This is a genomic window from Candidatus Tokpelaia sp., from assembly GCF_008636115.1.
Taxonomy (GTDB): Bacteria; Pseudomonadota; Alphaproteobacteria; order Rhizobiales; family Rhizobiaceae; genus QLZD01.
This window is the reverse complement of sequence record NZ_QLZD01000033.1, coordinates 57,672-115,342: the sequence shown is the minus strand read 5'-3', so window position 1 is coordinate 115,342 and position 57,671 is coordinate 57,672. Positions and strand designations below refer to the sequence as shown.

The window sequence follows — 57,671 nt, the reverse complement described above, 5'->3', positions numbered from 1 at the left end:
TGCCAATGATATTATCCTTGGCGATAAAAATGCTCCCATAGTTTTTCTGGAATTTTTTGACTATAATTGCGGTTATTGCAAGCGCGATTTCCCGGAAGAGAAGAAACTGGTCGCCGCCCATAAAAATGTTAGAATCATTATGAAGGATTATCCTATTTTGAGTGATGATTCGGCGCAGGCGCATTTGGTGGCGCAGGCGGTCAAAAAACTGGCGCCGGAAAAATATCCCGCTTTTCATGAAAAAATGATGAGCTTAAAGGGACGTGCCACCCAAAAAACTGCTTTGGCAACAGCGCGTTCGCTTGGCCTGAACATAGACAGCCTACAGGAGAAAATGCGCGATCCCGACACGCAGCAGGCTATGCTGGCAAGCGCGCAAATTGCTTACAGACTGGGTTTGAATTATGCCCCTGTTTTTATTTTGGGCACAAAAATTCTGGGTGCAGTAAATATGCAGAATCTGCCGCAAATTATCGCTGAAGAAGAGCAACGCCTGGCCGGCAGCAAATGAGAGAGCCGCTGCTGCTATCTCAGCGTTAAACAAGGCAAAACAAAGGGGAGCGGCGCAGGCGCAAAAGACGGCAGAAGCGGGGCTGTGCCTTTGCGACCGCAAAACGGGGTTTATTTTGCTTTTGCAGCAAATATGAGATAAAAGGCTCTAAAGGCAGCACTACAATGTCGTCTATTGAAGGAGTGAAAATAAATGACAACCAGAAATGGGGATAAAGGTGTCGGTATTGATATGGAAATTATCCGCAAAATGGCGGCAATCCTGAATGAAACCCATCTTTCCGATATTGAAGTAGAGCAAGATGGTATGCGTATTCGCGTTTCACGCAATCCTGCCGCGGCTCCTGCCCCGGCGGTTTATACAAATATTCCGGGCAACGCAGCGCCGGCAGCAGCAAAATCCTCTCCCGCCAGACAAGAACCCAATCCTGAAAATACTGTCGCCTCGCCTATGGTTGGCACAGCCTATCTGGCTCCGGCTCCTGGAGCGCGCTCCTTTGTAGAAGTGGGGCAAAATGTCAGCGAAGGGCAGACTTTGCTTATTGTCGAAGCCATGAAGACCATGAATCAAATTCCGTCTCCTCGTTCAGGCACAGTTACGGCTATTCTGGTGGCCAATGAACAGCCGGTAGAATTTGGCGAAGCACTGGTTATTATAGAATAAGCGGCTTTTTCCTGTTTCAGGTAACAGGCTGTTTTGAATTTTGTCTGAAAGAGAATTTACCTTAATGATAAAAAAAGTTCTTATTGCCAATCGTGGTGAAATTGCCTTGCGCGTTTTGCGTGCCTGTAAAGAATTGGGGATAAAGACTGTCGCCGTGCATTCTACTGCTGATGCCGATACCATGCATGTGCGTCTGGCTGATGAGAGTGTGTGCATAGGCCCGCCGCCCTCGCGCGACAGTTACCTCAATATTCAGCAGATTGTTGCCGCGTGTGAGATCTCCGGCGCCGATGCTCTGCACCCGGGCTACGGTTTTCTTGCTGAAAATGCCAAATTTGCCGATATACTGGCGGCGCATAATATCACTTTTATCGGCCCTACTGCTGATCATATCCGTCTTATGGGTGATAAAATCTCTGCCAAAAAAACGGCGCAGGAATTGGGGATTCCCATTGTGCCGGGCTCGGCGGGTGCCGTTAATGATGAAGCGCAGGCATTGAAAATTGCGGCTGAAATCGGTTATCCGGTTCTTATCAAAGCCTCGGCCGGCGGCGGCGGCCGCGGTATGAAAACTGTCCGTCAGGCAGAAGAATTATCTTTGGCGCTCAATGCGGCTCGATCTGAGGCGGCAGCGGCTTTTGGCGATGATTCAGTCTATATTGAAAAATATCTGGAAAGGCCTCGCCATATTGAAGTGCAGATTTTGGCAGACGGCAGAGGCAATGCCATTCATCTGGGTGAGCGCGATTGCTCTTTGCAGCGCCGCCATCAAAAATTATGGGAAGAGGCAGGCTCTCCGGTTATCAACACGGAGCAGCGTGCCAAAATCGGTAAAATTGTTGCTGATGCCTGTGCCAGGCTGCAATATCGCGGCGCCGGGACAATCGAGTTCCTCTATGAAAACGGTGCTTTTTATTTTATTGAAATGAATACGCGCCTACAGGTGGAGCACCCGGTGACCGAAGCCGTTACCGGCATTGATCTGGTGCAAGAGCAAATTCGCATTGCCGCCGGCGAAGATTTGGCCTTGCGGCAGGAAGATGTGCGTTTTACCGGCCATGCGATAGAATGCCGCATCAATGCCGAAGATCCGGTGCATTTTACGCCTTCGCCCGGTTTGATTACCCATTTTCACGCGCCGGGGGGGTTTGGTGTGCGGGTAGATTCCGGCGTTTATTCCGGTTATCGTATTCCGCCTTATTATGACAGCCTTATTGGCAAACTGATTGTCCACGGCAAAGACAGGCAGCAATCTATTATGCGGCTGAAACGCGCTTTAGACGAATTTGTAGTAGACGGTATTCGCACAACTGTGCCGCTCTTCCAGGATCTGGTCAATAATCCCGATATTATCAAAGGTGATTATGATATTCACTGGCTGGAGCGCTATCTGAGCCAAAAAAGCGTCTAAAAAGTCAAGCGGTTCTCGCGGCCGCTTTCTTATCGGCGCGGCTAGAGATCTTGAACATAAGATCATGTCTTAGCCAAGCGCTTTATTACCCCCACCCGTAGATCAATAAGCCCTGAAGTAATATTATCTAAGCCCTTATCATCGTAAAATTTCTCACTGTCGCAACCGTTTTTAAAATCCAGTTTTAGTCTTTTGCGCAGGCCCGAAATATAATCTGGGTCATAAGGCGCAAAACCTTGAATACCTCTCTTGATAATACGCTCAATATGTTTCCCGTCACGGTTATAAATATTAACAAATTCCCCCGAAATTTTTGTGCGATAGTCAAATTTCTTTAAAATTTCTCCCAGAACGCGGAGCGTCAAAGGACAATCACCTTTTGTGGTTTTTCTCGTATTGGCTTCAAGCCATTTAGTAATATCGGCGACTTCATTTTTTTATCTTCCGATATTTTATGCGCCGCAGTTTTTTTGGTAAATTCATATAATTGCTTATCTGTAATATCATGCAACCAGTAATTTTCTCTTGCCAATAAAACCTGAGCAGCGATCAAGGCTGTGCGTTTATTACCATTATAAAAAGGGTGATTATTGATAATAGCATGAAACAAAACAGCCGCTTTCTGATGAATTGTGCCATAAGCAGCTTTTATTCCGGCTGATTGAAAAGCTCTGGCGGCTGAAGATTCAAGCATATTCCGGTCTTTTATTCCGGGCGGAGAAATGGGGTCTTTGGAATTAGAAAATTTTTCTGTTAGAATCGTATGAATTTGAGTAATCTCGCCTGCGCTGATTCTGTCTGCCACAGTCCCGTTCATAATAGCATCTTGGCCCTGCAAAAACATAATTGCCTATTATATAGAATCTAACCTCATTCTTGTAAACCTGGACAGTGTTTTGCAAATTTATCTGCATTCTGCACACAGCAAATAAAAAGACTCCCCGGCGAAACCGAAGAGTCCTTAAAAAAGCTGTAAGCCATGACCGGCTGCGACAAAGATTATTTTGTCGGCTGAATCCGCTCTGACTGAGCCTTGGCGGCTTCCGCATCGGCCTTGGATTTTTCAGCATAAGCGCGCGCTTCTTCGCGGGCGGCTTTCTTCTCATCTTTGAGATATTGATCATAGGCTTCGCGTTTTTGCTTCAGCCATGCCTCCATCTGACGGATTTCTTTTTTCTGCGTGGCGATAATTTCTTTGGCAAGAGCGCGTGTCTGCTCATCTTTGCCATATTTCAACTCTACCTCGGCCATAGCAATGGCGCCTTTATGGTGAGCAATCATCACGCGGGTGAAATCAATATCGGCATTGCCGATATAATCAATCATCATCTCGCGGTGCATTTTTTCAGTGGCTTTAACTAGGCCGCGCGTGGAAGCCGGCAATTTATCAAAAGGAACGGCAGACTGAACAACCGCCCGGCCATGATCCGACACAGCTTTAGGCTGGGCAGCAGCCACAGCAGGAACAGCACTCGAAGCAGCAAAAGCAACGAGAAGCGCAGTAATTGTTTTCTTCATTTTTCTCTCCATACTCTTAATGACGCGGGACAAGCAAAAGAATTCGCTTTGATTGAAGCGTAATCCCCTCTCCTCCGGAGAGTCTATAGAGCGAAATCAAGGCAAAAGCAATCATAGAATATTGCCGATACAAACATATTTCAGCTCAAGAAAATCCTCAATGCCGAAATGCGACCCTTCGCGCCCAAGGCCGGAATATTTTATACCGCCAAAAGGCGCCTCGGCGGTGGAAACAAGCCCGGTATTAACACCGACAATACCATATTCCAACGCCTCTGCCACGCGAAAGACGCGGGCCATATCTTTGGCATAAAAATAGGAAGACAGGCCGAATTCCGTATTATTGGCCTGGGCAATGACATCATCTTCATCATCAAAGCGGAAAAGCGGCGCCACCGGGCCAAAAGTTTCTTCCCGCGCTATCTGCATTTTTGCCGTTATATCGGTCAGAATGGTCGGCTCAAAAAATGTGCCGCCCAAAGCGGAAGACTTGCCGCCAAGGATAATTTTACCGCCTTTCGCCAGTGCATCGGCAATATGTTCTTTCACCTTTTCTACCGCTGCCTTATCAATCAACGGCCCCAATGTCACGCCGCTTTCCAGCCCGTTACCCAGCTTCAGCCGGCCGACAGCCCGTTTCAATTTGGCAGCAAAACGGTCATAGATTTTTGCCTGCACATAGAGACGATTGGCACAAACGCAAGTCTGGCCGTTATTGCGAAATTTGGCGATAAGTGCGCCGGCAACGGCCGCATCAATATCGGCATCGTCAAAAACAATAAAAGGTGCATTACCGCCTAATTCCAGCGATAATTTCTTGATTGTCGTGGCCGATTGCGCATAAAGCCCGGCGCCCACTGCGGTAGAGCCGGTAAAGCTTAATTTACGCACAACCGGGCTTTGGGTCAAAACCGCGCCGATTTCTGCCGATTTGCCGGTGACTATGCTAAACAGCGCCAAAGGCAGCCCCGCTCGCTCGGCCAGCACAGCCAAAGCAATGGCAGAAAACGGTGTCTGACTGGCGGGTTTTAGCACCATAGCACAACCGGCGGCTAGAGCCGGCGCCGCCTTGCGGGTAATCATGGCATTAGGGAAATTCCACGGCGTAATAGCCGCCGCTACCCCAATCGGCTGTTTGAGCACAATCAGACGTCTATCTGCCTGTGGCGCGGGGATTATTTCGCCGTTAATACGGCGCGCCTCTTCGGCAAACCATTCAATAAAGCTGGCGCCATATTCAACTTCACCAATCGCTTCCGCCAGCGGCTTGCCCTGTTCGGCCGTTAAAATCAGCCCTAAATCTTTTTTATGGGCGATAAGCAGATTATACCATGCGCGCAAAATATCAGCGCGTTCTTTAGCCGGCTTTTTTGCCCAGGCTTTCTGCGCGGTTGCAGCGGCGGCAATCGCTTTTTCCACCTGTGCCGCACTGCAAACCGGCACCTGGCCGATTGCTTCTCCTGTGGCGGGGTTATGCACAGCCAGAGACTCGCCCGAACGCGCCGCAACCCAGGCACCGGCAATCGGCACAGCCTCTTTGAACAAAGATTTATCTTGCAAAAGATGACGCATAAAACACCCTTACCTGTCTCGATTTAGCCTCTGCCTGCGACAATCTACCGCAAATAGGGCTTTTTAATGATAGTTTTAGCTGCGCTCAAATCGACAAAGACAGCAAAATGCGAACAGTCCGACAAAATATATAAAGCGAAATATTGATATAGGGTGAAAATATTGCGGCAAAACGCATTTCAGGATTGAAGCCGGCAAAGCAATAGGTTAAAAGCGGGTTGCTGTTTTGTTTTGGCCGCCGGTTTCGGGCTGAAACAGCGTATTTTGTCTGGTTATTGCCGCCTGTCGGCGTTATTACACCGGCCGGGCAAATTTAGGCACCCGTAGCTCAGCTGGATAGAGCGCTGCCCTCCGAAGGCAGAGGTCACAGATTCGAATTCTGTCGGGTGCACCAAATTCTATGGCTTAACAGCTTTTGCCTTCTCTTCCGCAATGAGCAGATCGACCCAAGCCTGATTATACAAATAATCCTTATGGGTTCTACGATAATGACAATATTTGCTCTGAACTTGCCCCTTTTTGGGAACAATTTTCCCCGCCGGCCTAACTTTATGCCTTTTCCATGCTTCTGTATGTTGATTACCAGTATATTTGCGACCAGTAGCTTTTCTGACTGCTTCGCATACAGCCATAGGCCTAAAAGGATAATCTTTATCAGCGTAAGATTTTTTGAGTAAAATATTATGGATTTGTTTTCCCTCTGCGGAATCAGGTGCAACAAATTCAACCGCCATATCAGCGCTGCCTTTGGGAACTGCCTGTTTTACATAGACAAGTTTAAACCGATATTCCAAATCTTTAAGCTGCTCTTCACTCAGATTGCCGTAAACCTGTGCATCAAGAGCCTGCAATTCACGCGGAACACTATGCTTCTGCAATTCGGCAATGCCGTGAATATCATGTTTGGCAAATTGCAGGGCAATAGATAATTCTTTTTGCAGGGAAAGCCGTTCACCAAACCACTCTCTCAGCATTTTATCAAAATTCAGACAGCACGCTTGAAACAGCATATCATAGCGCGTTTCAATACGAATATCAGGCAATTTATGCTCAATAGCATCACGGAATCGTTTTAAAGAAGCCAGATTATCCTTAATACCTTGTGCTAAAGGAAAATCAGGCTGATTTATCAAAAACTCCAGCGTTGACGTCTGCCCATTATCCTGCTGAATACTGATATTTTTCCTGAGACAATATTCATGCACCAGATACGTCCAGGCTATATTGGCCAGAACGCAAAAACCCTCCGCTTTAAAGAGGATAGAGGGATTATTAAAAATACCAACGGCGGCACACATAGCTTCACGCGCATAGATTAAACGCGCATCATCAACAGGGTTTAGCCCGGTTTTATAATCGTAATTGCGTTTCTTGTATAAGAAATTATCCGCTTCTTCTTCAGAAGCTTTCGGAATAATGCCATCGCTCTTTACTGTATCAGACATACGCCCGCCATTTATCGGCAAAGCACGCCCGATATTTATCCAATTTACTATTTCCTGATTAGAAAATCCTCGCTCTAAAAGAGCTTTGGCAATAGCTATTTCTTCGCGAGTGAGAGAGTTCTTAATCCGTTTCGCCATAGCTCACTTTCCCTAAGGGCCAAAAACTATAAGCTTAGAAACAAGAAAAAATGGTGCGGCCGAGAAGACTCGAACTTCCACGGGTTGCCCCACAGCGACCTCAACGCTGCGCGTCTACCAATTCCGCCACGACCGCATAAATATCGCCGATCCGCCTGATACAAATAAGGCACCCCGCTGCAAAAGCGGTAATCCGCGTGTCAAAGCCTGTAGCAAATTGCCGAAAAATTTACAAGCGCTTTTTAGCACAGACAGCCGCTTTTCTGCCCGGGCGGTGGGGTGATACGACACATCTATTCGTCAGAATTTATAGCCGTCACGGCGCGCTGCCTGCCCTTTTGCAAACACGATACTGCGGCACAGGCGCAGCAAGCGCAATAAAATTCCCCTCGCCGCTGCTAATACCGCGCCGGCACCCAAGGCAATGAACCCCCCCTCGCCGGCGCATTCAGCAAACCGCAGGGCACGGTTCCCCGCTATCGGGCGCAAAATTAACCGCGCAGTTCAGGCAGCCGCCCGGCTGACAGCATATTTGTCTGTCACGCTTTATGAGCCACCCGCGGCATTTGCTGCCTTGTTACTCAAACCGGTTTAAGCAGCAGCGGAGCCGTCAGCCCGTCATTTGCCCAGGAGGCGCAGAAATTCTGTTTTCAAAGCCGCGTCTCTGGCATAAATGCCGCGGAAAATAGTGGTAATGGTGCTGGAACCCTGCTTGTGCACACCGCGCATAGCCATACATAAATGCTCAGCCTCCAGCAATATTGCCACACCGCGCGGCTTTAAATTGCGCTCCAGCGCATCGGCAATTTGTGCTGTCATTGTCTCTTGCGTTTGCAGGCGGCGGGCATAAATTTCTATCAGCCGCGCCAGTTTGGAAAGGCCGATAACCGCGCCCGCCGGCATATAAGCAATAGAAGCTTTGCCGATAATCGGCACCATATGGTGCTCGCAATGCGAATAAAAAGGAATATTTTTAATCAGCACCGGCGCATCATAACCGCCCACTTCCTCAAAGGCCGTGCCCAGAACTTCTGCCGGCTCCCTGCCATAGCCGCTAAATAATTCATTATAGGCCTTAACCACGCGCTCAGGCGTCTTTAACAGCCCTTCACGCTCCGGATTTTCCCCTATCCAGAGCAAAAGCGTGCGCACCGCCTGCTCGGCTTCAGCCTGGCTCGGCCGGCGCAAATCTGCCTCATTTGCTGATTTTGCTGTTTTTTTATTTTTCATTGCCATAATTTCGGTCACTATATATTTTACTCGGAGTTTAAGCTATATTAAGCGGGATACGCCTTGCCGCAAGGGCGCTACCATATAATAAGACAGGCGGAATGGGAAGCTGTCAGCGCCAAAACAGGCAGCAAAAATACACAAGACATTCCTTTAAAAATATATGATTCAGCAAAAACTGCAAAAGCAGCCCAAATTTAGAGGCCGGAATTTTGCCGCCCCATGGCCGAAAACGCCGGGGCGCCTTTTCGGCACGGCTCTTATCCGGCTTTATCAGCTCAGCCTTTCCGGCTTTATCGGCGGCCATTGCCGCCATTTGCCCACATGCTCGGAATATGGCTATGAGGCCATAGCCCGTTATGGCCTGTGGGCGGGCAGTTTTATAGCGCTGTTTCGCTTTATCCGCTGCGGCCCCGGCGGCACATATGGCTTTGACCCGGTGCCGGCCGCCCTGCCCGCTTATTATTCCCCTTTCAAGCCGTGGCGCTATTGGCATTTACCGTCCTTATCGGCCGGCGATGATGAACCGGAAAAACGGCCGCCTGAATTATTAAAACAGCAGGATTTTAACAAGAGCAAGCAATGAGACCTTTCCTTTTTCGCTTTTTTTGCTTAAACAAGGGGGTGAGGTTTGCTCCGCCTGCCAAAATCAGTGTTCAGACTCCGGTATTGGCAGTATAAACAGGCAGCAATGCCTGTGCTGATTTGAGGTTTTGCATGTCTGAGAAAATTTTTCTCTCTTTTCCCGATGGCGCGGAACGCAGCTATCCTGCCGGGGTAACAGGGGCGGATATTGCTGCCTCGCTTTCCAAATCGCTGGCCAAAAAAGCCGTGGCTTACAGCCTGGACGGGGTCTTGCAGGATTTGGCCGATAAAGTCACGCCGATTAAGAGCAAAACCGGCAAATTTGAGCTTATTATGCGGGAAGATGCGCGCGCGCTGGAGCTTATCCGCCATGATTGCGCCCATGTGCTGGCCGAAGCGGTGCAGGAGCTGTTTCCCGGCACACAGGTGACTATCGGCCCGGTTATTGAAAACGGCTTTTACTATGATTTTGCCCGCAACAAGCCGTTTACCGCAGAAGAGCTGCCGCTGATTGAAGCAAAAATGCGTGAGATTATTGCCCGTAACCGGGCTTTCCGCAAAGAAATCTGGTCGCGGGAAAAAGCAAAAGAAATTTTTGCTGCCAAAGGTGAGGCCTATAAAGTGGAACTGATCGATGCCATTCCTGCCGGGGAAGATGTGAAAATCTACTTTCAGGGCGACTGGTTTGATTTATGCCGCGGCCCGCATATGGCTTCTACCGGTTTTATCGGCAATGCTTTCAAGCTGATGAAAGTGGCCGGCGCCTATTGGCGCGGTGATTCGCGCAACCCCATGCTCACCCGTATTTACGGCACCGCTTTTGCTCATGAAAAAGAGCTGAAAGCCTATTTAACCCGGCTGGAAGAAGCAGAAAAGCGCGATCACCGCCGGCTGGGGCGTGAAATGGATTTGTTCCATTTTCAGGAAGAAGGCCCGGGCGTTGTCTTCTGGCACGCCAAAGGCTGGAAAATGTTTCAAAATCTGGTTGCCTATATGCGCCGCCGGCTGGACGACCATAATTATGTCGAAGTCAATGCCCCGCAAGTGCTGGATAAATCTTTATGGGAGCTTTCAGGCCATTGGGACTGGTATCGTGAAAATATGTTCAAGGTTACCCCGGCCGGTGATGAGGCTGATGACGACCGCGTTTATGCGCTAAAGCCGATGAATTGCCCCGGCCATGTGCAAATCTTCAAGCATGGGCTGAAATCTTATCGTGATTTGCCGGTAAAAATGGCAGAATTCGGCGCTGTGCATCGTTATGAGCCTTCCGGTGCCCTGCACGGGCTGATGCGGGTGCGCGGCTTCACCCAGGACGATGCCCATATTTTCTGCCTGCCGGAGCAACTGGCAGAAGAATGTTTGCAGATTAACGAATTGATTTTATCCACTTATGCCGATTTCGGCTTTCATGATATTACGGTCAAACTTTCTACCCGGCCGGAAAAACGGGTTGGTTCCGGTGCTTTATGGGATAAAGCCGAAGCTATTATGGCTGATGTGCTGAAAAAAATTGAAGCACAGGCCGGCGGTAAAATCAAAACCGGTATTTTGCCGGGTGAAGGCGCTTTTTACGGGCCGAAATTTGAATATACGCTGAAAGATGCCATTGGCCGGGAATGGCAATGCGGCACGACTCAGGTGGATTTCAACCTGCCTGAGCGTTTTGGCGCTTTTTATATTGACAAAGATTCGGAAAAACAGCGCCCGGTAATGATTCATCGCGCTATTTGCGGCTCTATGGAGCGTTTTCTTGGCATTTTGATTGAAAATTTTGCCGGCCATATGCCGCTATGGTTTGCACCGCAGCAGGTGATTGTTGCCACTATTACGGCAGAGGCCGATGCCTATGCCGGGCAGGTTGCGGCGCAGTTAAAGGCAGCGGGCTTGAGCGCTGCTGCCGATTTGCGCAATGAAAAAATAAATTATAAAATACGCGAGCATTCCTTGCAAAAAGTGCCGGTGATTCTTGTTTGCGGCCAGAGGGAGGCAGAAAAAGGCACAGTTAATATGCGCCGCCTGGGCGCCAAAGACCAAAAGGAATTGCCGTTAACAGAGGCAGTGACTTTATTGGCGGAAGAGGCTATGCCGCCTGATGTCAAACGCAGGCGGCTTTTGTAAATATGATTATGGCGGCTTAAATGGACAGGTTTCAGGTGGCAGAGTGAGAGAGATTTCGTGAAAAAGGCAAATAAAACAGGCTTTATGCCAAGGAAATGCGGCTGTTTTATTATGCCGCTTATTGTGGAAGCAGCGGATAAATTATGAGTCTGATTGAAGCGCGCCAGGCTGATCCCAAACGCCTGATTGCCGGAGCAACGGGTGAGTGGGAAATTATTATCGGCATGGAAGTTCATGCCCAGATAAGCTCCCGGTCAAAATTATTTTCAGGTGCGGCGACAGATTTTGGAGCAGAGCCGAATGATAATGTGTCGCTGATTGACGCCGCTATGCCGGGCATGCTGCCGGCTATCAATGCCGAATGCGTGCGTCAGGCCGTGCGCACGGGGCTGGGGCTGCGCGCTAAAATCAATCTGACCTCAGTATTTGACCGCAAAAATTATTTTTATCCTGATTTGCCGCAAGGCTACCAGATTTCGCAGTTTCGCCAGCCTGTTGTCGGCGAAGGTAAAATTCTTGTCTCGGTCGGGCCGGATAATAAAGGCCGGTTTGAAGAGGTAGAAATCGGCATTGAGCGCCTGCATCTGGAGCAAGATGCCGGCAAATCCCTGCATGATCAGCACCCGACAATGTCTTTTGTTGATTTGAATCGCGCCGGCGTGGCCTTGATGGAAATTGTCTCCCGGCCGGATTTGCGCTCAAGTGAAGAGGCGAAAGCCTATTTGACCAAATTGCGCATGATTGTGCGTTATCTCGGCACTTGTGACGGCAATATGGACGAAGGTTCCATGCGCGCCGATGTCAATGTTTCCGTGCGCCGTGTCGGCGAGCCTTTCGGCACGCGCTGCGAAATTAAAAATGTCAATTCCATTCGTTTTGTCGGTCAGGCGATTGATTATGAAGCGCGCCGTCACATCGCCATTCTGGAAGATGGTGGCACAATCGCGCAGGAGACGCGCCTGTTTGATGCGGCAAAGGGGGAAACGCGCTCCATGCGCTCCAAAGAAGAAGCGCATGATTATCGCTATTTTCCCGATCCGGATTTGTTGCCGCTCAAATTTGATCAGGAATTTGTTGATAAACTGGCCGCTGATTTGCCGGAATTGCCTGATGAAAAGAAAAAACGTTTCATTGAGGCTTTGGGTTTGAGTGCTTATGATGCCTCTATTCTGGTGAGTGAAAAGGCTGTCGCCGATTATTTTGAGGCGCTGGTAGCAGCGCAGCCCGATGTGGAAAAAGACGGCAAAGCCGCGGCGAATTGGGTAATTAATGATTTACTCGGCGCTTTGAATCGGAGCGCTTTGCCGATTGAAAAATCGCCAATAAAGCCGGAGCAGTTAAGCGAAATTATCCGGCTTATCAAAACCGGAGTGATTTCCGGCAAAATTGCCAAAGATGTGTTTGAAATTATCTGGCAGGAAGGCGGCGACCCGCAAAAAATTGTTGCACAACGCGGCCTGGAGCAGGTAACCGACAATGCAGCCATTGAAAAAGCGGTTGAAAATATTATGCGGGCGAACCCGGATAAAGTGGAACAGGCAAAAACAAAGCCAGGCCTTGCCGGCTGGTTTGTCGGCCAGGTGATGAAGGCGACAGGCGACAAAGTAAACCCGCAAACTGTCAATATTGTAATTAAACAAAAACTGAATCTTGAAGATTAAGGCGCAAATTTCTGGTATATAAATTATAATCAGGCCAAAATGGCGGAACTGGTTGGAATTGGCAGGCAGTTCGGTTGGGCCTCAAGCTTCGGGAATAATTTATCTTCGAGTGGGAATATTGGCAATGGCGCGTTTATTCAAGCAGATTTTCACCTGGTGGAACGGCAGCACACTCAGCATGCGCTTTTATACATGGCGCAAAGGCCGATATATCGGTCATGATGAATTTGGCAATATATATTATGAGGGCGGCACAACCAAAGAAGGGAAGCCGCGCCGCTGGGTTATTTATAAAAATTATTCTGATGCCTCTACTATCCCGCCTGGTTGGCATGGCTGGATTCATCATCGTGTAGATATTCCTCCCTCTCAGGAAAATTATCACCCGCATACATGGGAGAAACCGCATCAGCCTAATTTGACCGGCACATTTGCCGCTTACAGGCCGCAAGGCTCAATAGCGCATCACGGCCAAAGGCCGCAAGTCACAGGTGATTATGAAGCCTGGGCACCGGAAAACTGACCGGAGCAGTGGTTTTGCTCATCGAATTTTGGCTTGAAGACGGTTTGCCGGGGCAAGACGTGCCGTGTTATGGCGAGGCGCCGGCCATTTTAGCCGGGATAAAATTTCGCTCTTTCCGGCCGATTATGGTGCCGGCAGCCGCTAATAGCCTTCAAATAAAGCCTTAAGAATTATGATTCCTGCTTATAGTGGCGCGAGTGCCGAGCCTGAAAGTTTAATGGCACCTATGCTTTTGCCGCTATATTCCGGTGCTGCCGCACCTATATTGGCTAATAGACGCGTTAGACCGGCTAATCGCTGCTATGTGCGCTATTCCGGCACCGGCACCTTGCAACAGCTTTCTGTATACGCCATTGTAAAGCAGTTGATTTGGCGGTTTTGCCTGATAATCGCTATTCGGTGCGGTTATGGGCAAACATGGTTTTATCATCGTAATCGGGAAACAGAGTCTTGTTTTAAAAATATCGGCAATTTTCAGAGAGATAATAGTAAAACAGCCTTTTTTATATTATAACCCTGTTATGAGAGTGAAAATGAGTGAGAGTAAACGGCAAAGGCCTGTTATAATATATGTCGACTGAAATGAGAAAATTTACTGCCTTTAATCGTATAAAGCATGTGCTGGCCGTTTTTGCTTTGTCCGGCGCCACGCTTTTTATCTGTAGCCTGTCAGCGCCAGCCGAGCGTATTCGTAATCCGATTGCCGTTTTTTCCGGCCTGGATAAAATAACAGGGCGCACGACAATTTTTAATATTCGTATCAATGAGACATATCAATTCGGCTCTTTGCAAATTACGCCGCGCATTTGTTATACTAATCCGGCAGATGAAGCAGTCAAAACAGATAGTTTTGTTGAAGTGAATGAAATAACGCTGGATCAAAAAATCAAACGTATTTTTACCGGCTGGATGTTTGCCGACAGCCCCGGCCTGAATGCTGTAGATCACCCGATTTATGATGCCTGGCTAATAAATTGCAAGCAGAAATAATAAAGCCTGTTGAAGATTCTTGCCCTTTTGCTCTGTTTTATCTTTCGCTTCCTCTTTTTTGATAAGAAATACGGAGCGTTTGTCAATATGGATTTTTCGTTGCGATCTGAATCAGTGCCTGTTTGGTCTGAAATATTTTATGTTGTATAAAGCAAATATTAGACAGCTAAAACAGGGAATTCCTGTTACCTTACAGCTTCAACCGGTAAAAAATATTTTTCTTTTAAAACGGAAAGTCTCCCAGCCATAATAAACGGCCTTTATAGCCCAAGGCATACAGCAAAAAAGCAAATTTCGGGGAGAGTAAATCATAAACAATAAAGGGAAAAATCAGCAGGAAAAATATTTATATAATAAATTTTCAAAAATTACTGTGCCACAAAGCAAGTACCGCCGGCCTGCTTGTATTCTTCACATAAATGAGCGGCGGCTTCGCGGCTTTCTGCCTGGATACGCACGCGATAATATGTCCCTTTATTCGGAATAAGGGCCGGGACAATGACAATTCGGCGCCCAGTATCTTCACTTAAATATTTCTTCGCCATACGGATAGATTGCTCAGCCGCTTCCTTACTTGGTTGCGAAGATATTTGCATATAAAAATTGCCCCCAACGGCGGCGGCGGCCATTTGGGCAGAATCGGCTTTTGCAGCAGCAGTTTTTTGCACCGGCGAAGCAACGCGCTCTGCCGGTTTCACCGGCGGCGGCGCCGTAGCAGACGAAGCTGCCGCTACAGGCGGCGCCAGCGCATTTTTGTTGTCGACCTGGTTCTGCTTATGCCCCTGTTTCACCGTAAAGCTGCCCTGAGCACCGGGAAGCAGCACCTTTTCCGTATCGCGCCCGGCAGAAGCAATAATTTTCCTGTCAGCGCCGACACGCACACTTGGTATAATGTGAACCGGAGTGGCCCGCGCCACAACAGATTTCACCAGAGAATCAACCGAAGATTGATCAAAACTGCCTTCATCAGAAAAAGGCAATCTTTCTTCCATTTTCTGCATTTCAACCGGAGCTTCCGTCTTGTCAATCAACATTTCCTGTTGATTTTGGGCAGCATTATCGCCGCTTACGCCTTCTGCAACAGATTGCTCCTGATTATTGGCCGCTTTTACCGCAGAATTATCCGGCTTGACCTTATAATCCCCCACAGCCTTGTGAATAATTACGGGCCCGCCGCTATAAGCTGCCTGACGGCCGCTAAACACCCAATAAAGCCCGGCGCCGGCAAGCAGTAAAATAATAAACACCGCCACCAGTAATATTATTTTTTTACCCTTGCCTCCCTGCACCGGCAAGGGCTTGCGTTTATACGGAGCCGGCGGCACAGCAGCAGGGGCTGCCCAGTCATATAGGCCGTCACCATAAGCCGCATCAGCGGCAAAATTCTGCCCGCCGGCATGGGCAGCCGCTTGAATCCCGCCCGGCTGCGCTTTGGGCGCCGGAGCAGCCGAATCGGCCAAACCAGCAGCAATAGCTGCTTTACTGCGCTCTGCCCGGGCCGGCCGGCTTGCAGCTATTTCTTCAAAATCGCCGGCGATACCTCCGCCTGCTGCTTCATTTATTGTGGCAGTATCAGCCTTTAAGCGAGCAAAGTCAGCGGCAAAATTATCCTCTTCTTCGTCTTCAATAAAAGGCAGCGGCGCTTCATCACCCGTATTATAAGGCGGCTCTTCCATAATATCGGTATAAGCAAAACCGGCCGCGGCAAAATCTCCGCCCGCTTTTTCACTTTGCGCCGGTGCCATACCCTGCTCTCTATAAAGCCCCGCAGAAGCAGCAGAAAAAAACTGCCCGCTATTTTGTCGCGCAACCCCGCTATCATAATAGAGCGGTTGCGCCCCGCTATTATATGAAGCAGCCTGCAAATTATAGCCGTGAGAAAAGCTTTGCCCAATAGCAGAAGGCGCCGCAGCGTTTCTTTCTTCATTTCCGGAATCGGAAAAATCATAATCCCGGGGTGAGGCAGCCTGAGCCGGCGACATAAAATCCTGCCGCTCATAAGCATTAACAGCAGGATATTCTCTTTCTTCAGCAGCCAAACCCGGCATAGCCGGCTCTTCCGCCGGCGCATTATAATCATAGTCATAATCATAATCGGACGGCTCAAAACGGGCCGGCTGGAGCAAAGCCCCTTCATTCAGGCCGCTATGAAATGTTTCTTCAGCAAAAAGCCTGTCCTGCAATCCGCTTTCAGCAGAATCATCATCAACCGCCCTGCCGCCCTGAATATTATTATTTTCGACAAAATATCTCTCTGTCATTCCCGGTTCTCCCTGCGCCGGATCAGGCGCATAGGGCGCTTCATCAGAATAGGACTCCGCTACGGCCGCATATTGAGGTCGGCTTTGCCCATAAGCGTCATCATCATGCCGGCTATATATATCCTGCCTCGCCTCCGGTGCAAAAGATTGATGAGCATAACCGTTCCTACCGGCAAAACCCTGCTCACCAGCCTCCATTGCCGGCAAATCACGCCCCCTCGCTTCATTGGCGGGATTATATATTTCCTGCTGCGGCATATAGGTTTCATATTGCTCGTCCGCATAAAAAGCCGAGCCCGGCCGGCCGGCGGCCGAATTATCATATTGATAAGGATTATTCGGCGGCGCAGCATTATAAGGCTCAGCCTGCCCGGCCCCAAATGCTTGTCCACTCATCTCATTACAGGCCTGAAAATCAGCCTCAAACTCTGTCGTATTATTATCAGACACAAAACTGCCGCCTGCATCATGAATAGTCTGATCAGGATAAGCAATATCAAGGGCTGGAAACGCACCCGAAGGATACTCATCACCCGCAAAATTATGCTGATCGGCAGGCAGATTACGGCCGGAAAAGCCGTTTTGTGCCTTGCCGCCAAACATACGGGGGAGCTCCGGAAAGGTATTGGAACCTTCCGCGACTTTACCACTATTATTGCCGGATTTACGATCAAAGTTCATATCTGTGTTCCTATCGGACAAAATCTCCCCTTTGTGCCGAAAACTTTTAATATGCCAGACGATACGATAAGCTTAAAATATGCCAGAGACATATAAAAAAAGATTGCCTTTTTGCCGCCTCAGCCGTTTTTTTAAAGAAAATACACAGAAAAAGCCTGTTTTTTCCAACAAAAAGCAGTTTGCAGCACATAAAAGACAAAAAACAAAATCTATTTTAACGAAAAATACAGAAACCCCCTCTCCCGGCTCGAAGCTCCGCCGCGTCAACTGATTCGCTATGCGGCCCGTTTCTGCCCTGTTTGGGGCAAGAGCACGGCAAAAAGCCGACAAGGCCGCCAACAGAATGCACAAACCGCCTTATTGGCGCACTTGCCTACATTTCCTGCGGGGCTGAAACTCCCATTAGCATCAGGCCGCCGGCCAGAACATCGGCAACAGCCTGCACCAGCGCCAGACGCGCTATTGTCAGCGCCTGATCCTGCGGCTGGATAAAGCGCAGGGATACAGTATCATTGCCCTTATTCCAATGAGCGTGAAAATCGGCAGCCAATTCATAAAGGTAAAAAGCCAGCCTATGCGGCTCACGCGCCAGGGCGGCAGCCTCGATCAGGCGCGGATATGCTGCCATTTTACGAATAAGCGCCAATTCACTCTCATCATTTAGCCGCTCCAGCGCCGCTGCCGGCCAATTTTCACGGGTTAAGCCTGTCACCCCTATTTGCCCGGCGGCCTGCCGCAAAACAGAATAACAGCGCGCATGCGCATATTGCACATAAAAAACCGGATTATCTCTGGATTGTTCGGTCACTTTGGCAAAATCAAAATCCAGCGGCGCATCGGCCTTGCGATATAACATCATAAAACGCACTGCATCGCTGCCGACTTCCTCTACCACATCACGCAAAGTGACAAAATTGCCCGCCCGCTTGCTCATGCGCGCCGGCTCACCATTGCGATACAGCCTGACCAACTGGCACAAAAGCGCATCAAGCCTGGCCTTGCCGCCGGAAACAGCCTTGGCGACAGCTTGCAGCCGTTTGACATAACCGCCGTGATCAGCGCCGAGAATATAAATCATCTCTTTAAAGCCGCGATCATATTTATCCTTGAAATAGGCAATATCGGCGGCAAAATAAGTGTAAGAGCCGTCAGCCTTTATCAGTGCCCTGTCCACATCATCACCCACAGCAGTAGAACGGAATAAAGTCTGTTCGCGATTTTCCCAATCGGCAGTTTTTTTGCCCTTGGGCGGCGGCAAAACACCCTTATAAACATAGCCGCGCACAGTCAAATCATCAATCGCCGCTCTAATGGCCGCGGCGTCATTTTTATGCAAAAACCGCTCCGAAAAAAATTTTTCGTGATGAATATTCAGGCTGCGCAAATCCTCGCGAATCAGAGCCAGCATCGCCTTGACGGCATAATCCTTTACCAGCGCCAGCGCTTCGCCTTTATCGCGGGAGAGCAGGCTGTCGCCATAGATTTCTGCCAGTTCCCGCCCCACCGGCACCAGATAAGCGCCGGGATAAAGCCCCTCAGGAATCGCGCCGATAATTTCACCCAGCGCCTCACGATAACGCAGCAACACGGATTGCGCCAAAACATCAATCTGGCCGCCGGCATCATTGACATAATATTCCTTGACCGTATTAAAACCGGCAAAATGCAATAAATTAGCCAGAACATCGCCGACAACCGCCCCGCGACAATGGCCGACATGCAAAGGCCCGGTCGGATTGGCAGAAACATATTCCACATTGATTTTAGCCTTCTTCCCCCGGTCAGAGCGGCCGTAATTGCGCCCGGCGGCCAGAATATTGCCCAATAAAGCCTGCCAGCAACTCTCTTTCAGCCTGATATTGATAAAGCCCGGCCCGGCCACATTTACAGCGGCAATATCCTTGTCATCTTGCAGTAAAGCAACCAGTCTGCCGGCCAGATTACGCGGATTTTCGCCGTATTGGCCGGCCAGCACCATAGCCGCATTGGTAGCAATATCGCCATGCGAGGCATCACGCGGCGCTTCTATACTGACCAAATCAAGATCAAGCGGCGCGCCGTCTTTTGCCCGCAAGCCGGCTTTTATTATTTTTTCTTTAAGGCGGCTTTCAAAAAGATTAAAAATATTCATAGTCTTCATCGTCATTAGCGCCCAAATTCCGTTTATTGCCCGGCTCCCCTGCCACTCTGTTTAAGCCAGATTTACCTTGCGGTCAAACAGGCTTTCATAAGAATTGAGAGCATAATTATCCGTCATGCCGGCAATAAAATCGGCAATAATGCGCGCCCGGCTGCTGCCCGCATCGTCTTTTTGCTCCGCTATTATTCTGTTTTGCCATTCTTTTGGCAGAGCCTGCAGATTTTCCATATAATAAGCAAATAAATCTTTTAGAATATTTTCTGCCTGAGCACGGCCGGCCAAAAGCCTTTCATTATGGTAAAGATTTTTGTATAAAAAGCTTTTCAGCTCTTTCTCCTGCGCCGCCATTACGGCAGAAAAGACGACAAAAGGCTGAGAGGCTTTGTAAATTGCCTCAATATCAGGCGGCGCCGCCTCTTCCAGCCGGCGGCAGGCTTCTTCTATCACATCTTCCACCATGCCGGTAATCTGGCGGCGCACCAGCTCATAAGAGCGGCGCGGCGCGTCCAGGCCCGGATAAAGCTGCCGCACTTGCCGCCCCAGCCTGCCTGTCAGCTCCAGCCTGTCCAGTTGGGCAAAATTTATCAAGCCGGCACGCAAACCATCGTCAATATCATGCGCATTATAGGCAATATCATCAGCAATAGCGGCGCATTGCGCCTCCAGCCCGGCAAAATCGGCAAGGTGCAAATCCCATTTTGCATTAAAAGCCGCAATATAAGGATTAACTGCGCCGGCTTTACTGTGCCGGCCGGCCAGCGGGCCATTATGCTTGACCAGGCCCTCCAGGCTCTCCCATGTCAGGTTTAACCCGTCAAAAGCGGCATAGCGATGCTCCAGCAAGGTTACAATACGCAAGGTCTGGGCATTATGGTCAAACCCGCCAAACGGCTGCATAACAAGATTCAGCGCATCTTCCCCCGTATGGCCGAAGGGCGTGTGGCCAAAATCATGGGCAAGAGCAATAGCCTCGGCCAGGTCTTCATCAAGCCGCAAACTGCGCGCCAGGGCGCGGGCAATTTGCGACACTTCAATAGTATGGGTCAGCCGCGTGCGATAATGATCCCCCTCTTCAGCAATAAAAACCTGCGTTTTATGTTTTAGCCGGCGAAAAGCATTGGCGTGAATAACCCGATCGCGATCGCGCTGGAAAGCGCTGCGCGTGCGGCTTGCCGGCTCGGCAAAAAGGCGCCCGCGGCTTTTTTCAGGATTAGCGGCAAAAGGCGCCCGCGCCGCATAAGCGCAACCCAATATTATTTTATTTTTCTGCCCCGCTTCTTTCATTGAGCCTTATAGCCTTGCAAATCTGCTTTATCTGTATCGGCAGCCTGTCATTCAAACCGCATTTCAGACCGGCGCCGCACCAGCTTCCCGATTCCGCTGCCGGCAGGACTGTTTTATTTTGCTTTCCGGCTTTGTTGCAAGCTTTTTGTGACACGTGCAAGCTTAAACCGGCAGGTTTAATAAAAACCTTTCCCCATTGTGACAAAATATGCTAGTTTAACCGCTGTAACAGATTATGGCAGCATAATTGCGCACTTTTGCCGGTTCTGTGCCATGTATTTGGCCGGCAGGCAGGCATAAAGGCGGGAAACCCGAATAAAGGCAAAATATATGACAGTTTTTTTGTCAGCAGCGGCGGCAAAACGCATTGCCGCCATTCTGGCAGCCAATCCGGGCAAATCTGCCTTGCGTCTTTCGGTGGAAGGCGGCGGCTGTTCCGGCTTTTCCTATAAATATGAATTGGTAGAACAGGAAAAGCCGCAGAGAGATGATTTTGTTATAGAACAGGACGGGGCGCGGGTTTTTATCGATAATATTTCCTTGCCTTTCCTCGATAAAGCCGAAATTGACTTCATTGATAATTTAATGGGGCAGGCTTTTGCCGTTCATAACCCGAATGCCATTGCCTCTTGCGGCTGCGGCAGCAGTTTTTCCATTGCCTGAAAAGTATTATTTACCCTGCCGGCAATCAAGGCAGATTTATTTATGATGCAGGCGCAGCCTATGCTGAAAGTGAGGGACTTTGCCGGTATTTTGCTCTTTCTCCACACGAAAAAGCCGGAATTTTGCCCGCTGCTTTATTATCCCTTTATATCTGGCCTTTTGGAGTTTTATGCCGCAAGCCGCTTTTTCCCAATCAGCAATGGCAGTAAGACAGGCCGCCGCTGCTCAGGCTCCAGCCATAGCGCAACATAATCAGGGCGAAGCAGCAGCCGATAATAAACGCGGTATAGATGTTACTTCACCGGGGCAGGCGGAACTGACCATGAAAGCACATTTGACCGAAGGCGGCCCGCCTGTTCGCCAGGGACTGCAATGGCGTGTTTACGGCGCGAATCCTGGCTTGGGTAATAAATTGCCGCTTATTGCCCAATCAACCGACAGTTTCGCCAGATTTTCTCTCAAACCGGGGGATTATATTGCTTTTGTTGCCTTTGGCCGCGCCGGCATGAGCAAAGCCGTCACTTTAGCCGGCGGCAAAACCTATATGGAAGATTTTAATTTAAACGCCGGCGGGCTGAAATTAAATGCAATTCTGCCGGACGGCAAAATTAACGAAAAACAGTTGCATTTCACTATTTATAATGAGGGACAGCTTAGCGAGCAAAAGCCGCTGATTGAAGACGCAAAAGCCGGTGACATTATCCGCCTGCCGGCGGGCGCTTATCATATTGTCTGTAATTATGGCCAAGGCAACGCGGTTACCCGTTCCGATATACGCATAGAAGCGGGGAAACTGCTTGAAGCCACCATGCAGCAAAGAGCCGCCCAGATTATTTTAAAGCTGGTGCGGCAAACAGGCGGCGAAGCGCTGGCCGATACAAGCTGGGCGATTATGAATGATTCCGGCGATATTGTCCGTGAAATTGCCAATGCCAATGCCTATATTATTCTGGCTGAAGGCAATTATGTTGCGGTGGCAAAAAATAAAGACAAAATTTATCAAAAAGGCTTCACCGTTTTATCCGGCAAAGATGAAGAAATAGAAGTAGCGGCCACAGCGCAAAACAGTGTTGATGAAGACGGAATGGATTAAAGGATCAGGAATTCCGTTTCAGGCTGAAACGCTGCCTGCCTGTTTCTGCCCGGCAAATATCCGGCTTTTCATCATCTCAGCCCTATTATCCTGGTATCCCGGCGCCGCATAATGCCGGCCTGTTTGGGTTGAAGCCGGCTTCTTATCGCCGCGACTTTATATACTGGAGCAGTGTAAGGGAGTTACTATATCGCTTGTCCGGCTTTTCATCATCGCAACCGTGCCGCATGATTTGCCGCCAATAGTGCCGGCCTTATAATCCGGCTTGAGCGCCGTTTTCTTCCAGCATTGTCTTGACAGTGCCGGCTAATTGCTTGAGAGAAAAAGGCTTTGCCAAAAAGGCAAAATCAGCATTTTCAGGCAGGTTTTTGGCAAAGGCCTCCTGCGCATAGCCTGAGACAAAAATAAATTTTATATTCGGGTAAAATTGCTGCAATTCCTTCAACAAAGTCGGCCCGTCCATTTCCGGCATAACCACATCAGAAACAACAATATCAATAGCGCCCTGCCTCTCCTTGATAATGCGCAAGGCTTCTACGCCGCTTGCCGCTTCAAAAACCGTATAACCGCGCGATTGCAGCGCTTTTACCCCACCCATGCGCACAGCATCTTCATCTTCCACCAGCAGCACATTGGCCGAGCCGGAAAGATCTATCGCCTTTTCTGCTTTTGGCAGTTTTATCCCCGATTGGGTTAACAGGCCATATTGCCCGCCGGCGGCCGTTTGCCCGGGCAAAGGACTGCCCGCCGCGCCACTGGCAGCAGCAAAAACACTATCCGGCATCATATTTTGCCGGGCAATATAGCGCGGCAGATAAATACTGAAAACCGTTCCCTCCCCCACAGCCGAGCGGCAATAAATATAACCGCCTGTCTGGCTGACGATACCGTAAACCATAGAAAGGCCAAGCCCTGTCCCCTTCCCCACTTCTTTGGTGGTAAAAAACGGATCAAAAATTTTTTCCATAATTTCGGGAGCAATACCGCCGCCGCTATCGGCCACTTCTATCAAGACATAATCGCCCGGTTCAAAAGCCTGATAAGGCAGGTTCCGGCTCTCGGCCCTGCTGATATTATCAGTGCGAATGATCAAATCTCCCCCCTGCGGCATAGCATCGCGCGCATTGGCCACCAAATTCATAATCACCCGCTCAAGCTCCGCCTGGTCAGCCTTGACGGCCCATAAAGATTGCCCATGCTCAATTTTCAAACGCACGGAATCTCCGGCCAGGCGCACCACTAACAGGCGCAAATCCGCCAGCATATCGGTTAAATCCAATATTTCAGGGCGCAAAGTCTGCCGGCGTGAAAAAGCCAGTAATTGCCGCACCAGTGAAGCCGCGCGGCCGGCATTGTTTTTGATATTGATAATATCAGGGTGAGAGGGATCAGAGCTGCGATGGCTGCCCAACAGCAAATCGCATGACATAATAATCGCCGTTAAAACATTATTGAAATCATGGGCAATACCGCCTGCCAACTGGCCGACAGCCTGCATTTTCTGGCTGTGTTCCATTTGCTGCTCCAAGGCCCGCTGGCGTGTTATTTCCACGACAGAAACAATCACCGCCTCGTGACCGCGGCTGTCAGCCCGCACCGGCGTTATATAAAGGCGAATATAGCGTGTTTCCTCCCCCGGTAACACTACATCAAGCGGTGCCGCCGGCCCTGCTCCCGTGGTGAAAGCAACATTTACAGCCTGCATAACGCGCTCACGCTCCGGCTCGGCTATTGCGGCAAAAAAACGGATAATCTCTCGTTTGGCCCGGTTTTGCCCCGTCTCCGGCGGGAAAGCAGCCGTATCACTATTATCTACCAAAGCAAACATGGCATTAAAACGGGCATTAACCTGCATATATTGCAAACCGCGTTTTATTACCGCCAAAGCAATCGGACTACGATAAAAATAATCGTTAATGTCAAATTGTTGCGCCTGCTCCTGTTCTGCCGCCGGTTTGTCGGCAACAGCATTATCACCGGTATCCGGCGGTGCGCCGGCGACAAGACGGCCGACATTTTCCGGCAGCAGCAAAGCATGTGACACAGCGCCTTCCGCCTGCTTGCTGTCCATATAAAGATATAATATTTTCTGCTCCCCGCCTGCATCAGCGACATAGAGAGGCAGAGCAGCGGTTATATCAGGATAATCGCCCGCCTTTTCTTTATTACCCTGCTGTACCGCTGCCCGCCGGCGCAGATCCTGCTCCCAGACAGAAATTCTCTGCCCGTTTTCCCGGCCGAATATATTTTCAAGCGATAAAACCTCCGCCGGCTGAGAAAAATCAAATTGCACCAGACGCGCCAAAGCAGCATTAAAAAAGACAAGCCGTCCTGCCGTATCCCACGATAAAAAGCCCGCCGGCGCATTGTCAAAATGCCCCACGGCAGCCTGTAAATGATGAATAAAATCAGGCGGGCTTTCTCTTGCTTCTATTACCGTAATTGTCCATATGGCCAAAGCATAGCCGCCGGAAAAAAACGGGCGCACATCAATACGCCAATCGTGATTGCGCTTGTCGCCGGCTGCTTCACCAGTGGAAAGACCGGGGGGGATTACCGCCTCCGCAGGAATAACCGGCGGCTTAATCGCTTTGCCCTCCATAACAGGCAAAAAGTAGCGGTGCCGCACTATTTCCTGCAAAAACCGCCCTTTTTCGGCCGCCTCGCTCAGGCGACCGGCTGCTTCGGCGGCCTGATTATCGCGCGCCAGCAAAATTTCAGGCGCAACCGGCGCCGCTCCCGCCAGTTGCCGATAGGCTTTATTGCCATAGACAAAACGCCCCTTTTTATCGGTCAAAGCAATAGCAGCGGCAAGATTATCCAGCACATCGGCCGCAGCATTACTATCCGCCTCTTTCAGGCCGAAACGGCATAGACCAAAAGCAGCACAAAGCAGAAAAAATATCCCGACAGCCGCATAAAGGCTGATCAATGATAAAATCGCCTTTTCTGCCGGCTGATATTGAAAAACCAGAACAATGCCGATAAAAGCCGCGCCGATAAGAGCAATATAGAAACAGCGCAGCACAACAGCCCATATGTTTTTTGCCTGTCCGATTGTATCGGGCTGATTTTCTGCCAAAACAGTCTCCCTTTCCCGCAATGCAAGAGGCATATAATCCCCTGATTGTGATAATACCTGCCATTATCCGGCGGATATTTGCCGGAATTGCCGCAATATCTGCCCTGAAAGCCTGTCATTTACCATATTCCGGCTCTTATGCGCGCGGACATCTTGCCCTGCCCGTGCGCCGCATTATATGCTACGAGAAAAGATAATTCTCTGTGGATTGCTATTTTTTCACAGAGATTTTTTACATTGCTGTTTCGTATATTCGCCTAAAATATCCGAGGCTCTTGAAATATGGCAGCAAGGCTTTGGCCTGACTTTCATATCCGGCAACGATAATGGAGATTTCCTATGAATGCTTCTTGGCTAAGCGCAAGTATCGGTGCTGATGCGGCGCGTGTTGTCGGTTATTTGCTTGCCGCTCTTGCAGTCCTGCTCGCTCTCTGGCTTTGCTTTGTTGTTTTTCGCCGCCGGGGCGGCCGCGTTTTTGGCAAATCGAGGCATAAGGATAATCACAGAATTTCCGTGCGCGACAGTGTCGTCCTTGACAATCGCCGGCGCCTTGTCCTGATACGCCGCGACAATATTGAGCATTTATTGCTGACCGGCGGCGATTCTGATCTGGTTGTGGAAACATTTGCCGATTTATCCGGCAGCAGAAAGCATGAGGCTGAAGCGCGCCCGCCTGATGGCCGGCCGGATCATGCGAAATCTGCCAATAATCAGGGGGGAGTCCCGACAGCGACAAGGTCTCAGACGGCAGATAATGCTTATATGGCCAGGCCGCAGCCTGTGCCGGTGACAGATAATAATGAAAGGCAACGCGATTTTGCGGCGGAAAAAGCTCTTGCCCGCAGAGTCCGGCGCGATATGCCGCCAAACCCGAACCGGGACGCACGACCGGATAATAGCCGGCAGGAAGCAGCCATGCGGCCTGATGAAGCAGAGCGTTATGGCAGAGTAATGCGCGATATGCGGGCCGGCCCGGCTTTAACGGCAGAGCAAGCGGCGCGCCATGGCAATATGGCGGCTTTTTCTGCCCCGCGCGCCAATAATATGCCGCCGGTTACGCCGGTAATGCCGCATAACGGGCAAAATGCCGCTTATCCGGCCGGCGGCCGGCCGGCTGCCCCTGTCGATCAGGAAGGCGGCGGGCATAAAGACTTTACCGATATGGCTGAAAATATTCAGGCAAACGGCGCTTTCTCGCCCTACCCGATCCAGGACGACAGACAGGCCGCCTTGCGCGATACAATGCAGCGCAATGGGCAAAGCGCCGCTGCGTCGACAGCAATGCCGCCGCTGCGCGGCAATGAAACGGCCGCTATGGCCAATGGGCAGGGGCAAAATACACTTAACGGTATGCCTGATGCTCCCATTCGCCCAATAATGACCGAATCTTATGCGCCTTATCTCGGCTATATGCCGCGCGCGGCCGCACAGCCGCCTTTATCAGCCGGAAATATGCCTAATCCCGTTCCCCGCCCTGATAGAATGGCGCAGCAAAGTGACAGACAGGATAAAAGCCGCGATAATGTAGCAGCATTTGAAGAAATACAGGGCGCGCGCCCGCACTATAATAGTGCCAATTCCGGCAATACAGCCCGGAATATACATTCTGACAGAGCTAATGCGGATATGCGCCCGCCCGTAATGCAGACACAGCGGCAAAATTTCCAGAATCGGGAAGAAAGGAATATGAGCAAGGATTTTGACCTGGCTCCTCTCGGTTCTGCCAATGGTTTTGCCAAAATAACCCCGCCGGAAGAAAATGATTTTGATAAAATTCTGCAAGATGAATTATTGCGGGCACCTAACGGCATTAAATTCTCTTCTTCGCCAAAAAAATAAAGAGGGAGAAACCGGGCTGGAATTCTGCCTGCGCCTGATGCCGGTTTAAAACCGGCATTATTTTTGGCTGTTGCGCCTTGATTATGCCATAGGCTGCAATCTGAACGCCGGCAGACGCGGTGAAAATTGTCAGCCTTGCTTCAATCTGTATCGCCAGAAACAGTTGCAGAAAAACCTTCTACCCGTGATAAGCCCCAAAATGCCGACCTTGAAGAAAAATATTTTGTGTCATACCCGAATTTATTATAAGCAGAGCAAGCGGCGGCCGAAACATAAGAGCACGCCGGCGCAGTTTCGGGCAAAAATTCAGTTTAAGGTGTTATATGAATAATCTTATCCTTTCTGTCTCCTGCCGCGGACAAAAAGGCATTGTCGCGGCAGTTTCGTCCTGTCTGGCTAAAAATAACTGCAATATTACCGAGTTATCACAATTTGATAATTTAGAGACAGGTCGTTTTTTTATGCGTATCAATTTTATTGATGAGCAAAATAAGGGGCCGCAAAAGCTCAATAGCGATTTCAAAGAAATAAAACAAAATTTTGCCATGAAAGTGGAATTTCACGAAAAAGCGCAAAAAATGAAACTTGTGCTGATGGTTTCCAAATTCAGCCATTGTCTTTATGATTTGCTGTATCGCCGGCAAATCGGCGCCCTGCCGGTTACTATTGCGGCTATTATTTCCAACCATAATGATTATGCTGATTTAGCCGCGCTTCATGCTGTCCCTTTTCATTATATACCGGTTACAGACAATAAAACCGAAGCAGAAAACCGCTTAAAGGCCGTTATTGCCGAGACCGGGGCAGAACTGATTGTTCTGGCGCGTTATATGCAGGTTTTATCGGCTGATTTATGCGCAGCAATGGCCGGCAGAATTATCAATATTCACCATTCTTTTCTGCCGGGTTTCAAAGGCGCCAATCCTTACAGACAGGCCTGGCGGCGCGGGGTAAAACTGATTGGCGCTACGGCGCATTATGTGACGGCGGCGCTTGATGAAGGGCCGATTATCGAGCAAGATGTTATTCGCGTCAGCCATGCGCAAAGTGCCGAGGATTTTGTTGCTATCGGCCGCGATGTTGAAGCACAGGTACTGGCGCGGGCGGTTTTGGCGCATAGCCAGCACCGTATTTTTATTGATGATAACCGGGTTATTGTCTTCCCCGCCGGCCCCGGCGATTTTACTGCCGCCGGATAAGGCCAGTGCGGCCGGCCCTTATATGAGCTGCCGCCTTTATGGAATGAGATTGCCATGCGCTTGCACTTTATTACGGGAAAAACAGCATCAGGCAGAAAAGCCTGGCATAATTTGACCAAAAAATACGGCCAGGTAAAAACTAATCAGGCTGATTGCCTGATTGTGCTGGGCGGTGATGGCACTATGCTACAGGTGTTGCATAAATTCATGCATTATAATATTCCGATTTACGGTATGAATCGCGGCTCAGTCGGATTTTTAATGAATAATTATGAAGAGGATAATCTGCCTGAGCGTATTGCCAAAGCAGACAGAGAGAATATTTGCCCCTTGCATATGCTGGCAGAATCAGGAAAACACGGCCGCACAGAAGCATTGGCTATTAATGAAGTTTGCCTGTTCCGCCAGTCTTATCAGGCGGCCAAAATAAAAATCGCCATTGATGCGAAAACCCGTATGGAAGAGTTAATATGTGACGGGTTAATGGTGGCGACACCTGCCGGTTCTACTGCCTATAATTTATCGGCACAAGGGCCTATTCTGCCGCTAATGGCGCCGCTTCTGGCCTTAACCTCTGTCTCCCCTTTCCGGCCGCGCCGCTGGCACGGCGCCCTGCTCCCCAATAATGTAACAATTCGTTTTGATGTGCTGGATCACAAAAAGCGCCCGGTCAATGCTGCTGCCGATAATCGCGAGGTAAAATCAGTGCAGTCGGTCACTGTGGCTCTGGCCGGAAATGTGAAAATTGCTGTTTTATCTGACCCGCATCGCTCATGGGACGAACGCATTCTGGCGGAGCAATTCCCCGTTTCCTGCCCTGTTTAAAACATGGAAGCCTGGCCCGGTTTTTGTATTTCTTGCCGATTTCCCGCAAAAGGCCGGATTTTCTCGGCATATTGGGCCGTTTTCCAGCCGCAACTGATAAAATTCTCTTGTTTTCAGATAAACGGCTCATTATAATGACCTTGCTTTAGTCAGGCAGTGCAATCCGGTTGCTGGTCAATGCGGTTTTTCTCAGTCTGATTTTCCGTTAGGCACACAGGTCCGGCGGGGGTAGTATTGCCGGCTTTATCGCCCGGCAGAGTGATTAAGCCCGTTGTTCGCGGGCTTTGCGTAATAAAGAGAAAATAGAAAACGCCATTGACTGAACATATTGACAGCGTCTCTGCTCCTGATTTTGCCGATTTAGGCCTTTCCGCCAAAGTTCTTTCTTCCGTTAAGGAAACGGGTTATAACAGCCCCACGCCCATTCAGGCCGGCGCTATTCCCGCTATTTTGCAGCATTGTGATGTGCTGGGTATTGCCCAGACAGGCACAGGCAAAACGGCGTCTTTCGTCTTGCCAATGTTGACTTTGCTGGAAAGCGGGCGGGCGCGTATCCGCATGCCGCGCACGGTTATTATCGCCCCCACGCGCGAGCTGGCGGCGCAAATTGCCGAGAATTTTGAGAAATATGGTAAAAAACACCGGCTTAATATTGCCCTTTTGATTGGCGGCGTTTCTTTTGATGAACAAGAGCGCCGGCTAGAGCGCGGCGCCGATGTTTTGATTGCCACGCCCGGGCGTATGCTTGATCATTATGGCCGCGGCAAGCTGCTGCTGACCGGGGTGGAAATTCTGGTTATTGATGAAGCGGATCGCATGCTGGATATGGGCTTTATCCCCGATATTGAGCGTATTTGCAAACTTATTCCCATGACCCGGCAGACTTTGCTGTTTTCAGCCACTATGCCAGCGGAGCTGGAAGCGCTGGCCGGGCAGTTTCTGCATAATCCGCAGCGGATAGAAGTTGCTGCTGCCTCCAGCGCCGCGCGCACTATCAGCCAATATTTGGTAAAATCAGATAAAAAGCCCTGGGATAAACGCCGTGTTCTGCGCGCCCTTATTAAAGAGCAAGGTGAATATCTGAAAAATGCTATTATTTTTTGCAATCGCAAACGCGATGTCGGTGAATTATTCCGCTCATTGACGCGCCACGGTTTCAATGTCGGCGCTTTGCACGGCGATATGGATCAACATAATCGCATGACTGTGCTGGAAAACTTTCGCCGCGACAAATTGCAGCTGCTGGTTGCTTCCGATGTCGCCGCGCGCGGGCTGGATATTCCCGATGTCAGCCATGTCTTTAATTTTGATGTTCCCATTCATGCCGAAGATTATGTGCATCGTATCGGCCGCACCGGGCGAGCAGGGCGCAGCGGCACGGCTTTTACCATTATAACGCCAAATGATGCTAAAGCCGTTGAAGCTATTGAGAAACTTATCGGAGAGGCTATTCCCCGCTTTCATCAAGCAGAGACAATAGCAGCAAACCAGGCGGAAAGTGATGCTGCTGCCGCGAAAAGCAGCAATAAGCAGAGGAAAGCTGCCGGTGCCGGGCCGGGAGCGCAAGCAGATCCGACAGTAAAAAGTGAAAAAAACCGCAATAGTGGCAAAAACAGGGTCAATAAAGCGCACATAATGGCTAAGGCTGAAAGACCGGAAAGGCAGCAGCCTGTGGCAGAAAAATTATCACCCGCGGCAAAGCGGCAGCCGAAACACAGCAAGGCGGAAAGCAATAAAATCCTTGGTTTTGGCCAGGATATGCCTGCTTTTATGCGGATTCCCACACAATAATTGGCGCTCATTGATAATTGGCTGCAAAGACAGCCTGTGTCAGGTGCAGCTTCTGCCTCTTATTCTGCAATTTCTGTAATATCCACAATAAGAGGCGTATGAATTACTAAAACCTGGACAGGTTTCCGGCTTGCTCCGTTTTTCTGTTAGCTATATTTGCGCCGCCAGTGGCCGCCTCACTGCCTCAGTTGCAGCTTGACCGCATTTTGCACAGCTCATGCGCGCCTGTTCTTTGCTGCGCCCGCCGCCGCAGGGTCGAGCGTCCAACCCGGGCGCTGTTTGCACAGCTCGCGCGCGCCCCTGCGGTTTGCACGCTCCGCGCGCCCCTGCGGTTTGCACGCTCCGCGCGCCCCTGCGGTTTCTGATTAGTTATGCCGGTAGCTGCAATAATCGCGGCGAAGATTGAGCTGCAAGCCTGCCTATGCTTAACCGGCTGCATTTGGCCAGATTATTGGCACAAACAGCATAATCAATATGACAGGCTCTGTCCTGCCGGCGATAGAGATAGAACTGGGGCATATTTCTTCTCCCTGTTTTTCAGCAGCCTGCAAGCGATACAGGCTGATAAAACCCAAAGCCTGCAATTCCTTTGCCACATCAGAATGATTCCACCGGCGGTCAGGTCTGTCCCAAATAATATTTCTGTTAAAATCCCCTATTATCAGGCTGTTATCGCTACGCGGATTTTCTCCATGCAGTTGCAAATATTTCCATAATTGCCCGATATAGGCAAAAGCGCCGTCTTTATGGCTGTCTTTCGTCCACACAGCCAGAATAATATATTCGCCAAACTAAAAAGGGAGAAAAAGTCTTAAGTCCGCTGTCTTCCAGCTAAAAGACGGCGTATTATCGGCCCGGAGGGAAATAGTGAAACTGCTGTTCCATGCCAAAGCTTTAAGCCTGTTGCGGCTTTTGGCAAACATGCCAATGCCTTTATGGTAAAAATCGCCCACCCATAAATAGTCTCCCGCCCATTCTCGATATTCTGCCGTCTAATAGAGCGGATTCTCACATTCCTGCACAATAAAAATATCAGCTTTTAACCTTGTCAGATCTTTCAGCTTTTTTCTTAAAGATCCGTGGCAATTCCCTGATATAATGCGTATAATTCTCTCTGATTGCTGCAAAATATAATGGCGGATTCACCTGTTTCAGCATAGAGCGCGCATAGTGCCTTTATCCCCAAGGGCGCGCCGGCCGCCAAAGCAGAATCAGCCCCGGCACCCGCCGGCCAAACCGCACCCGCCCGCGCTTTGCCCAAAGCAGGCAAAAAGCCAATAGCTAAAAGGATAAATTTATTTCCCCAAATTGCCGCCAGTCAAACGATAAAAAACAAGTTCCCGCCCCATAAGCGGCAATAAATCCGCCAGTTCCGGCCCGCTATCACGCCCGGTCAGCGCATGGCGCAGAGGTTTGAACAATTCTTTACCTTTGCGGCTGCTCGCCTGCTTGATTGCGCCAATCCACTGCCCGCAACTCTCATGATTCCACGGTTCGAGCGGCAATAACTCAGCGGCTTTTTGCAAAAATGTCGCTTCATCATAAGAGGCGGGGATAAATTTAATGGCTTTATCTGTGATAAGCGGCCACCACACAGAAGCATCAGATAATTTATCAATATTATTGCGAATAACGGCCCAAAAGGCTTTGGCTTTATCTCCCTTTATGCCCTGCCCGGCCAGAGCGGCCGCCGCTTGTTCATAAGGCAAATGGCGCATAAGGTGACCATTCAGATTAAGCAAATCAGCCGGGTCAAACCTGGCGGCCGAGCGTGAAACAGCGGCAAGAGAAAAATGCCCGGACAGTTCTGCCAGGCTATTATAGGCGACAAGATTTTCCGATGTGCCGGTCAATACCGCCAGGGACGCGATGGCCATTGGCTCAAACCCTGCTTCACGCAGGCTGCGCACTGATAAATCGCCCTTACGTTTGGAAAGCCCTTCACCCGTAGCGCTTGTCAGCAAATTAACATGCCCGAAAACCGGAAGAGCCGCCCCCAAAGCATTAAACAGCGCAATTTGCACCCCGGTATTGGTAATATGATCATCACCCCGAATAATATGAGAAACGCCCATATCCATATCATCAACAACAGAAGGCAGCGTATAAAGATAAGTGCCGTCAGCGCGCACCAGCACCGGGTCGGAAACAGAGGCCAGATCCACTGTCTGGCGGCCGCGCACACTATCCAGCCAATGCACTTCACTGCGCTGAACAGCAAACGGATCTTTACCATCATAATTTGGCAGCAGAAAACGCCAATGCGGTTTACGCCCCTCTGCCGCATAGGCTTTTTTCTCTGCCTCAGTCAGTTTTAACGCCTCGCGGCCATAAACAGGCGGCAATTTCCGCGACAGGCGGATTTTGCGCCGCCTTTCCAATTCTTCCGCCGTTTCATAACAGGGATAAAGCAGGCCGACCTCACGCAGGGAATCACTCACCAGCCCATAGCGCTCAAACCGGGCAGATTGAAAATAAATTTCATCGGGCTTGATACCCAGCCAGGCTATATCTTCGGCAATAGCGTCAATATATTCCTGTCTGGAGCGGCCGCTATCCGTATCATCATAGCGCAGGATAAATTGTGACTGTTTTTCATGCCCCTTTATTTTGCCGCCTCTATGCTGCAGGGCAAAAAGCCAGTTGAACAGAGCAATACGCGTATTGCCAATATGAATATAGCCGGTGGGGGAAGGAGCAAAACGGACACGAATCATATTTTTACCCAAAAGCCTGCTCAATAAAGCGGCAGAGCTTCATTGACAGCAAAAACCCGGCGCAGTTCTGAAGCCGTTGACTATCGGATAGCGCCGCATTGCGCCAAAAGCCTTCGGGCCAAGTTTCACCCCCGGCGCCGCCTGTCGCCGCTTATATTCGGCAATGTATAGCAAATGCTCTACCCGTTCAACCACATCTTGCGGATATCCTGCGGCAATAATCGCCGGGCAATCCATTTCCTCTTCAATAAAACACTGCAAAACTGCGTCCAGAAGCGGATAAGGCGGCAGGCGATCTTCATCGCGCTGCCCGGCGCTCAGCTCGGCCGAAGGCGCTTTGGCAATAATATTGGGCGGAATGGGCGCCGCGACATTATTTTTGCCGCTTTCAGGCAGGCAGCTATTGCGCCAGCGGCTCAAAGCATAAACCTGCATTTTATAAACATCTTTTATCGGATTAAAGCCGCCATTCATATCGCCATAAAGCGTAGCAAAGCCAACAGCCATTTCCGATTTATTGCCGGTGGTTATCAGCATGGCACCGCTTTTATTGGATAAAGCCATTAAAAACAGGCCGCGCATACGGCTTTGCAGATTTTCTCGCCACACATTATCTTCAGCCGGTTTTGCCGCCAATCGCAATTTTTTTGGCGCAGCCTCTTCCCCAAGCAATGGCGCCAGCGCTGCGCCTGCCGCTTCCACCGCTTTTTCTATCGGCAATATAATATAGTCGCAGCCCAGATTTTTGGCGCAATGCTCGGCATCTTTAAGAGAATCGTCACTCGTATAGCGGTAAGGCAGCATAATGGTCTGCACATTTTCCGCTCCCAAGGCGTCCGCTGCCATAGTCGCACATAAAGCGGAATCAATACCGCCGGAAAGCCCCAATAAAACTTTTTTAAAACCGCTTTTGCCGACATAATCGCGCAAACCCAGCATACAGGCGGTATAATCAGCCTCTTCCCCCTGTAAAACACGCCGCTTTCCGCCTTTCACACAGCGCCAGACCGCACCGCTTTTTTCCCAATCAGCTATCGCCAGATCTTCAGCAAAATGCCTGGCCTGGGCAACATATTTGCCGCTGCCGTCAACGGCAAAAGAACCGCCGTCAAACAGCAGCTCGTCCTGGCCGCCAAATTGATTGGCGTAAATGAGCGGCAAACCGCTTGCCCGCGCCTGCTCTGCCGCCACCTGCAAACGGCGGGCAGGTTTGTCGCGGCTATAAGGCGAAGCATTGGCGACCAAAAGCAGTTCCGCCCCTTTGGCAGCCAGTTTTTGGCCGAATTTTCCGTCATTCCACAAATCTTCGCATATTGGCAGCCCCAACAGGCAGTTACGCCATAGTACCGGCCGGCTTGTGGCAAACCGCCCGCGGCCGGCGGTAAAAACCCGTTTCTCAGTAAATTCATCATAATTGGGTAAATCAGTTTTATGACGCTCGGCAATAATTTCACCGCTGTCCAGCAGCATAACAGCATTATATACCAAACCGCCGCGCGCAACCGGCAGGCCGATAAGAATTGCAGTTTCACCTTTTCGTGTAGCCGCTGCCAGATCCTGCGCTGCCTGCTCACAAGCCTGCACAAAAGCCGGGCGCAATACCAAATCCTCCGGCGTGTAACCGCTTAAGAATAATTCAGGAAACAGCACAATATCCGCTTTTGCCGCTGCGGCCTGAAGCAAGGTCTGTTTTGCCCGCTGTAAATTGCCCGCTATATCTCCCACACAGGGGTTTAGCTGGGCAATAGCAATACGCAGGCGCTGTTTTCTGCTCATCGAATTTCCCTTGAGCCGGCCTGATACAGGCTCTTCACGGCGTGAAGCCTTAAACCTGTTTACGGCCATGGCGATAGCAATAAGACGGCTGATACATGGTCACCAATTCTTCCGCCGCGCTGGGGTGCAGGGCCATAGTTGCATCAAAAATATTTTTTGTCACCCGGCCTTTCACCGCAATAGCCAGCAGTTGCACTGTCTCCCCCGCCTCGCCGCCCAATATATGCGCGCCGACAACAATGCCGCTCTCGCCATCAACCAGCAATTTCATAAAAATTTTGCCCGGCGCGCCGGAAACACTATTGCGCAACGGCCTGAAACGGGTGCGATATACTTTGACAAAAGGCAGTTGCTGCGCCGCCTCTTCTTCTGTCAGGCCGACTGTGCCGATTTCCGGGTCGGCAAAGACGGCAGTCGGAATAAAGTGATAATCCGGCGCGCTCGGCTCTCCTTCAAAGGCAGTTTTAACAAAACACATGGCTTCATGAATAGCCACCGGCGTTAATTCTACCCCGCCGGTTACATCGCCGACAGCATAAATATTATCTATTTGTGTTTGCATAAAGCGGTTTACCGGCACGGCCCCATTGGCAGCCGGTTGAATACCCGCTTTTTCCAGCCTCAGCCCGGCCGTATTTGGCAGGCGCCCCAGTGCCAGCAAAATCTGCCCGGCTTGATAAAGGCTGCCATCTGAAAGCTCGGCCACAAAACCCTCCCCTTTTCCGCCTGCCGGTTTAACATGCGTAATCACCGCCTGGTGAATAATTTTAATCCCCCTGGCCTGTATTTCCTCTTCCAGCAGGTGGCGTAAATCACCGTCAAAGCCGCGCAAAATCTGCCCGCCGCGATAAACCAGCGTCACCTCTACCCCCAAATCATGCAAAATAGAGGCAAATTCCACCGCAATATAGCCGCCGCCGGCAATAAGAACAGATTGCGGCAAAACCTCCAGATTAAATATATCATTGGACGTCAGGCATAAATCGGCACCGGGGAAATCCGGCACAAAGGGCTTTGCTCCGGCAGCAATTAAAATCAATCTGGCGCGCAGCACTTTGCCGCCTGCCATCTGCACCGTATGCCTGTCTAAAAGCTGCGCTTTTTCATGAAAAATTTTGACCCCGCTTGCTTCAACATTATGCCTGTAAAGCTCCTCCAGCCGGGTAATTTCCTTATTTTTTGCCGCCAGCAAGGTCGGCCAGTCAAATTTCACATCGCGGCTCCGCCAGCCAAAAGCTTTTGCATCAACAAAATCCTGAGCATAAGACGCCGCATAAGTGAATAATTTTTTCGGCACGCAACCGCGAATGACACAAGTGCCGCCCAGGCGATATTCTTCCGCCAGCGCCACGCGCAGCCCGCGGGCTCCACTCAGGCGCGCCGCCCGCACCCCGCCGGAGCCGCCGCCTATCACAAATAAATCATAATCATAGCCAGACATTTGCGTTTTCTCTTGTCTTGTTTGCTTTTGGCGGCGTGGCGCAACACAACCTGCCGCAGCAAAATATTACCGGGCCAATAAAGCGCAGAATCCCGGCCGGAATTTCTATTACTGGCCGAATTTAAGCGCCATTGGCTTATCCTTTGTTTGCCCCGGATTCTGCCTTTGCTGTCTGCCGGCAGATTCGGCATTTAATTTGGCGTCCAGCGCCTTGCCGACACCGGCACCCAGATCCTGCGCCACGCCCTGACGCCAAATATCATAAGCGCCCACAGATTCCGCCATGGAAGCCGGCCCTTCTTTCAATAATTTTTTCCCCGTGCTCGAGCCGTAAAATCCGGCAATTTCATTTAATTCCGCTTCAGTAAAATGCCGGGCATAAACACGCGCCACTTCTTTTTCCAAATCAGCGCGGCGCGGCACCAGCAACATGGCCTGTTCGTCTACTGTTTTAGAAATAAGACCAGCCAGATTGGGATCGCGCTGGCTTAATTCATTTTTCAGCTCCAGCGCCGTATCCGGCAAAAATGAGTCAAATTGATCAGTCGCGTGAATAGCGGCGATAGCGCGTTGTGCTGCCTGCAAATGCGAAGGCGTCACAATTTGCGCGGCAGCAGGAGAAAGAGCCGCGCTCCCCCCTGTAATAGTCAATGCTGCCGCGATACACCATGCCCTTTGATGCTGAAAAAAAGATAAGGCCATTCACTCTTCTCCCGATTATAAAATAATTTTTCCGTTTTCTATAAGACAGGCCCCATTATTGGGCATTATCTCCGTCTATTCTTAAATTTGGGGCAGTGTAAAGCAAAAAATTGCGGCGTGTTTATGAATATTTCTCAAGCCGGACTGATTATCTGCCTTTACTTCCCTTCAGCCTCGATAATTTCTACCGCACCGGAATTATGCGCGACAATGGCGCGGCAATTTGGGTGGAAAAACAGGCCGTGTTCTACCACTCCCGCCACTTGACAAAGCGCTGCCGCCAAGGCTGAAGGAGCGGAGATATTATGGAATGAGGCGTCCAATATATAATGCCCGCCATCGGTTATAAAGGGGGGCAAGGGGGCCGTGCCTGTTTTGCCGGGATCGGCGGCAAGGCGCAGGCGAAGAGCGCCGCGCAGACCCAAAGCGGCAGCCTTTGCCGCAATAGCGTCTTTTGTCGCCGCCAGACCAAAAGGGTTTACCTCTACCGGCAGCGGAAAGGCGCCAAGCCGGCTGACCTGCTTGCTTTCATCGGCAATGACAAGCATTTCTCTGGCCGCATAAGCGATAATTTTCTCACGCAACAGAGCGCCGCCGCCGCCTTTTATCAGTGTTAAATATCTATCCAGCTCATCGGCACCGTCTATTGCTATATCCGGCTGCGGCACATTATCCAGATCGGTTAGCGGCACGCCAAGCTCAAGACACAAAGCGCGGCTGCGCTCCGATGTCGGCACGCCGACAATATCCAGCCCCTGTTTTACTTTTTCTGCCAGCAGGCGGATAAATTCTTCCGCTGTCGACCCTGTCCCCAGCCCCAGACACATGCCGGCGCGGACAAATTCCAGCGCTCTGGCCGCCGCCGCCTGTTTTAAATGCCGTTTATCCGCCATTTACTATCACCATTTATATCAAACACCAAGGCCTGAATTTCTCAGCACCATTTTTGTCTCGACAACCCCTTTAAAGGCCTCCACCATAGCGATATTATGCGGTTTTACCGCATATCGACCCAGCGAAAATTCATATTCGCGCACCTGCCCGCCTTCATCTTGTGTCAAAATACACTCAACTTCACACCCTGCCCCTTCAGCGCCCAGACAATCGGCTATTTTTGCCGCTGCCTGCGCTGAGGATAAATAAAGTGTAAGTTTTTTATAGATTTTTTCGGCAGCCTCACTCAGAGATTCCACGCTCTGCACCTGCAGCCTGACATCTTCATCACGCTTTTCTCCCCTGACCTGCAACAGCAAGGCGGCGCCCGGCTCAAAACGGTCTCCCCATCGCTCCAATTCTTCTGAAAACAGCGGTAATTCATAAAAACCGCTATTATCCGATAATTGCACAATGCCCATTTTATTGCCGGTGCGCGTTTTACGAATTTGCTTACCTATGACTGTCCCCGCCAAATAACCTCTCTCTTCAGCGCTCTGATTAAGAAGTTTTTCTGCAAATACGGCATAAGTCTGCACCCGCTTTTTGGCCAGAACCGCCTCATATTCATCAAGCGGGTGGGCAGAAAGATAAAAACCGGCAGTCTGAAATTCGCGGTGCAACCGGTCGGAACTGCTCCAGCGCTCAGTTTCCAGCGGCAAAGTCAGCCTGTCCTTAAACCCGCCGGCAGCCGCAAAAATATCAACCTGGCCATTATTTTTGTCTTCCGCCAGGCGCTGGGCATAGGCCAGAATACTATCCAGCCCCGCCATTAAGACTTCCCGATCGACGCCGAAACTGTCAAAGGCCCCGGCCTGAATCAGACTCTCCCAGACACGGCGGTTAATCAGGCGCGGATCAGTGCGCTCGCAAAAATCTTCCAGCGTTTTAAACGGCACAAGGCCGCGCGCCGCGACAATGTGATCGGCCGCCGCTTCCCCCACGCCTTTTATGGCCGCCAGCGCATAATAAATCGCCCTATCCCCCACGACAAACGGGCGGCCTGAACTCTGCACTGAGGGCAGCACAATTTCAATGCCAAGCCGCTTGGCCTCATGGCGAAAATCATTAAGCCTGTCCGTATTTGACATATCATAAGTCATGGAAGCTGCCAGAAATTCCACCGGATAATGCGCCTTTAACCAGGCAGTCTGATAGGATACCAGCGCATAAGCAGCCGCATGCGATTTATTAAAACCATAATCGGCAAATTTTGCCAGCAGGTCAAAAATAACATTGGCCTGTTCTTCCGATATGGCGTTTCTTACCGCCCCATCGACAAAGCGTGTGCGCTGCTTATCCATCTCCGCGCGGATTTTTTTGCCCATAGCGCGGCGCAGCAAATCTGCTTCTCCCAGCGAATAGCCGGATAAAAGCTGGGCAATCTGCATGACCTGCTCCTGATAGACAATAACGCCCTGCGTCTCCTTTAACAAAGGGTCAATAAGCGGGTGAACAGAGGTAATTTCCTCCTCACCGTTTTTGCGGGCATTATAAGTGGGGATATTTTCCATCGGCCCCGGGCGATACAGCGCCACCAGCGCAATAATATCCTCAATTCTGTCAGGCTTCATACCAATAAGCGCCTTGCGCATACCGGCACTTTCCACCTGAAACACGCCCACCGTCTCGCCGCGCGACAACATGGCATAAGTAGCGGCATCATCAAGGGGAATATGAGATAAATCAATATCAATGCTGCGCTTTTTAAGAAAATCAACTGCCGTCTGCAAAATGGTCAGCGTTTTCAGCCCCAGAAAGTCAAATTTAACCAGGCCAGCCTGTTCCACATATTTCATATTAAACTGGGTAACTGCCATATCCGAGCGCGGATCACGATACATAGGCACTAATTGCGACAAAGGCCGGTCACCAATAACAATACCGGCCGCATGGGTGGAAGCATGGCGGTAAAGCCCTTCCAGTTTCTGCGCAATATCCAGCAATCGGCCGACCAGCGCGTCTTTTTGTTTTTCTTCCGCAAATTTCGGCTCATCGCTCACCGCCCTGGCCAGTGATACCGGATTGGCCGGATTGGAAGGCACTAATTTGCTCAAGCGGTCAACCTGGCCATAAGGCATTTCCAGCACCCGGCCGACATCGCGCAACACAGCACGCGCCTGCAAAGTCCCGAAAGTGATAATTTGCGCCACCTGATCACTGCCATATTTCCTCTGCACATAATGAATGACTTCTTCACGGCGATCCTGACAAAAATCAATATCAAAATCCGGCATGGAAACACGATCCGGGTTTAAAAACCGCTCAAACAGCAGCGAAAAACGCAGAGGATCAATATCGGTAATGGTCAAAGCATAAGCGACCAGCGAACCGGCACCGGAGCCGCGCCCCGGCCCCACCGGAATACCCCGCGCCTTGGCCCATTTGATAAAATCCGCCACAATGAGAAAATAGCCGGGAAAGCGCATGCGGATAATAACAGAAATTTCATAATCCAGCCTTTCCTGATAATCTTTTTCGCTGTAACCCGGCGCCGGCCCGGCCATTTGCAGCCTTGCGGTCAAACCAAGACGCGCCTCATCGGCCAAAGCTTTGGCCTCTGCCTGAAAAACCGCCTCGCTATCGTGCAAATTTCGCCCGGAGTCAACAAAACTCGGCAAAATCGGCCGGCGCGCCGGGGCGCAAACATGGCAGCGCCGGGCAATTTCCACCGTATTGGCCAGCGCTTCAGGAATATCGGCAAAAAGCGCCGTCATTTCCGCCTCGGTCTTGAGATAATGATCCGGCGTTACCCGGTGGCGATCAGGCACTGAAAGCACTTGCCCGGCTGCCACAGCCAATAGCGCATCATGCGCTTCATAGTCTTCACGATTGAGAAAAAAAGCCTCATTAGTGGCGACAAGCGGCAGATTTTTGTCATAAGCCATATCCACCAGCGCTGCCTCAACGGCTTTGTCATAGCGGCCATGGCGCTCCATTTCCACATAAAGCCGATTGCCAAAACAGCGGCTCAACCAATCCAGCCGGCTTGCCGCCAGTTCAGCTTTCCCCTGCTGCAATAAGCGGTTAACAGGCCCGTCAAAACCGCCGGTCAGGATAATCAGGCCGCAGGCCCCCTCACCCTCCAGCCAGGGAGCCTCAATATGCGGGCTTGAGCTTTCATCTTTATCGAGATAGGCACGGCTGACCAGCCGCACCAGATTGGCATAGCCTTCATCACTGGCCGCCAATAAAATAATAGCGGGATAATCCGCAGCAAAGCGCGCCCGGCCGGCGCCTTGTTCTTCCCCTTCATCATTAAAATCAATGCTGAGTTTGCAGCCGATAATCGGCTGAACTCCAGCTTTTACCGCTTTTTGTGAAAATTCCAGCGCGCCGAATAAATTATTGCTGTCCGTCACCGCAATAGCGGGAGCAGAATGCTGCTGTGCATAGGTGATGATTTTATCAATTTTCAGCGCCCCTTCGAGCAGCGAATAGGCCGAATGCACGCGCAAATGAATAAAAGCAGGATTTATCTTTGTTTTTATCACGCCTTCCTTCTGCTGCCGCATTATGCCTCCGGTCATTAAAATACCGCTCCCTGAACGATTCCGCCGCCCCGCCCTGTCCAAGCTTAGCCCAAGGCTGAATGAGAGGCAATAGGCCGACAAGCTTCCCGGCCGGCAAGCACACGAAAAAGAGAAGAGAGCAACGGGCAAGGCAGGGCGGCAGGGCGATATAAGGCAGAGCGACACATAATGCGGCAATGCGGCCCGGATTTCAGGGCAATTCCACCACTTTGCCGTCTTTCAGGGTGATACGCCGGTGCATTTTTTGCGCCAGCTCATGATTATGTGTCGCTATCAGTGCTGCCAGGCCGGATTGCTCAACCAGGGCCGACAAAGCCTCAAACACATATTTTGAAGTGGCAGGGTCAAGATTACCGGTCGGCTCATCAGCCAGCAGCACCAGCGGCACATTGGCCACGGCGCGGGCAATGGCAACGCGCTGCTGCTCACCGCCGGAAAGCTCGGCCGGGCGATGGCCGGCGCGGTGGCCGACCCGTAAATAATCCAGCAATTTTATTGCCCGCTCGCGCGCCAGTTTTTTCGGCAGGCCGGCGATCATTTGCGGAATCATAATATTTTCCAAAGCAGTAAATTCCGGCAGCAAATGATGAAACTGGTAAACAAAGCCGATTTCCGACCGTCTGACAGAGGTGCGCTCATTATCATTCATATTGGAGCAATCTCTGCCGCAAATTTCCACCATGCCGCCTTGCCCGCGTTCCAGCAGCCCGGCAATATGCAACAGGCTGGATTTCCCGGTGCCGGAAGGCGCCACCAAAGCCACAGTCTCGCCGCGATTAAGCGTAAAATCGGCTTTATCCAGAATGACCAGCCGGTCAGGCTCGCTGCCGTAAAACAAATCAATATTCGTCAGCTTTAAAACCACTTTATCCCCGATCATGGCTGCCCTCATTCATAACGCAGCGCCTGCACCGGATCAAGGCGCGAAGCATACCAGGCCGGCGCCAATGTGGCCAGAAAAGACAAAGCCAGCGCCATAAGCACCACCATCAGAGCCTGGCCGCTATCCATTTTTGAAGGCAGGCTGGAGAGGAAATATATTTCTTTATTAAAGACATCAATACCGGAAATCCAAGAGATAAAAGCCTGAATATGGTCAAGATTAAGGCAGGTAATAATGCCCAGCAACAGGCCGAAAAATGTGCCGCCAATACCAATACTTGCCCCGGCTATCATAAAAATCCGCATAACGGCGCTGCGCCTTGCCCCCATTGTGCGCAAAACGGCAATATCATGGCCTTTATCCTTCACCAGCATAACCAGGCCGGAAATAATATTAAGCGCCGCCACCAGCACAATCAGCGATAAAATAATAAACATCACATTGCGTTCCACCTGCAAGGTGGAAAAGAAAGATTGATTACGCTGCCGCCAATCCAGCATATAGGTTTCCCGCCCGGCTGCCGCTTCCAGCCGGTTGAGCATTTTATCAACATTATCGGGGTCTGTTACAAAGACTTCCAGCGATTGCACCCGCCCTTCCTGATTGAAGAAAAGCTGCGCTTCCCGCAGCGGCATAAAGACAATGCCGGCATCATAATCCGACATGCCGACTTCATAAATTGCTCCGATTTTATAGGTTTTCAATCGCGGGCTGATACCGAAGGGCGTGGCATCGCCGTCAGGTGAAACCAGGCTGATGGCGTCCCCCACGCCCAGCGCCAGTTTTTCTGCCAGCCCGGATCCGATAGCAACAGCCTCCCCTTTATCAAAATTTTTCAGGCTGCCCTGCTTGATATTATCGGCAATCATTGTCAGCTTGCGTATATCCTGCTCACGCAGGCCGCGCACATAAGCGCCGGTGCCGCCGCTGCCGCCTTCGGCCTGCGCCAGCACCTGGCCTTCCACCACCGGCAGCACGAATTTCACTCCCTCTACTTTATCCAGCCGCGGGATAAGGGCGGCATAATCGGCAAAATCACCATCTACCGGCTGCATAATAATATGGCCGTTCATGCCCAATATGCGGCTCAATAATTCAGCGCGGAAGCCATTCATCACCGACATAACAACTATCAGCGCCCAAACGCCGATAACAATGCCGATAAAAGAAATAATGGTAATGACAGAAGTAAAAATCTGCTTGCGATTCGGCCACATATAGCGAAAAGCAATCAGCCACTCAAAAACAGCAAAAGGGCGTATAGTCTGCCCATTTGTCTCAGCTATAGTATCCATGCTTTGCCATGCCCCGCAAATTACCCGATTACCGGCCGATTCAACCCTGCCTGCCCGGTTTCACCAATACCGGCAGAGCCGCCTTAACCGGCCACCGCCAGCCCCTATAAATACCGGCCTGGTTCCTTATAATTTTACCCATAATAAATTCTATCAAAGAACAGCCGCATTATAAATTTTCTTCCTGATACCATATTTTAAATATATTTGCAAAGCCTATGATTTTCATAGTATTTTATAGATATAGACCATTTTCAGGCAAAAAAGCTTTTAATAAAATTCACGGCAGCAGCGGCCGATAAAACCTCACGCCTGCCGCTTGCCCGCAATTTTACCTCTACCTCGCCTTGCGCCGCTGCGCGCGGGCCGATAATCAACTGCACCGGCAGGCCAATGAGATCCATAGCGGCAAATTTTGCCCCCGCCCGCTCAGCGCTGTCATCAAAAAGACAATCAAAACCCGCCTGCTGCAATTCGGCATAAAGAGATTCAGCCAGGGCGTCACCGGCTTTATCACCCGTTTTCATAGTGATAAGGCCAACAGAAAAAGGCGCAATAGCGCGCGGCCAGATAATACCCTGCTCATCATGCGAGGCTTCAATAATAGCAGCTACCAGGCGTGAAGGGCCGATACCGTAAGATCCCATTAAAACCGGGGTATTTTTGCCGTCTGCCCCGGTAATAACTGCCCCCATAGGGGCAGAATATTTGGCGCCGAAAGAAAATATATGCCCCACCTCTATACCGCGGGCGGCAAGCCTGTCGCCCGCCGGCAGTGCTGCCCAGGCCCCTGTCTCAAGGTGCATTTCTTCTGTTGCCGCATAAAGTTCAGTCCATTGCCGGACAATATGCCTCAGCTTTTTATCATCGGCAAAATCAATATTGGCCGGCGGCACCGGCAATGACAAATATTTTTTATCACAAAAAACCGCGCTTTCACCCGTCTCGGCTAGAATAATAAATTCATGGCTCAAATCACCGCCGATCGGCCCGGTATCGGCGCGCATGGGGATAGCCGGCACCCCCAGCCGGGCAAATATGCGTAAATAGGACACAAACATGCGATGATAAGAAGCGCGCATGCCTTCTTCATCACTATCAAAGGAATAAGCATCTTTCATTAAAAATTCACGTGAACGCATGACACCGAAACGCGGGCGGATTTCATCGCGAAATTTCCACTGAATTTGGTAAAGATTAAGCGGCAGGCTTTTATAAGAGCGAACAAAACTGCGGAAAATATCGGTAATCATTTCTTCATTGGTCGGGCCATAAAGCATTTCGCGCTTTTGCCTGTCTGCAAGCCGCAGCATCTCCTTGCCATAATCCTCATAACGGCCGCTTTCGCGCCATAAATCAGCCGATTGAATGGTCGGCATTAAAATTTCCTGAGCGCCGGCGCGATCCTGCTCTTCACGAATAATGGTGCAGATTTTATCCAGCACTCTTTTTCCCAAAGGCAGCCAGGCATATATGCCCGCCGCCTGCTGGCGTATTATCGCGGCGCGCAGCATAAGCCGGTGTGAAGCGATTTCCGCTTCTTTCGGATTTTCCTTCAAAAGCGGCAAAAAATATTTGGAAAGACGCATAAAATCCCCATTTTCAACCGTGTTAAACCCCAACCGGTTTTGCCCCCGATTTACCCTTGTTTAAGCCCGATTACGGCAAAAAGCAAAACCGATAACCCGCTTTAAGCCGTAATATGGTTTTTACCGGCAGCATTGGCGCCGCCGCCCTGGCAAAGCTCAGCAGCGATGGATAAAAACATTGGTCAGCGGCTTTTTGCCCCAGATTTCATAAATAGCGGAACGCACAGTTTTATACACAGCTTCACGCACAATTTCAGGGTCGCGCCGCCGGTTGAGCGGCAAATTATCGATCACCGTCTCTATTACTTCCAGCAATCGATCTTCCATTATTGTGCCGTGATTATCTGTTTCCGGCAGGCCCACAGCCGCAATTTCCGGCGTATCGGCCAGGCTGCCGCTTTTGGTCAATAATAGAGAAACACTCAAATAACCGGCATAGGCCAGTTTGCGCCGCACCGATATGCCCAGCTCATTTTCATCACCCAAAAGATTGCCGTCTTTATAAATCCGCCCCGCCGGCACATCGTCAATAATTTCCGGCCGGCCAGGGGCAAGGCGCAGCATATCGCCATTACGGATTTCCATAACATGCTCTATGCCGTTGCGGGCGGCAAACTCCGCCTGAGCAGCAAGATGCACCGCCTCGCCATGCACCGGCACCAGAATTTCCGGCTTGACCCAATCATAGATCTGCCGCAACTGGCTTTGATAAGGGTGGCCGGAAACATGCACCAAAGCATCATGATCGGTAATGATTTTTATACCGCGATCAATCAGCAGATTTTGTGTATCAATAACCGCCCTTTCATTACCGGGAATAGTGCGGGAAGAATAAACCAGAATATCCCCGGCATTGAGGCTAATATCGCGCATTTCGTCACGGGCAATTTTGGCCAGTGCCGCCCGTCTTTCTCCCTGGCTGCCGGTCAGCAGCAAAACCAGCCGGTTGCGCGGCGTGCCGGCATAATCTTCTTCGCTTAAAAACGGCGGAACACCTTCCATATAACCCAGCTCGGCAGCAATATTGAGACAGCGTTTCATCGACCGGCCGACCGGCAAAACATATCGCCCTGCTTTGGCCGCGGCCATTGCCACAGATTTCAGCCGCCCGACATTAGAGGCAAAACTGGTAACCGCCACACAGCCTTTGGCTTCTTCTATGATTTTTCCCAGATTATGGCCGATTTCCGTTTCGCTCGGCGCCTGCATATCCACACCGGCATTGGTGGAATCACATATCAGCGCCAGCACTCCCGCTTTGCCCAAAGCGCGAAAACGTGCTTCATTTGTCTTGCCGCCAAGGCTTGGCTCTTTATCAATTTTCCAGTCACCTGTATGGATAATTGTGCCAGGCGGCGTGCGCAGCGCCAGCGATACGGCATCGGGGATAGAATGGCTTACTTCTATTGCCTCCAGCGCAAAAGAACCCAGCTCAAATTTATCGCCGGCTTTAAACACATGCAGCGGAATTTCATGCGTAGAAAAATCTGTTTCGCGTTTAACTTCCAGCAAACCGGCGGTAAAGGCGGTGCAGTAAACCGGCATGCGCAAACGCGGCCATAAATCCAACACGGCGCCAAAATGATCTTCATGCGCATGAGTGAGCACCAGGCCGCGAATATTATGGCGCTCATTTTCCAAAAAGCGTATATCCGGCAAAATAAGATCTGCTCCCGGTAAATCCGCCCCGGCAAAGCTCACCCCCATATCGACAATCAACCATTCCCGATCTTCTGCCGTGCCATAGCCGTAAACAGCCAGATTCATGCCGATTTCGCCAACACCCCCTAAAGGCAAAAACAATAATTCACCTTCCGCACGCTTGCCCTTATTGCTGTTTTTCATCAAAATCTCCTGAAATCAGGCTTGATATATTACCTGTTTCTTGAAAGCGCATTTCCCGATTTTTAAAATATATATTTTACGGCCGCATTCAACCCGCCGACAGGCCAGGCTGCCGGATCGATACCGACCGGCAAAAGACAGGCCTTAACGCCGAAAAGCCTGTATAAAGCATAAATCCTCTGCTCCCAAGCACAAAATACACAGCTACCCAGGCACAGCCCAATGCCGACTTTATGGCCTATGCGCTATCACCAGCGGTTCGGCACCTCGTTTTGCTGCACCTTTATGCCGGTGCAGAAGCAACAGTGCCAAAATAAACATCACCTGCCGAAATGCGCAATTCCCCGCCATTCTCCCGCTGCAACAGCAAATGCCCGCCTTCATCTATGGTTTTGAACACACCGCTCACCACTTGCCCTTTATAGCGCAAATGGATAATTTCTCCCCTATAAGCGGCGTGGCGCAGCCATTTATCACGCAGAGCCGCCATGCCTTGACCTTTATTCCACAAAGTATAATTCTCTACCCAAAAACGGCTCAGCGCCTGAAACAGATTTTGCGGTGAACATGCCGCCCCTAAAGCCTGCAAGCTTGTTATCGGGTAAAGCGGCATAGTTTCTGCGGCTGCCCCTGTCTTCATCGCTCTGCCGGGAGAAGCTGTTCTCGCTCTTTCCTCCGGCGCAATTTTGCCGGCGGGCGCAGGTGCAATGGCTATATTGACTCCAATGCCGATAATGACTGCATTTTTTGCCCCTTTTTTGTCACCCGCAGGGTCAAGGGCAATAAATTCCGGCAAAATACCCGCCAGTTTCGCCTTAGCCGCCATTATATCATTCGGCCATTTCAGCAACAGTCCATGCTCTTTTTGTAATTTATCCGGCAAAACGGCAGACAGCGCTTCTATCAGTGCCAGGCCGGCAACAAAACCAAGCTGAGCTGCCTGCTCCGGCTCAAAATCATCACATAATAACAGGCTGGCATAAAGATTGCCGCGCGGGCTCTGCCAGACACGGCCGCGGCGGCCGCGGCCGCCTGTTTGTTCTGCCGCCACAATCCATAACCGGCCGCTATCGCCGCTTTTGGCAAATTCTGCTGCCAGATTATTGGTAGAATCAACAATATCATAAGATTCCAGCCGATAAGCCTGTGCCAAAGCCGCCAGTGACAGAGAAAAAATCATAAATTCTCCCGGAGCAGTTTCTCAAAAAAGAGATTTTGCCGCTGTTTCCGCCCAAGGTAAAAACCAAATTCCGGCTAGGAAATAAAACAAGGTGAAAAGCCCTGAGAGCCATAACACCAGTTGCAGCTCTTTCGGCATAGCCAGAAATCTGCCTTTCGGCTCATCAACCCACATGATTTTGACAATACGCAAATAATAAAAAGCAGCAATAACAGCGGCAATCATGCCGGCAACGGCCAGAACCACAAAATGCGCCTGAACAGCGGCCGAAAAAACATACCATTTGCCAAAAAAGCCTGAAAGCGGCGGAATGCCTGCCAGTGAAAACATGAACAAACTCATTGCCCCGGCCATAAAGGGATTAGTGCGGGAAAGCCCGGCTAAATCATCAATTTTTTCAACCGGGCCGCTCTCAGTATTCATTGCCAGAATAAAGGCAAAACAGCCCAGCATTATCACCGCATAAATAAGCAGATAAAGCAGCACGCTCGTCACACCGATAATTGTCCCCGCAGCAAGGCCGACCAGAATATAGCCAATATGGGTAATGGAAGAATACGCCATAAGCCTTTTAATATTGCGTTGGGCAATACCGGCAAAAGCCCCGAGAAACATGGAAGCCAAAGCGATAAAAACAATAATCTGCTGCCAGGCGGGCATTGATCCCGCCACCGGTGCGGCAGCGCCGAAACACATAATGACAAGGCGCACTATGACTGCCACAGCAGCAATTTTGGCCGCTGTCGCAAAAAAAGCGCTTATCGGGGTGGGCGCACCTTCATAGACGTCCGGCGTCCACATATGAAACGGCACGGCAGAAATTTTGAAAGCCAGCCCCGCCAGCACAAAAACCAGGCCGAAAATCAGGCCTAATTGCGGCGGATCTTTCCGCAAGACCTGCGACAGGCCGGTAAAATCAATATGGCCGCCACTATAGCCGTAAAGCAGACTTATACCGTAAAGCAGCAGACCTGAGGCCAAAGAGCCGAGGATAAAATATTTTAGCCCCGCTTCAGCAGAACGCGCATTATCGCGATCAAGCGCCGCCATAACATAAAGAGCGAGGGAATGCAGCTCCAGCCCCAGATAGAGAGACAGCATATTGCCGGCTGAAATCATCAGCAACATACCAAGGCAGGATAAAAGCACCAGCACCGGAAACTCGAATTTGTCAAATTTGCCGGCGCGCGCGGCCCCTACCGACATAATCAGCACAATAAAAGCGGCAGTCAAGGCCATAATTTTCATAAACCGGCCAAAAGCATCGCAAATCAGGGCCGTGCCAAAGGCTGTCCCCTGTAACGGCAAAGTGATAAGCATAATTACCGCGGCAATCATCACCCCTATAGCCAGAACAGTGATCACTGTATAAGAGCGCTCGCCTGAAAAAGCACCAATCAACATCAGGACAACAATCCCGGCCGCCAGCAATAATTCAGGCAAGATCAGCATAAATTGCGCCATTATATCCATATGCATAAAGCCTGCCCCTGTTTATTTTGCAAAAATCGCATTACTGTTCGCCAATGCCTGCTGATAATTATTAACCAGAAGCTCTACCGATCCGTGCAGCATATTTAACAGCGGCGCCGGATAAATACCGAAAAATATGATCAAGCCGGCCAGAGGATAAAGAAGGCATTTTTCACGCGTGGAAAGATCCAGCAGCGATTTCAGGCTTTCCCGGCTGAGAGAGCCGAAAATAATATATCGGTAGAGATAAAGCATATAAGCGGCAGAAAGGATAATACCGGTCGCGGCAAAAAGAGCAATCCAGCTATGCTCCCTGAAAGTGCCGATTAAAGTCAAAAATTCGCCGATAAAGCCGGTCGTGCCGGGCAGGCCGATATTAGCCATGGTGAAGATCATAAAAACGGCGGCAAATTTTGGCATATTATTAACCAGACCGCCATAGGCCGAAATTTCACCGGTGCGCATACGCTCATAAAGCATGCCGACCGACAAAAACAGGGCCGGTGCCACCAGGCCATGCGATAACATTTGGAAAACAGCGCCTTCAACAGCCTCTATATTAGCGGCGAAAATACCCATAGTCACATAGCCGATATGCGCCACGGAAGAATAGGCAATCAGCCTTTTCATATCTTTCTGCACCAGCGCTATGAGCGACATATAGATAACAGCAATAACGGAAAGCACAAAAATCAACGGCGCAAATTTGGCAGAAGCAAGAGGAAACATTGGCAGGGAAAAGCGCAAAAAGCCGTATCCGCCAAATTTCAGCAAAATGCCGGAAAGCATAAGCGTGCCGGCTGTCGGCGCCTGGACATAAGTATCAGGCAGCCATGTATGCACCGGAAACATCGGCAATTTGACCGCAAAAGAGGCAAAAAAGGCCAGCCACAGCCAGATCTGCATAGTAACAGGGAAGTGATAGCTCAGCAAAACCGGAATATCCAGAGTCCCGACCTGCCAATATATGGCCATAAGGCCGACCAGCATTAAAAGTGAGCCAAGCAGGGTATAAAGAAAAAATTTCAGGGCAGCGGCAGCGCGATGCGGCCCGCCCCACACACCAATAATAAGAAATATCGGAATAAGACTGCCTTCAAAGAAAATATAAAACAGTAAAGCATTAAGCGCGCAAAAAGCGCCGATAATGGTCGTTTCCAGAATAAGGAAAGCCACCATATATTCTTTCAGCCTTTCCTTGACACTATAGCGGCTCGCCAAAATGGCAAAAGGCATTAGAAAAGCTGCCAGAACAACAAAAAGAACAGAAAGGCCGTCAACCCCTAAATGGTAACCAAGGCCTTTGCCCAGCCAGTCTATTTGCTCACGCCACTGAAAACCGGGATTATTTTTGTCAAAACCCGCCCACATAATTAAAGTGAGGACAAAAACAAACAGGCTGGTCAGTAAAGCCACATTGCGAATATTGCGCTTTGCCGCCTCTCCCTCATCTTTGATTACCAGAATAAGGAGCGCGCCGAAAAGCGGCAAAAATGTAAGTGTTGAAAGAATGGGCCACTGGTCGGTCATCAATTCAGGCTCCCGAATATTATCCAGGTAATAAAAGCTGTAACGCCGATAAGCATTGCAAAGGCATAATGATAAAGATAGCCCGTTTGCAGGCGTGCAACTCTGTCGGTTACAGCCGCAACCCTGGCAGCAATAGCGCCCGGCCCCAGGCCGTCAATAATTTTAATATCAACAATCTTCCATAAAAAGAGACCGGCAGCAAACGCTGTCCGCACAAACAGAAAATTATAAAGCTCGTCAAAATACCATTTATTGAGCAGGAATTTATATAAAGGCGAAAGCAGCCTTGCAGCCTGTGCCGGCAAAGCCGGAGCAATAATGTAAAACAGCAGGGCTGCGGCAAAACCGGCCGCCATAACGGCGAAACCCGCCCATTGAACCCACAAAGGCACAAAATGCAGCTGCTGCAATATGTTATTATCGGCAGAAACAAACAGCGCGCCGTTCCAGAATAATTGATATTCTGCTCCAAAAAAATAAGGCAGAAAAACCACACCGGCAAACAGCGCCCCAACAGCCAGCAAAACCATAGGAACAAGCATGACAGGCGGCGCCTCATGCACATGGTGCATAATATCAACCGGCGCCCGCGGCTTGCCGTGAAATACCATAAAAATCAAACGCCATGCGTAAAAAGCCGTGAACAGGGCAGCAATCACCAGCAGCCAGAAAGCCGAATGGGCAAGCGCGCCGCCGGCACCATAGCTTGCCTCAATAATAGCATCTTTGGAGAAAAAGCCTGCTGTGCCGAAAAATGTCCCCGGAATACCAAAACCCGTCAGAGACAATGTGCCGATAATCATCAGCCAATAAGTTGCGGGAATATATTTGCGCAAACCGCCCATACGGCGAATATCCTGCTCATCGGAAACAGCGTGAATAATTGAGCCTGCCCCCTGAAACAGCAAAGCTTTGAAAAAAGCATGCGTAAACAGATGAAATATGGCAGCCCCATAAGCGCCGATACCAAGAGCGACAAACATATAACCAAGCTGCGAACAGGTGGAAAAAGCGATAATCCGCTTAATATCATTTTGCACCAAAGCCACGCTGGCGGCAAAAAAGGCCGTTATCGCGCCAATGGCAGTAATAGTCAGCAAAGCGATCGGCGCATGCTCAAATAGCGGCGACAGGCGCGCTACCATAAAAACACCGGCGGTGACCATTGTCGCCGCATGTAACAAAGCAGAGACAGGAGTGGGAGCTTCCATAGCGTCCGGCAGCCATGTATGCAGCAAAAATTGCGCCGATTTGCCCATAGCGCCAATAAACAGCAGGATACAAACCACATCAAGCGCCTTTTGCCCGCTAAATTGCCAATGCAGAAAATAGAATTTGTCGGCATATTGCCCTGTCAGCATTTTGGCAAAAATATCGTCAAAACCGACAGTACCGAAAATGACGAAAATACCGAAAACACCCAGCAAAAAGGCAAAATCACCGACACGATTGACAATGAAAGCCTTGATGGCCGCCGCATTGGCCGCCGGCTTTTGATACCAGAAGCCGATCAGCAGATAAGAAGCAAGCCCCACCCCTTCCCAGCCGAAGAATAGTTGCACCATATTATCTGATGTCACCAGGACAAGCATCATAAAAGTGAAAAACGACAAATAGGCGAAAAAACGCGGGCGCGAAGCATCATGATGCATATAGCCAATGGAATATATATGCACCAGCGCCGAGATTGTCGTGACCACAACCAGCATTACCGCTGTCAAAGTATCAATACGCAAAGACCAGTCACAATGCAGCCTGCCGCTTGCCAGCCAGGGCAGCAGCGAAATGCGCAGGGCATCATTATCACTGAAAGCAACACTGATAAAAGCGCCCCATGACAGCAGCGCAGCAATTACAACCAGCGAGCAGGTGATAAATTCACTGCCGCGCGCACCCAGCCTGCCGCCCCATAAACCGACAATCAGGCAGCCGATAAAGGGGAGAAAAACAATCGCATAATAAAATAAGGACATTCCCCTAGCCTTTCATCACATTGGCATCTTCTGCCGCGACACTGCCCTTATTGCGGAAAAAGAGAACAAGAATAGCAAGGCCGATAGCCGATTCCGCCGCGGCTACGGTCAGCACAAACAGAGCAAATATCTGCCCGACCAGATCATGCAAAGCCGCCGAGAAAGCGACAAAATTCAAATTAACCGCCAGCAGAATCAGCTCAATCGACATTAAAATGGCAATCACATTGCGGCGATTAACAAACACGCCCAAAATGCCTGTTGTCAGTAAAATCGCCGCAATAGTCAGATAATGGGCAATATTGATCTGCATGGCTTTCTCCTGCCTAAATCCCTTTGCCGGATTCTACTTTTTTAACTTCAATCGCTGTTTGCGGATTGCGCTTGACCTGTTCGCCGACAGACTGGCGCTTGACACCGCTGCGATGATGCAAGGCCAGCACAATAGCACCAATCATTGCTGTCAGCAGGATAAAACCGGCCAGCTCAAAATAAAAAACATAATCTGTATAAAGAATATCGCCAAGCGCCTGGGTATTGGAGCGCGGCAAAGCCGCAGGCACAGGCTGTGTTACCGCGGCGTCTGGCCCCGCAGGAGAAAAATGCACCGACATAAAAACAAAAATCAGCTCAGCCAGCACAATCAGGCCGACCAGCCCGCCTATTGGCGCATAGCGCCCCATGCCGCGCTTTAATTCGGCAAAATCGACATCAAGCATCATCACGACAAAGAGAAAAAGCACAGCGACAGCGCCGACATAAACCATCAAAAGAATCATTGCCAGAAATTCTGCCCCGCCAAGCAAAAAAAGCCCGGACGCATTAAAAAAAACCAAAATCAGAAACAGGACGGAATGCACCGGATTGCGCGCCGCTATCACCATAATTGCCGCAACAATCATAATTACCGCGAAGAGATAAAAAAACACAGCCGCAAAACCTGTTATCATCTGCTTTCCCTATTATTCAAACCGGCCGCCGATTTTGGCAAATAGCGCAAAATATTCCACCGCTTTGCTCCTCAATGAACAAGACCCGTGGCACCAGTTGCATCAGGCAGGCCGCTATTTTTGCCGAAACCGCCAAAAAGGCAATTCACTTTTGCTGTTTTTTTCATTTTTGCTTCATTTGCGCACATGAAACTGCCCATGCTTGTGCAATTTTTAACGATAGGCGCTATCCATAGCAATATTGCGGGCAATTTCACGCTCCCACCGGTCGCCATTAGCCAGCAGTTTTTCTTTATCATAATAAAGCTCTTCCCGCGTTTCCGTCGCAAATTCAAAATTCGGCCCTTCAACAATCGCTTCCACCGGGCAGGCTTCCTGACAAAAACCGCAATAAATACATTTTACCATATCAATATCATAGCGCGTTGTGCGGCGGGTGCCGTCACTGCCGCGCGGCGCCAGCTCAATCGTAATGGCCTGAGCCGGGCAGATAGCCTCGCATAATTTGCAGGCAATACAGCGTTCTTCGCCGCTTGGGTAACGACGCAGGGCATGCTCACCGCGAAAGCGCGGCGAGACAGCGCCTTTTTCATTGGGATATTCAATAGTCGGCCGGCGGGCAGCAGCCTGCCGCAAAGACAAAAAGAAAGCGCGGATAAATTCCAGCAAAAGCAGGGATTTTGCCGCTGAAAATAATGATGACATTGCTGTTTCTCCTATGCCCAGCCGGTTATTTTCAAAACAGCGGCCACTATCACCACCATTGCCAGAGAAAACGGCAGAAACACCTTCCAGCCAAGCCGCATTAACTGGTCATAGCGATAACGCGGGACAAAAGCTTTGACCAAAGCAAACATAAAAAACACCAGACAGGTTTTGATAATAAACCAGATAATCCCGGGAACCCAGTTCAACCAGGCAATATCCAATGGCGGCAGCCAGCCGCCAAGAAACAGCAGAGTGGTCAGGGCGCACATTAAAACAGCCGCCACATATTCGCCAAGGAAAAACAGCATATAGGGTGTGGACGAATATTCCACCATATGCCCGGCTATCAGTTCTGATTCCGCCTCTACCAAATCAAAAGGCGGGCGGTTTGTCTCTGCCAGAGCGGAAATGAAAAATATAATAAATACCGGGAACAAAGCCAGCCAATGCCAATCCAGAAATGAGGCAAAAGGCACGCCCAGCCGTGTTCCCAGACCGTTTTTTTGCGCCAGCACAATATCAGTCAGATTAAGTGAGCCGACACACAGCAGAACACAGGTCAGAACCAGGCCGATAGAGACTTCGTAAGAAATCATTTGCGCAGCCGAACGCAAGGCACCGAGCAAAGGATATTTGGAATTGGAAGCCCAGCCGCCCATAATAACGCCATAAACTTCCAGCGAAGAAATAGCCAGAATATAAAGAATGCCGACATTAATATCGGCCACCGCCCAGCCCTCGCTGACAGGCACCACCGCCCAGGCGCTTAAAGCCAGAAAAGACGCCACAAAAGGAGCAAGCAGAAATACGCCTTTATTGGCGCCGGCCGGAATTATCGGCTCTTTTACCGCAAATTTGATAAAATCGGCAAAAGATTGCAACAGGCCGAAAGCGCCGACAATATTAGGCCCGCGGCGTAATTGCACTGCCGCCCAGATTTTACGATCCGCATAAAGCAAATAAGCAATAAGGATTAACAAAACTGCCAGTAACAACAGGGATTTGCCGGCAATAATCGCTACAGGCAGCAATGAGGTCAGAAAAAAATCATACATGCCGATACCCTGTCTTTTCTATTTTGCTGCCGGCAAGCCGGCGCTGATGCGCCAAAGCCGAGCACTCAGCCATTACGGCTGAGGCTCTAGCAATGGGATTTGTCAGATAAAAATCCTGAACCGCCGGGGGAAAAGCCTGCCCCTTTATTACCCCGATTTTATCGCCAAGGGCAATAATATCCGCTGCTTTGCCGGGCAGGATTTTATCTATGCCGGCCAGATGCGGATAATCGGCAAACAGATTCTTCCGCAAAGCGGACAGGGAATCAAACGGCAAAACCTGCCCCAAAATCGCGGAAAGGGCGCGAATAATCGCCCAGTCTTCCCTCGCCTCACCAGGGGCGAAATTTGCCCGCGCTGCCATTTGCACCCGCCCCTCCATATTGACATAAATCCCGGATTTTTCTGTATAGGCAGCGGCCGGCAAAATAACATCAGCCGCATGCGCGCCTTTATCGCCATGAGAGCCGATATAAACAGTGAACCCTTTTTTCGCCGATAAATCGGCTTCATCAGCGCCGAGCAAAAACAATATATCTGAACTGGCAATAATATCGACGGCTTTTTTACCCCCAGGCGGGGTAAAGCCAATATCCAGCCCGCCAACACGCGCCGCCGCTCTGTGTAAAACGGCAAAACCATTCCAGTCTGCCCGCAAAGCAGCCGTATCACGGGCAATTTGCGCAATAAGGCGCAAAATTTCCTCACCGTCATGGTCGCAAAGCGCCGCCTGGCCAATAATAATCAGCGGTTTTTGCGCTTTTTTCAAAAGGTGGAAAAAACTGCTTTCACCGGCAGCCAAAGCCTTCAAACTTTCGCGCCCGGCCCCCAGATAAGTATAGGGATAGCGCAGATCTTCCCT

At 50.2% G+C, this 57,671-nt stretch carries 44 protein-coding genes, 2 tRNA genes and 1 pseudogene (2 of these 47 cut by a window edge); 16 read left to right on the top strand and 31 right to left on the bottom strand.

All coding sequences use genetic code 11. The annotated features are described in order from the left end of the window. The 3 genes from DPQ22_RS06385 to accC all read left to right on the top strand — a co-directional run. Positions 1-511: the 3' portion of a DsbA family protein gene (locus DPQ22_RS06385; protein ID WP_150214270.1), read on the top strand. 350 nt of this gene lie to the left of the window's left edge; the window shows 511 of its 861 coding nt (coding positions 351-861); the start codon falls outside the window, past its left edge; its stop codon occupies positions 509-511. Between the two features lie 192 nt (positions 512-703). Further along, positions 704-1,174 carry an acetyl-CoA carboxylase biotin carboxyl carrier protein gene (accB, locus tag DPQ22_RS06380; RefSeq protein ID WP_150214268.1) on the top strand — a complete coding sequence of 157 codons (471 nt, stop codon included), beginning with the start codon at positions 704-706 and terminating at the stop codon, positions 1,172-1,174. Positions 1,175-1,238: 64 nt separating this feature from the next. Then, entirely contained in the window at positions 1,239-2,585 is a 1,347-nt protein-coding gene (gene accC / locus DPQ22_RS06375) for an acetyl-CoA carboxylase biotin carboxylase subunit (RefSeq protein WP_150214265.1), read from the top strand. A 62-nt stretch (positions 2,586-2,647) separates the two neighbouring features. On the opposite strand, the gene DPQ22_RS06370 is transcribed toward accC, so the two are convergent. The 4 genes from DPQ22_RS06370 to DPQ22_RS06355 form a co-directional block, all read right to left on the bottom strand. Then, the gene (locus DPQ22_RS06370; RefSeq protein WP_150214263.1) at positions 2,648-2,950 is read right to left on the bottom strand and encodes a hypothetical protein; all 303 of its coding nucleotides are present in this window, start codon (positions 2,948-2,950) and stop codon (positions 2,648-2,650) included. Further along, complete coding sequence (locus tag DPQ22_RS06365; protein WP_150214261.1) at positions 2,947-3,429, bottom strand: type II toxin-antitoxin system death-on-curing family toxin; 483 nt, start codon at positions 3,427-3,429, stop codon at positions 2,947-2,949. The genes DPQ22_RS06370 and DPQ22_RS06365 overlap by 4 nt, the downstream gene beginning before the upstream one ends. Positions 3,430-3,584: 155 nt before the next feature. After that, complete coding sequence (copM, locus tag DPQ22_RS06360; protein WP_150214259.1) at positions 3,585-4,103, bottom strand: CopM family metallochaperone; 519 nt, start codon at positions 4,101-4,103, stop codon at positions 3,585-3,587. A 111-nt stretch (positions 4,104-4,214) separates the two neighbouring features. Next, positions 4,215-5,675 carry an NAD-dependent succinate-semialdehyde dehydrogenase gene (locus DPQ22_RS06355; RefSeq protein WP_150214257.1) on the bottom strand — a complete coding sequence of 487 codons (1,461 nt, stop codon included), beginning with the start codon at positions 5,673-5,675 and terminating at the stop codon, positions 4,215-4,217. Positions 5,676-5,992: 317 nt separating this feature from the next. On the opposite strand from DPQ22_RS06355, the gene DPQ22_RS06350 reads away from it, so the two are divergent. Beyond that, positions 5,993-6,069 (top strand) — tRNA-Arg (locus tag DPQ22_RS06350). 4 nt (positions 6,070-6,073) lie between these two features. Here the strand turns inward: DPQ22_RS06350 and DPQ22_RS06345 are convergent. The 3 genes from DPQ22_RS06345 to folE all read right to left on the bottom strand — a co-directional run bounded on the left by DPQ22_RS06345 (position 6,074) and on the right by folE (position 8,488). Then, a complete protein-coding gene (locus tag DPQ22_RS06345) occupies positions 6,074-7,258 on the bottom strand; it encodes a DUF3644 domain-containing protein (protein ID WP_150214255.1) in 1,185 nt (394 codons plus the stop codon). Between the two features lie 51 nt (positions 7,259-7,309). Continuing rightward, a tRNA-Leu gene (locus DPQ22_RS06340) sits at positions 7,310-7,394 on the bottom strand. A gap of 482 nt (positions 7,395-7,876) precedes the next feature. Beyond that, on the bottom strand, positions 7,877-8,488 hold the full coding sequence (gene folE, locus DPQ22_RS06335; RefSeq protein ID WP_150214791.1) for a GTP cyclohydrolase I FolE: 612 nt from the start codon (positions 8,486-8,488) through the stop codon (positions 7,877-7,879). Between the two features lie 163 nt (positions 8,489-8,651). Here folE and yidD point away from each other — a divergent pair, with 163 nt between their 5' ends. The 6 genes from yidD to DPQ22_RS06305 all read left to right on the top strand — a co-directional run bounded on the left by yidD (position 8,652) and on the right by DPQ22_RS06305 (position 14,368). Next, a complete protein-coding gene (gene yidD, locus DPQ22_RS06330) occupies positions 8,652-9,074 on the top strand; it encodes a membrane protein insertion efficiency factor YidD (RefSeq protein ID WP_150214253.1) in 423 nt (140 codons plus the stop codon). Positions 9,075-9,205: 131 nt separating this feature from the next. Then, a complete protein-coding gene (gene thrS, locus DPQ22_RS06325; protein ID WP_150214251.1) occupies positions 9,206-11,194 on the top strand; it encodes a threonine--tRNA ligase in 1,989 nt (662 codons plus the stop codon). Between the two features lie 143 nt (positions 11,195-11,337). Then, entirely contained in the window at positions 11,338-12,855 is a 1,518-nt protein-coding gene (gatB, locus tag DPQ22_RS06320) for an Asp-tRNA(Asn)/Glu-tRNA(Gln) amidotransferase subunit GatB (protein WP_150214249.1), read from the top strand. A gap of 124 nt (positions 12,856-12,979) precedes the next feature. Further along, entirely contained in the window at positions 12,980-13,378 is a 399-nt protein-coding gene (locus tag DPQ22_RS06315; RefSeq protein WP_150214247.1) for an NADH:ubiquinone oxidoreductase subunit NDUFA12, read from the top strand. A gap of 172 nt (positions 13,379-13,550) precedes the next feature. Next, positions 13,551-13,892 carry a hypothetical protein gene (locus tag DPQ22_RS06310; protein WP_150214245.1) on the top strand — a complete coding sequence of 114 codons (342 nt, stop codon included), beginning with the start codon at positions 13,551-13,553 and terminating at the stop codon, positions 13,890-13,892. Between the two features lie 56 nt (positions 13,893-13,948). Beyond that, positions 13,949-14,368 carry a DUF2155 domain-containing protein gene (locus DPQ22_RS06305; protein ID WP_190323170.1) on the top strand — a complete coding sequence of 140 codons (420 nt, stop codon included), beginning with the start codon at positions 13,949-13,951 and terminating at the stop codon, positions 14,366-14,368. Between the two features lie 368 nt (positions 14,369-14,736). On the opposite strand, the gene DPQ22_RS06300 is transcribed toward DPQ22_RS06305, so the two are convergent. The 3 genes from DPQ22_RS06300 to DPQ22_RS06290 all read right to left on the bottom strand — a co-directional run bounded on the left by DPQ22_RS06300 (position 14,737) and on the right by DPQ22_RS06290 (position 20,734). Next, positions 14,737-17,310 carry an SPOR domain-containing protein gene (locus tag DPQ22_RS06300; protein ID WP_150214243.1) on the bottom strand — a complete coding sequence of 858 codons (2,574 nt, stop codon included), beginning with the start codon at positions 17,308-17,310 and terminating at the stop codon, positions 14,737-14,739. 373 nt (positions 17,311-17,683) lie between these two features. Continuing rightward, complete coding sequence (gene argS, locus DPQ22_RS06295) at positions 17,684-19,441, bottom strand: arginine--tRNA ligase (protein ID WP_150214786.1); 1,758 nt, start codon at positions 19,439-19,441, stop codon at positions 17,684-17,686. Positions 19,442-19,501: 60 nt separating this feature from the next. Beyond that, positions 19,502-20,734, bottom strand: a complete 1,233-nt coding sequence (locus DPQ22_RS06290) for a deoxyguanosinetriphosphate triphosphohydrolase (RefSeq protein ID WP_150214241.1) — start codon at positions 20,732-20,734, stop codon at positions 19,502-19,504. Between the two features lie 330 nt (positions 20,735-21,064). Here DPQ22_RS06290 and DPQ22_RS06285 point away from each other — a divergent pair, with 330 nt between their 5' ends. Next, positions 21,065-21,397, top strand: coding sequence for a HesB/IscA family protein (locus DPQ22_RS06285; RefSeq protein ID WP_150214239.1), 333 nt, complete (start codon positions 21,065-21,067; stop codon positions 21,395-21,397). A gap of 199 nt (positions 21,398-21,596) precedes the next feature. Then, positions 21,597-22,490 carry a hypothetical protein gene (locus DPQ22_RS06280; protein WP_150214237.1) on the top strand — a complete coding sequence of 298 codons (894 nt, stop codon included), beginning with the start codon at positions 21,597-21,599 and terminating at the stop codon, positions 22,488-22,490. 253 nt (positions 22,491-22,743) lie between these two features. On the opposite strand, the gene DPQ22_RS09330 is transcribed toward DPQ22_RS06280, so the two are convergent. Then, on the bottom strand, positions 22,744-25,605 hold the full coding sequence (locus DPQ22_RS09330; protein WP_150214235.1) for an ATP-binding protein: 2,862 nt from the start codon (positions 25,603-25,605) through the stop codon (positions 22,744-22,746). 306 nt (positions 25,606-25,911) lie between these two features. Here DPQ22_RS09330 and DPQ22_RS06270 point away from each other — a divergent pair, with 306 nt between their 5' ends. The 4 genes and pseudogenes from DPQ22_RS06270 to DPQ22_RS06255 all read left to right on the top strand — a co-directional run. Further along, positions 25,912-27,411: a flagellar biosynthetic protein FliO gene (locus DPQ22_RS06270; RefSeq protein WP_150214233.1), complete on the top strand. Its 1,500-nt coding sequence runs from the start codon at positions 25,912-25,914 to the stop codon at positions 27,409-27,411. A gap of 323 nt (positions 27,412-27,734) precedes the next feature. Beyond that, positions 27,735-28,610, top strand: coding sequence for a formyltetrahydrofolate deformylase (purU, locus tag DPQ22_RS06265; RefSeq protein ID WP_150214230.1), 876 nt, complete (start codon positions 27,735-27,737; stop codon positions 28,608-28,610). 54 nt (positions 28,611-28,664) lie between these two features. Next, positions 28,665-29,435: an NAD kinase gene (locus DPQ22_RS06260; RefSeq protein ID WP_150214228.1), complete on the top strand. Its 771-nt coding sequence runs from the start codon at positions 28,665-28,667 to the stop codon at positions 29,433-29,435. Between the two features lie 327 nt (positions 29,436-29,762). Next, a pseudogene (locus tag DPQ22_RS06255) lies at positions 29,763-30,891 on the top strand (DEAD/DEAH box helicase); the annotation flags it as partial. Positions 30,892-31,651: 760 nt separating this feature from the next. On the opposite strand, the gene DPQ22_RS06250 reads toward DPQ22_RS06255, so the two are convergent. From DPQ22_RS06250 to nuoG, 20 genes are all read right to left on the bottom strand, one after another. After that, on the bottom strand, positions 31,652-31,993 hold the full coding sequence (locus DPQ22_RS06250) for a hypothetical protein (RefSeq protein ID WP_150214226.1): 342 nt from the start codon (positions 31,991-31,993) through the stop codon (positions 31,652-31,654). A gap of 528 nt (positions 31,994-32,521) precedes the next feature. Next, positions 32,522-33,943 carry a glutamate--tRNA ligase gene (gltX, locus tag DPQ22_RS06245; RefSeq protein WP_150214224.1) on the bottom strand — a complete coding sequence of 474 codons (1,422 nt, stop codon included), beginning with the start codon at positions 33,941-33,943 and terminating at the stop codon, positions 32,522-32,524. Between the two features lie 39 nt (positions 33,944-33,982). Further along, positions 33,983-35,719 (bottom strand): NAD+ synthase, encoded by a 1,737-nt coding sequence (locus DPQ22_RS06240; protein WP_150214222.1) that lies wholly within the window; start codon positions 35,717-35,719, stop codon positions 33,983-33,985. Between the two features lie 49 nt (positions 35,720-35,768). Beyond that, on the bottom strand, positions 35,769-37,160 hold the full coding sequence (gene gorA, locus DPQ22_RS06235) for a glutathione-disulfide reductase (RefSeq protein ID WP_150214219.1): 1,392 nt from the start codon (positions 37,158-37,160) through the stop codon (positions 35,769-35,771). A gap of 108 nt (positions 37,161-37,268) precedes the next feature. Then, complete coding sequence (locus DPQ22_RS06230; protein ID WP_150214217.1) at positions 37,269-37,862, bottom strand: DUF2059 domain-containing protein; 594 nt, start codon at positions 37,860-37,862, stop codon at positions 37,269-37,271. Positions 37,863-38,020: 158 nt separating this feature from the next. Further along, positions 38,021-38,755: a ribose-5-phosphate isomerase RpiA gene (gene rpiA / locus DPQ22_RS06225; RefSeq protein WP_150214215.1), complete on the bottom strand. Its 735-nt coding sequence runs from the start codon at positions 38,753-38,755 to the stop codon at positions 38,021-38,023. An 18-nt stretch (positions 38,756-38,773) separates the two neighbouring features. After that, positions 38,774-42,310 carry a DNA polymerase III subunit alpha gene (gene dnaE, locus DPQ22_RS06220; RefSeq protein ID WP_150214782.1) on the bottom strand — a complete coding sequence of 1,179 codons (3,537 nt, stop codon included), beginning with the start codon at positions 42,308-42,310 and terminating at the stop codon, positions 38,774-38,776. A gap of 208 nt (positions 42,311-42,518) precedes the next feature. Then, positions 42,519-43,220, bottom strand: coding sequence for an ABC transporter ATP-binding protein (locus tag DPQ22_RS06215; protein WP_246681518.1), 702 nt, complete (start codon positions 43,218-43,220; stop codon positions 42,519-42,521). Further along, positions 43,217-44,506 (bottom strand): lipoprotein-releasing ABC transporter permease subunit, encoded by a 1,290-nt coding sequence (locus DPQ22_RS06210; RefSeq protein ID WP_150214213.1) that lies wholly within the window; start codon positions 44,504-44,506, stop codon positions 43,217-43,219. Before DPQ22_RS06210 ends, DPQ22_RS06215 begins: the two co-directional genes overlap by 4 nt. Before the next feature lie 254 nt (positions 44,507-44,760). After that, positions 44,761-46,095: a proline--tRNA ligase gene (proS, locus tag DPQ22_RS06205; protein WP_150214211.1), complete on the bottom strand. Its 1,335-nt coding sequence runs from the start codon at positions 46,093-46,095 to the stop codon at positions 44,761-44,763. A 156-nt stretch (positions 46,096-46,251) separates the two neighbouring features. Next, entirely contained in the window at positions 46,252-47,940 is a 1,689-nt protein-coding gene (locus DPQ22_RS06200) for a ribonuclease J (RefSeq protein ID WP_150214209.1), read from the bottom strand. 283 nt (positions 47,941-48,223) lie between these two features. Next, complete coding sequence (locus DPQ22_RS06195) at positions 48,224-49,120, bottom strand: biotin--[acetyl-CoA-carboxylase] ligase (RefSeq protein ID WP_150214206.1); 897 nt, start codon at positions 49,118-49,120, stop codon at positions 48,224-48,226. 21 nt (positions 49,121-49,141) lie between these two features. After that, entirely contained in the window at positions 49,142-50,599 is a 1,458-nt protein-coding gene (gene nuoN / locus DPQ22_RS06190; protein WP_150214204.1) for an NADH-quinone oxidoreductase subunit NuoN, read from the bottom strand. Positions 50,600-50,614: 15 nt separating this feature from the next. Beyond that, complete coding sequence (locus DPQ22_RS06185; RefSeq protein ID WP_150214202.1) at positions 50,615-52,123, bottom strand: NADH-quinone oxidoreductase subunit M; 1,509 nt, start codon at positions 52,121-52,123, stop codon at positions 50,615-50,617. Then, complete coding sequence (gene nuoL / locus DPQ22_RS06180; RefSeq protein ID WP_150214200.1) at positions 52,123-54,096, bottom strand: NADH-quinone oxidoreductase subunit L; 1,974 nt, start codon at positions 54,094-54,096, stop codon at positions 52,123-52,125. Before nuoL ends, DPQ22_RS06185 begins: the two co-directional genes overlap by 1 nt. Positions 54,097-54,100: 4 nt before the next feature. Continuing rightward, on the bottom strand, positions 54,101-54,409 hold the full coding sequence (gene nuoK, locus DPQ22_RS06175; RefSeq protein ID WP_150214198.1) for an NADH-quinone oxidoreductase subunit NuoK: 309 nt from the start codon (positions 54,407-54,409) through the stop codon (positions 54,101-54,103). A gap of 13 nt (positions 54,410-54,422) precedes the next feature. Further along, positions 54,423-55,046: an NADH-quinone oxidoreductase subunit J gene (locus DPQ22_RS06170; RefSeq protein WP_150214196.1), complete on the bottom strand. Its 624-nt coding sequence runs from the start codon at positions 55,044-55,046 to the stop codon at positions 54,423-54,425. Positions 55,047-55,259: 213 nt separating this feature from the next. Further along, the gene (nuoI, locus tag DPQ22_RS06165) at positions 55,260-55,751 is read right to left on the bottom strand and encodes an NADH-quinone oxidoreductase subunit NuoI (RefSeq protein WP_150214194.1); all 492 of its coding nucleotides are present in this window, start codon (positions 55,749-55,751) and stop codon (positions 55,260-55,262) included. Positions 55,752-55,762: 11 nt separating this feature from the next. Continuing rightward, a complete protein-coding gene (nuoH, locus tag DPQ22_RS06160) occupies positions 55,763-56,809 on the bottom strand; it encodes an NADH-quinone oxidoreductase subunit NuoH (RefSeq protein WP_150214192.1) in 1,047 nt (348 codons plus the stop codon). Further along, on the bottom strand, positions 56,802-57,671 hold the final stretch of the coding sequence (gene nuoG, locus DPQ22_RS06155) for an NADH-quinone oxidoreductase subunit NuoG (protein ID WP_150214190.1). It continues 1,239 nt past the right edge of the window; only the last 870 of its 2,109 coding nucleotides appear in the window; its start codon lies off the right edge, out of view — the gene reads right to left on this strand; its stop codon occupies positions 56,802-56,804. Before nuoG ends, nuoH begins: the two co-directional genes overlap by 8 nt.

What these genes read in the sequence shown, in the direction of transcription:
- DPQ22_RS06365 (WP_150214261.1), bottom strand. Translation starts at nt 3,429, where the DNA reads ATGTTTTTGCAGGGCCAAGATGCTATTATGAACGGGACTGTGGCAGAC.
- DPQ22_RS06290 (WP_150214241.1), bottom strand. Translation starts at nt 20,734, where the DNA reads ATGAAAGAAGCGGGGCAGAAAAATAAAATAATATTGGGTTGCGCTTAT.
- nuoL (WP_150214200.1), bottom strand. Translation starts at nt 54,096, where the DNA reads ATGTCCTTATTTTATTATGCGATTGTTTTTCTCCCCTTTATCGGCTGC.
- gorA (WP_150214219.1), bottom strand. Translation starts at nt 37,160, where the DNA reads ATGTCTGGCTATGATTATGATTTATTTGTGATAGGCGGCGGCTCCGGC.
- DPQ22_RS06210 (WP_150214213.1), bottom strand. Translation starts at nt 44,506, where the DNA reads ATGGATACTATAGCTGAGACAAATGGGCAGACTATACGCCCTTTTGCT.
- rpiA (WP_150214215.1), bottom strand. Translation starts at nt 38,755, where the DNA reads ATGGCGGATAAACGGCATTTAAAACAGGCGGCGGCGGCCAGAGCGCTG.
- purU (WP_150214230.1), top strand. Translation starts at nt 27,735, where the DNA reads ATGAATAATCTTATCCTTTCTGTCTCCTGCCGCGGACAAAAAGGCATT.
- DPQ22_RS06310 (WP_150214245.1), top strand. Translation starts at nt 13,551, where the DNA reads ATGATTCCTGCTTATAGTGGCGCGAGTGCCGAGCCTGAAAGTTTAATG.
- dnaE (WP_150214782.1), bottom strand. Translation starts at nt 42,310, where the DNA reads ATGCGGCAGCAGAAGGAAGGCGTGATAAAAACAAAGATAAATCCTGCT.
- DPQ22_RS06280 (WP_150214237.1), top strand. Translation starts at nt 21,597, where the DNA reads ATGGCAGTAAGACAGGCCGCCGCTGCTCAGGCTCCAGCCATAGCGCAA.
- DPQ22_RS06285 (WP_150214239.1), top strand. Translation starts at nt 21,065, where the DNA reads ATGACAGTTTTTTTGTCAGCAGCGGCGGCAAAACGCATTGCCGCCATT.
- proS (WP_150214211.1), bottom strand. Translation starts at nt 46,095, where the DNA reads ATGCGTCTTTCCAAATATTTTTTGCCGCTTTTGAAGGAAAATCCGAAA.
- DPQ22_RS06260 (WP_150214228.1), top strand. Translation starts at nt 28,665, where the DNA reads ATGCGCTTGCACTTTATTACGGGAAAAACAGCATCAGGCAGAAAAGCC.
- DPQ22_RS06195 (WP_150214206.1), bottom strand. Translation starts at nt 49,120, where the DNA reads ATGATTTTTTCTCTGTCACTGGCGGCTTTGGCACAGGCTTATCGGCTG.
- copM (WP_150214259.1), bottom strand. Translation starts at nt 4,103, where the DNA reads ATGAAGAAAACAATTACTGCGCTTCTCGTTGCTTTTGCTGCTTCGAGT.
- gatB (WP_150214249.1), top strand. Translation starts at nt 11,338, where the DNA reads ATGAGTCTGATTGAAGCGCGCCAGGCTGATCCCAAACGCCTGATTGCC.
- DPQ22_RS06230 (WP_150214217.1), bottom strand. Translation starts at nt 37,862, where the DNA reads ATGGCCTTATCTTTTTTTCAGCATCAAAGGGCATGGTGTATCGCGGCA.
- DPQ22_RS06315 (WP_150214247.1), top strand. Translation starts at nt 12,980, where the DNA reads ATGGCGCGTTTATTCAAGCAGATTTTCACCTGGTGGAACGGCAGCACA.
- DPQ22_RS06355 (WP_150214257.1), bottom strand. Translation starts at nt 5,675, where the DNA reads ATGCGTCATCTTTTGCAAGATAAATCTTTGTTCAAAGAGGCTGTGCCG.
- argS (WP_150214786.1), bottom strand. Translation starts at nt 19,441, where the DNA reads ATGAATATTTTTAATCTTTTTGAAAGCCGCCTTAAAGAAAAAATAATA.
- DPQ22_RS06270 (WP_150214233.1), top strand. Translation starts at nt 25,912, where the DNA reads ATGAATGCTTCTTGGCTAAGCGCAAGTATCGGTGCTGATGCGGCGCGT.
- DPQ22_RS09330 (WP_150214235.1), bottom strand. Translation starts at nt 25,605, where the DNA reads ATGCCTCTTGCATTGCGGGAAAGGGAGACTGTTTTGGCAGAAAATCAG.
- DPQ22_RS06215 (WP_246681518.1), bottom strand. Translation starts at nt 43,220, where the DNA reads ATGAGGGCAGCCATGATCGGGGATAAAGTGGTTTTAAAGCTGACGAAT.
- folE (WP_150214791.1), bottom strand. Translation starts at nt 8,488, where the DNA reads ATGAAAAATAAAAAAACAGCAAAATCAGCAAATGAGGCAGATTTGCGC.
- DPQ22_RS06305 (WP_190323170.1), top strand. Translation starts at nt 13,949, where the DNA reads ATGTCGACTGAAATGAGAAAATTTACTGCCTTTAATCGTATAAAGCAT.
- thrS (WP_150214251.1), top strand. Translation starts at nt 9,206, where the DNA reads ATGTCTGAGAAAATTTTTCTCTCTTTTCCCGATGGCGCGGAACGCAGC.
- DPQ22_RS06200 (WP_150214209.1), bottom strand. Translation starts at nt 47,940, where the DNA reads ATGAAAAACAGCAATAAGGGCAAGCGTGCGGAAGGTGAATTATTGTTT.
- DPQ22_RS06170 (WP_150214196.1), bottom strand. Translation starts at nt 55,046, where the DNA reads ATGATAACAGGTTTTGCGGCTGTGTTTTTTTATCTCTTCGCGGTAATT.
- accC (WP_150214265.1), top strand. Translation starts at nt 1,239, where the DNA reads ATGATAAAAAAAGTTCTTATTGCCAATCGTGGTGAAATTGCCTTGCGC.
- nuoI (WP_150214194.1), bottom strand. Translation starts at nt 55,751, where the DNA reads ATGTCATCATTATTTTCAGCGGCAAAATCCCTGCTTTTGCTGGAATTT.
- yidD (WP_150214253.1), top strand. Translation starts at nt 8,652, where the DNA reads ATGATTCAGCAAAAACTGCAAAAGCAGCCCAAATTTAGAGGCCGGAAT.
- nuoK (WP_150214198.1), bottom strand. Translation starts at nt 54,409, where the DNA reads ATGCAGATCAATATTGCCCATTATCTGACTATTGCGGCGATTTTACTG.
- gltX (WP_150214224.1), bottom strand. Translation starts at nt 33,943, where the DNA reads ATGATTCGTGTCCGTTTTGCTCCTTCCCCCACCGGCTATATTCATATT.
- nuoN (WP_150214204.1), bottom strand. Translation starts at nt 50,599, where the DNA reads ATGCATATGGATATAATGGCGCAATTTATGCTGATCTTGCCTGAATTA.
- nuoH (WP_150214192.1), bottom strand. Translation starts at nt 56,809, where the DNA reads ATGTATGATTTTTTTCTGACCTCATTGCTGCCTGTAGCGATTATTGCC.
- DPQ22_RS06300 (WP_150214243.1), bottom strand. Translation starts at nt 17,310, where the DNA reads ATGAACTTTGATCGTAAATCCGGCAATAATAGTGGTAAAGTCGCGGAA.
- DPQ22_RS06240 (WP_150214222.1), bottom strand. Translation starts at nt 35,719, where the DNA reads ATGAGCAGAAAACAGCGCCTGCGTATTGCTATTGCCCAGCTAAACCCC.
- DPQ22_RS06185 (WP_150214202.1), bottom strand. Translation starts at nt 52,123, where the DNA reads ATGACCGACCAGTGGCCCATTCTTTCAACACTTACATTTTTGCCGCTT.
- accB (WP_150214268.1), top strand. Translation starts at nt 704, where the DNA reads ATGACAACCAGAAATGGGGATAAAGGTGTCGGTATTGATATGGAAATT.
- DPQ22_RS06345 (WP_150214255.1), bottom strand. Translation starts at nt 7,258, where the DNA reads ATGGCGAAACGGATTAAGAACTCTCTCACTCGCGAAGAAATAGCTATT.